Source organism: Streptococcus infantis, from assembly GCF_000960085.1.
In the GTDB taxonomy this organism is placed as follows: Bacteria; Bacillota; Bacilli; order Lactobacillales; family Streptococcaceae; genus Streptococcus; species Streptococcus infantis_C.
Window position 1 is genome coordinate 56270 of record NZ_JYGT01000009.1, and the last position, 57671, is coordinate 113940.

At 41.4% G+C, this 57671-nt stretch carries 47 protein-coding genes (2 of these 47 running past the window's edge); 38 read left to right on the forward strand and 9 right to left on the reverse strand.

Annotated features, from left to right (window positions below):
- The 7 genes from rsmB to TZ94_RS06680 form a co-directional block, all read left to right on the forward strand.
- Window positions 1–304 carry the end of a 16S rRNA (cytosine(967)-C(5))-methyltransferase RsmB gene (rsmB, locus tag TZ94_RS06650; protein ID WP_045615565.1) on the forward strand. 1010 nt of this gene lie to the left of the window's left edge, so 304 of the gene's 1314 nt are visible here — the last part of the coding sequence; its start codon lies beyond the left edge, outside the window; it ends in the stop codon at window positions 302–304.
- Between the two features lie 15 nt (window positions 305–319).
- Complete coding sequence (locus TZ94_RS06655) at window positions 320–1057, forward strand: Stp1/IreP family PP2C-type Ser/Thr phosphatase (protein WP_045615317.1); 738 nt, start codon at window positions 320–322, stop codon at window positions 1055–1057.
- A complete protein-coding gene (pknB, locus tag TZ94_RS06660; protein ID WP_045615319.1) occupies window positions 1054–2904 on the forward strand; it encodes a Stk1 family PASTA domain-containing Ser/Thr kinase in 1851 nt (616 codons plus the stop codon). The genes TZ94_RS06655 and pknB overlap by 4 nt, the downstream gene beginning before the upstream one ends.
- Window positions 2905–3012: 108 nt before the next feature.
- Complete coding sequence (locus TZ94_RS06665; RefSeq protein ID WP_045615320.1) at window positions 3013–3771, forward strand: threonine/serine exporter family protein; 759 nt, start codon at window positions 3013–3015, stop codon at window positions 3769–3771.
- A 1-nt stretch (window position 3772) separates the two neighbouring features.
- A complete protein-coding gene (locus TZ94_RS06670; protein ID WP_045615322.1) occupies window positions 3773–4222 on the forward strand; it encodes a threonine/serine exporter family protein in 450 nt (149 codons plus the stop codon).
- A 162-nt stretch (window positions 4223–4384) separates the two neighbouring features.
- Complete coding sequence (locus TZ94_RS06675; protein WP_045615324.1) at window positions 4385–5557, forward strand: hydroxymethylglutaryl-CoA synthase; 1173 nt, start codon at window positions 4385–4387, stop codon at window positions 5555–5557.
- Window positions 5557–6831 (forward strand): hydroxymethylglutaryl-CoA reductase, degradative, encoded by a 1275-nt coding sequence (locus TZ94_RS06680; protein WP_045615326.1) that lies wholly within the window; start codon window positions 5557–5559, stop codon window positions 6829–6831. Before TZ94_RS06675 ends, TZ94_RS06680 begins: the two co-directional genes overlap by 1 nt.
- A 38-nt stretch (window positions 6832–6869) precedes the next feature.
- On the opposite strand, the gene TZ94_RS06685 is transcribed toward TZ94_RS06680, so the two are convergent.
- Both TZ94_RS06685 and TZ94_RS06690 read right to left on the reverse strand, forming a co-directional pair.
- Window positions 6870–7835 carry a LacI family DNA-binding transcriptional regulator gene (locus tag TZ94_RS06685; protein ID WP_045615329.1) on the reverse strand — a complete coding sequence of 322 codons (966 nt, stop codon included), beginning with the start codon at window positions 7833–7835 and terminating at the stop codon, window positions 6870–6872.
- Entirely contained in the window at window positions 7816–9270 is a 1455-nt protein-coding gene (locus TZ94_RS06690) for a sucrose-6-phosphate hydrolase (RefSeq protein ID WP_045615331.1), read from the reverse strand. Before TZ94_RS06690 ends, TZ94_RS06685 begins: the two co-directional genes overlap by 20 nt.
- A gap of 364 nt (window positions 9271–9634) precedes the next feature.
- On the opposite strand from TZ94_RS06690, the gene TZ94_RS06695 reads away from it, so the two are divergent.
- Window positions 9635–11530 (forward strand): sucrose-specific PTS transporter subunit IIBC, encoded by a 1896-nt coding sequence (locus TZ94_RS06695; protein WP_045615333.1) that lies wholly within the window; start codon window positions 9635–9637, stop codon window positions 11528–11530.
- Window positions 11531–11670: 140 nt separating this feature from the next.
- Window positions 11671–12558, forward strand: a complete 888-nt coding sequence (gene scrK / locus TZ94_RS06700) for a fructokinase ScrK (RefSeq protein ID WP_045615334.1) — start codon at window positions 11671–11673, stop codon at window positions 12556–12558.
- Between the two features lie 43 nt (window positions 12559–12601).
- Here the strand turns inward: scrK and TZ94_RS06705 are convergent, their stop codons facing one another.
- Entirely contained in the window at window positions 12602–13792 is a 1191-nt protein-coding gene (locus TZ94_RS06705) for a cation diffusion facilitator family transporter (RefSeq protein WP_045615335.1), read from the reverse strand.
- 268 nt (window positions 13793–14060) lie between these two features.
- On the opposite strand from TZ94_RS06705, the gene TZ94_RS06710 reads away from it, so the two are divergent.
- From TZ94_RS06710 to TZ94_RS06770, 13 genes are all read left to right on the forward strand, one after another.
- Complete coding sequence (locus TZ94_RS06710; protein ID WP_045615337.1) at window positions 14061–16745, forward strand: cation-translocating P-type ATPase; 2685 nt, start codon at window positions 14061–14063, stop codon at window positions 16743–16745.
- A gap of 110 nt (window positions 16746–16855) precedes the next feature.
- The gene (locus TZ94_RS06715) at window positions 16856–17266 is read left to right on the forward strand and encodes a peptide deformylase (RefSeq protein WP_045615567.1); all 411 of its coding nucleotides are present in this window, start codon (window positions 16856–16858) and stop codon (window positions 17264–17266) included.
- A gap of 45 nt (window positions 17267–17311) precedes the next feature.
- A complete protein-coding gene (gene yaaA, locus TZ94_RS06720; RefSeq protein ID WP_045615338.1) occupies window positions 17312–18034 on the forward strand; it encodes a peroxide stress protein YaaA in 723 nt (240 codons plus the stop codon).
- A 140-nt stretch (window positions 18035–18174) separates the two neighbouring features.
- Window positions 18175–19461: a homoserine dehydrogenase gene (locus TZ94_RS06725; protein WP_045615341.1), complete on the forward strand. Its 1287-nt coding sequence runs from the start codon at window positions 18175–18177 to the stop codon at window positions 19459–19461.
- Between the two features lies 1 nt (window position 19462).
- Window positions 19463–20332 (forward strand): homoserine kinase, encoded by an 870-nt coding sequence (gene thrB / locus TZ94_RS06730; protein WP_045615344.1) that lies wholly within the window; start codon window positions 19463–19465, stop codon window positions 20330–20332.
- A 123-nt stretch (window positions 20333–20455) separates the two neighbouring features.
- Complete coding sequence (gene msrB / locus TZ94_RS06735) at window positions 20456–21394, forward strand: peptide-methionine (R)-S-oxide reductase MsrB (RefSeq protein WP_045615345.1); 939 nt, start codon at window positions 20456–20458, stop codon at window positions 21392–21394.
- Window positions 21395–21443: 49 nt separating this feature from the next.
- Complete coding sequence (locus TZ94_RS06740; protein ID WP_045615348.1) at window positions 21444–23168, forward strand: ABC transporter ATP-binding protein; 1725 nt, start codon at window positions 21444–21446, stop codon at window positions 23166–23168.
- A gap of 1 nt (window position 23169) precedes the next feature.
- Complete coding sequence (locus tag TZ94_RS06745) at window positions 23170–24918, forward strand: ABC transporter ATP-binding protein (protein ID WP_045615350.1); 1749 nt, start codon at window positions 23170–23172, stop codon at window positions 24916–24918.
- Between the two features lie 119 nt (window positions 24919–25037).
- Window positions 25038–26297, forward strand: coding sequence for a TRZ/ATZ family protein (locus TZ94_RS06750; protein ID WP_045615352.1), 1260 nt, complete (start codon window positions 25038–25040; stop codon window positions 26295–26297).
- 179 nt (window positions 26298–26476) lie between these two features.
- Window positions 26477–27572, forward strand: a protein-coding gene (gene prfB, locus TZ94_RS06755) for a peptide chain release factor 2 (protein WP_142321362.1) whose coding sequence is annotated in 2 segments (ribosomal slippage) — window positions 26477–26548 and window positions 26550–27572 — 1095 coding nt in all. Because the reading frame shifts where the segments join, the coding sequence is not laid out codon by codon here.
- Window positions 27573–27587: 15 nt separating this feature from the next.
- Window positions 27588–28280 carry a cell division ATP-binding protein FtsE gene (ftsE, locus tag TZ94_RS06760; protein ID WP_004251332.1) on the forward strand — a complete coding sequence of 231 codons (693 nt, stop codon included), beginning with the start codon at window positions 27588–27590 and terminating at the stop codon, window positions 28278–28280.
- Window positions 28273–29199: a permease-like cell division protein FtsX gene (gene ftsX / locus TZ94_RS06765; protein ID WP_045615357.1), complete on the forward strand. Its 927-nt coding sequence runs from the start codon at window positions 28273–28275 to the stop codon at window positions 29197–29199. Before ftsE ends, ftsX begins: the two co-directional genes overlap by 8 nt.
- A gap of 173 nt (window positions 29200–29372) precedes the next feature.
- The gene (locus TZ94_RS06770; protein WP_045615569.1) at window positions 29373–30527 is read left to right on the forward strand and encodes an MFS transporter; all 1155 of its coding nucleotides are present in this window, start codon (window positions 29373–29375) and stop codon (window positions 30525–30527) included.
- Between the two features lie 42 nt (window positions 30528–30569).
- Here TZ94_RS06770 and TZ94_RS06775 read toward each other — a convergent pair whose 3' ends face one another.
- Complete coding sequence (locus TZ94_RS06775) at window positions 30570–31190, reverse strand: TVP38/TMEM64 family protein (protein ID WP_045615359.1); 621 nt, start codon at window positions 31188–31190, stop codon at window positions 30570–30572.
- A 152-nt stretch (window positions 31191–31342) separates the two neighbouring features.
- Between TZ94_RS06775 and TZ94_RS06780 the strand changes: the two genes are divergently transcribed.
- The 15 genes from TZ94_RS06780 to dtd all read left to right on the forward strand — a co-directional run bounded on the left by TZ94_RS06780 (window position 31343) and on the right by dtd (window position 51965).
- Window positions 31343–32911: a type I restriction-modification system subunit M gene (locus tag TZ94_RS06780; protein ID WP_045615360.1), complete on the forward strand. Its 1569-nt coding sequence runs from the start codon at window positions 31343–31345 to the stop codon at window positions 32909–32911.
- On the forward strand, window positions 32911–34671 hold the full coding sequence (locus TZ94_RS06785; protein WP_080929479.1) for a restriction endonuclease subunit S: 1761 nt from the start codon (window positions 32911–32913) through the stop codon (window positions 34669–34671). Before TZ94_RS06780 ends, TZ94_RS06785 begins: the two co-directional genes overlap by 1 nt.
- A 55-nt stretch (window positions 34672–34726) precedes the next feature.
- Complete coding sequence (locus TZ94_RS06790; protein WP_045615362.1) at window positions 34727–37771, forward strand: type I restriction endonuclease subunit R; 3045 nt, start codon at window positions 34727–34729, stop codon at window positions 37769–37771.
- Between the two features lie 109 nt (window positions 37772–37880).
- Window positions 37881–38285 carry a YbgA family protein gene (locus TZ94_RS06795; protein WP_045615364.1) on the forward strand — a complete coding sequence of 135 codons (405 nt, stop codon included), beginning with the start codon at window positions 37881–37883 and terminating at the stop codon, window positions 38283–38285.
- Window positions 38269–38631, forward strand: a complete 363-nt coding sequence (locus TZ94_RS06800; protein WP_045615366.1) for a TIGR02328 family protein — start codon at window positions 38269–38271, stop codon at window positions 38629–38631. Before TZ94_RS06795 ends, TZ94_RS06800 begins: the two co-directional genes overlap by 17 nt.
- A 243-nt stretch (window positions 38632–38874) precedes the next feature.
- Complete coding sequence (gene metE / locus TZ94_RS06805; RefSeq protein ID WP_045615368.1) at window positions 38875–41124, forward strand: 5-methyltetrahydropteroyltriglutamate--homocysteine S-methyltransferase; 2250 nt, start codon at window positions 38875–38877, stop codon at window positions 41122–41124.
- A 63-nt stretch (window positions 41125–41187) separates the two neighbouring features.
- Complete coding sequence (metF, locus tag TZ94_RS06810; RefSeq protein ID WP_045615369.1) at window positions 41188–42048, forward strand: methylenetetrahydrofolate reductase [NAD(P)H]; 861 nt, start codon at window positions 41188–41190, stop codon at window positions 42046–42048.
- 361 nt (window positions 42049–42409) lie between these two features.
- On the forward strand, window positions 42410–44632 hold the full coding sequence (pnp, locus tag TZ94_RS06815; RefSeq protein WP_045615370.1) for a polyribonucleotide nucleotidyltransferase: 2223 nt from the start codon (window positions 42410–42412) through the stop codon (window positions 44630–44632).
- A gap of 14 nt (window positions 44633–44646) precedes the next feature.
- The gene (cysE, locus tag TZ94_RS06820) at window positions 44647–45264 is read left to right on the forward strand and encodes a serine O-acetyltransferase (protein ID WP_004251281.1); all 618 of its coding nucleotides are present in this window, start codon (window positions 44647–44649) and stop codon (window positions 45262–45264) included.
- Between the two features lie 32 nt (window positions 45265–45296).
- Window positions 45297–46640: a cysteine--tRNA ligase gene (cysS, locus tag TZ94_RS06825; RefSeq protein ID WP_045615371.1), complete on the forward strand. Its 1344-nt coding sequence runs from the start codon at window positions 45297–45299 to the stop codon at window positions 46638–46640.
- Entirely contained in the window at window positions 46633–47019 is a 387-nt protein-coding gene (locus tag TZ94_RS06830; RefSeq protein ID WP_045615372.1) for a Mini-ribonuclease 3, read from the forward strand. The genes cysS and TZ94_RS06830 overlap by 8 nt, the downstream gene beginning before the upstream one ends.
- Window positions 47020–47021: 2 nt before the next feature.
- On the forward strand, window positions 47022–47891 hold the full coding sequence (locus TZ94_RS06835; protein WP_045615373.1) for a helix-turn-helix domain-containing protein: 870 nt from the start codon (window positions 47022–47024) through the stop codon (window positions 47889–47891).
- Between the two features lie 112 nt (window positions 47892–48003).
- A complete protein-coding gene (locus TZ94_RS06840; protein WP_045615374.1) occupies window positions 48004–49134 on the forward strand; it encodes an ABC transporter ATP-binding protein in 1131 nt (376 codons plus the stop codon).
- A gap of 141 nt (window positions 49135–49275) precedes the next feature.
- Window positions 49276–51492 (forward strand): RelA/SpoT family protein, encoded by a 2217-nt coding sequence (locus TZ94_RS06845; RefSeq protein WP_045615375.1) that lies wholly within the window; start codon window positions 49276–49278, stop codon window positions 51490–51492.
- Between the two features lie 29 nt (window positions 51493–51521).
- The gene (gene dtd / locus TZ94_RS06850) at window positions 51522–51965 is read left to right on the forward strand and encodes a D-aminoacyl-tRNA deacylase (protein WP_045615377.1); all 444 of its coding nucleotides are present in this window, start codon (window positions 51522–51524) and stop codon (window positions 51963–51965) included.
- Window positions 51966–52006: 41 nt separating this feature from the next.
- On the opposite strand, the gene TZ94_RS06855 is transcribed toward dtd, so the two are convergent.
- The 5 genes from TZ94_RS06855 to TZ94_RS06875 all read right to left on the reverse strand — a co-directional run bounded on the left by TZ94_RS06855 (window position 52007) and on the right by TZ94_RS06875 (window position 55880).
- Complete coding sequence (locus tag TZ94_RS06855) at window positions 52007–52657, reverse strand: metal-dependent transcriptional regulator (RefSeq protein ID WP_045615379.1); 651 nt, start codon at window positions 52655–52657, stop codon at window positions 52007–52009.
- Window positions 52658–52738: 81 nt separating this feature from the next.
- Entirely contained in the window at window positions 52739–53233 is a 495-nt protein-coding gene (gene tpx / locus TZ94_RS06860) for a thiol peroxidase (protein WP_045615387.1), read from the reverse strand.
- 118 nt (window positions 53234–53351) lie between these two features.
- Entirely contained in the window at window positions 53352–54281 is a 930-nt protein-coding gene (locus TZ94_RS06865; RefSeq protein WP_045615390.1) for a metal ABC transporter substrate-binding protein, read from the reverse strand.
- A 31-nt stretch (window positions 54282–54312) separates the two neighbouring features.
- Window positions 54313–55161, reverse strand: a complete 849-nt coding sequence (locus tag TZ94_RS06870) for a metal ABC transporter permease (RefSeq protein ID WP_006148893.1) — start codon at window positions 55159–55161, stop codon at window positions 54313–54315.
- On the reverse strand, window positions 55158–55880 hold the full coding sequence (locus TZ94_RS06875) for a metal ABC transporter ATP-binding protein (protein ID WP_006148892.1): 723 nt from the start codon (window positions 55878–55880) through the stop codon (window positions 55158–55160). Before TZ94_RS06875 ends, TZ94_RS06870 begins: the two co-directional genes overlap by 4 nt.
- 179 nt (window positions 55881–56059) lie before the next feature.
- Between TZ94_RS06875 and TZ94_RS06880 the strand changes: the two genes are divergently transcribed.
- A protein-coding gene (locus tag TZ94_RS06880; protein WP_045615575.1) for a M13 family metallopeptidase crosses the window boundary here: on the forward strand, window positions 56060–57671 show its 5' portion. It continues 281 nt past the right edge of the window; the window shows 1612 of its 1893 coding nt (coding positions 1–1612); its start codon is at window positions 56060–56062; its stop codon lies beyond the right edge, outside the window.

Here is a 57671-nt window from a genome sequence, read left to right on the forward strand (position 1 = left end):
TATCAAATACAACAAAGACACTGCTGATTTCGCGTCATTACAGGAAATTCAGTTGGAAATATTAGGTAGTGTTTGTCAAACGCTACGTAAAGGTGGTATAATAACTTATAGTACCTGCACTATTGTCTCTGAAGAGAACTTTCAAGTTGTTCAAGCGTTTTTAGAAAGTCATCCAGAGTTCGAGCAGGTTAAACTAGAACACGAATGCAAGGATATCCTGAAAGATGGCTGCATCCTCATTACTCCAGATTTGTATGGAAGTGATGGATTCTTTATCAGCCAATTTCGCAAGATATCCGATTAGGAAGGAACTGACACAATGGAGATTTCATTATTAACAGATGTGGGTCAGAAACGTACAAATAATCAAGACTATGTCAATCTTTTTGTCAACCGTGCCGGTCGCACGATGATTATCTTGGCTGACGGGATGGGAGGACACCGCGCAGGTAATATTGCCAGTGAGATGGCAGTAACAGATTTGGGTGTTGCCTGGGTAGATACTCAGATTGATACCGTTAATGAAGTTCGTGAATGGTTTGCAGAACATCTAGAGATTGAAAATCAAAAGATTTACCAATTAGGTCGAGATGAAGCATACAAGGGAATGGGTACAACTCTAGAAGCCCTTGCAATCATAGATAATCAAGCTATCTATGCTCATATTGGCGATTCTCGTATCGGATTGGTTCGTGGTGAAGAATACCATCAATTAACGAGTGACCATTCTTTGGTGAATGAATTGCTCAAGGCAGGTCAATTAACACCTGAAGAAGCTGAAGCACATCCACAAAAGAATATCATCACCCAGTCTATCGGACAAAAAGATGAAATTCAACCGGATTTAGGAATTGTAAGCTTGGAACCAGGGGATTATATCGTTATGAACAGTGATGGTCTCACGAATATGATTTCAGGAAGTGAAATCTATGACATCGTGACAAGTGATATTTCACTTGAAGACAAGGCGGCAACTTTAGTACGTTTTGCAAACAATGCCGGAGGGCTTGATAACATTACTGTTGCCTTGATTGCGATTGAGGAGGAATCAGAATGATCCAGATCGGCAAGATATTTGCCGGACGATATCGGATTATCAAACAAATTGGCCGCGGAGGGATGGCAGACGTCTACCTGGCCAAAGATTTGATTCTGGATGGGGAAGAAGTTGCTGTAAAGGTTCTGAGAACCAACTATCAGACAGATCCTATCGCTGTTGCACGTTTTCAGCGTGAAGCGCGTGCGATGGCAGACTTAGATCATCCTCATATCGTTCGAATTACGGATATCGGTGAAGAAGACGGTCAGCAGTACCTAGCTATGGAATATGTAGCGGGTCTTGACCTCAAACGCTATATCAAAGAACACTATCCTCTCTCTAACGAGGAAGCTGTTCGTATCATGGGGCAGATTCTCTTAGCTATGCGTTTGGCACATGCAAAGGGAATTGTTCACCGTGATTTGAAACCTCAAAATATTCTCTTGACTCCTGATGGCACTGCAAAAGTTACAGACTTTGGGATTGCGGTGGCCTTTGCAGAAACAAGTTTGACACAGACCAACTCTATGTTAGGTTCTGTTCACTATCTATCACCTGAACAGGCGCGTGGTTCAAAGGCGACAATACAGAGTGATATTTATGCCATGGGGATTATTTTCTTTGAAATGTTGACAGGTCATATTCCTTATGATGGCGATAGTGCTGTTACCATTGCACTTCAGCATTTCCAAAAACCACTTCCTTCTGTCATTGCAGAAAACCCATCAGTGCCACAATCATTGGAAAATGTGGTAATTAAAGCGACAGCTAAAAAATTAACAGACCGTTATCAAACAGTTTCTGAGATGTATGTTGACTTGTTGAGTAGTCTTTCATACAATCGTCGCAATGAACCAAAGCTAGTATTTGACGATACAAGTAAGGTTGACACAAAAACCTTACCAAAGATGTCTCAGTCTACTTTGACAGCGATTCCTAAAGTACAACCGAAGGAAGAAAGTCCTCAGACTCACAAGCAAAATAAAAAGGTGGCAAGTAAAGAAACTGCTCCAAAACCAGTCAAGAAACGCCGTTTCAAAGCAAGATATTTGGTACTTTTGGCCAGCTTTATACTTGTTTTAGCTTCCCTTTTCTGGATTGTATCGAAAACACCAGCTACTGTTGAGATTCCAAAAGTTGCAGGTCAAACTGTTGCTGAAGCTAAGGAAAACTTGAAAAAAGCGAATTTTGAGATTGGTGAGGAGAAGACCGAAGCTAGTGATACCGTAGAAGAAGGTCGGGTCATCCGAACAGATCCAGATGCTGGTTCATCTCGCAAAGAAGGAATTAAAGTTAATCTCATTATCTCTTCAGGTCAACAATCCTTTAAGTTAGGAAATTATGTTGGTCGTAAATCAACAGACGTTATTGCAGAGTTGAAAGGAAAAAAAGTTCCTGAAAACCTCATTAAGGTTGTAGAAGAAGAATCAAGTGAAATAGAGGCAGGTCTTGTTTTGAAACAGAGTCTGTCAGAAGGAACTACTTATGATCTCAGCAAGGCGACGGAGATTGTCTTAACGGTTGCTAAAAAGGTATCAACTGTACCTATGCCTTATTATATTGGTTCAGGTCTTGAGTTTACGAAGAATAACTTAATTCAAATTGTTGGTGTGAAAGAAGCAAATATTGAAGTTGTAGAGGTTTCGACAGCTCCAGATGGTACTGCAGAAGGAACAGTCGTAGATCAAAATCCTAAACCATATGAGAACATTGATATCACTAAAACTCGAATTAAAATCTTTATATATAAACCTAAAATAAATACTACAACTACGCAAGTACCACAAAATAATAGAATTGAGGTAACGCCTTCTCAAACTCATGAGATTGAAACAAGTCAGAATACGACAACTGAGCATAACTAAAGAGTCAACCTTGCTTATTAATCAATCTTTGTCACAGTTTTTGTGACAAAGATTTTTTTTCCTTCAAATTTATGATAAAATAAAATGGAGTTTTAAAAGGAGGAAAACATGGACGAAGTCAAACAACTGAATGCAGTGATCGATGTCATTATGTTAGCAGGAACAATACTGCTTCGCAATGGTTCTGAAATATATCGTGTTGAAGATACCATGATTCGGATTGCTCATTCACAGGGCATTATGGATTGTAATGTTTTAGCTATGCCTGCAGCCATTTTTTTCTCCATTGAAAATACAAATATCTCTCGCATAAAGCGAGTGACCTCCTCTGCTTATAATATTGAGAAGGTGTGTGATGTCAATCAGATTTCACGGCAACTCGTATCAGGACAACTTGATTTGGAAACAGCCTTTATCCAACTAAAGGAATTAAATGCTAAGGCCTCTCCCTACACCAATGTTCAACTAACTGCTGCAGCAACCCTTAGTGCTCCCTTCTTTTCAATCATGTTTGGTGGGAATGTCTACGATGCCATCGGAGCAGGAGTGGCAACCTTATTTGCCTTTACTTTCTCTCTCTATGTAGAGAAGTTTATTCGTATTCCTTTTATGACAGCTTTTGCAGGTGCTCTTGTCTTCGGTTTGATTGCACAATTTTGGGCACGCTATTCTGGTTTGCCATCGACAGCTGATTTGGTCATTGCAGGTGCGGTAATGCCATTTGTTCCCGGAATTGCCCTGACCAATGCTGTTCGAGATATTATGACCAATCACATTAACTCTGGTATGAGCAAGATGTTTGAATCCTTGCTGATTACCCTTGCCTTGGGGGCTGGAACATCAGTCGCCCTCGTACTCATGAACTAATATGACAGTAACAACATTTTTATTGCAAGCTCTGGCAAGTTTGCTTGCCATTATCACCTTTTTAATCGTTTTAAATGTCCAACGTTCCATGCTCATTCCTGGTGGAGTTTTGGGTATGTCAATCTGGCTGCTCTATCTAATACTCAAGGAGCCAACTAATGTTATTTTGGCGACCTTTATTGCCGCTGTAATTGGTTCGTGTATTAGTCAGATTATGAGTATCCTCTACAAAACGCCAGCAGTAGTTTTTGCACTAGCTATTCTGGCACCACTAGTTCCAGGTTACCTATCCTATAGAACAACTTCCTTCTTCGTTACAGGTGACTACGGACATGCCATTTCTAGTGCCATGTTAGTCATGATGTTGGCTCTCGTAATTTCCATTGGAATGGCTAGTGGAACAGTTTTGTTGAAATTGTATCATTATCTCAAAAAGAATCGAGCGAGCTAAGACTCGATTTTTTCGTTGGTAGAGTGGCTGAAAGAACATGGATAGGAAGATGGAGATGAACTTGATTTGGGGAATCAAGTCTTTTTTCGCTCATTTGACCTCAATTATGATAAAATAGAGGTGAACGAATTTTTATAATGAATGATAAAAATAGAGGTAAATATGAAAATCGGTATTGATAAGATTGGTTTTGCGACCAGTCAATACGTTTTGAAATTACAAGATTTAGCAGAAGCTCGAGGAACTGATCCTGAAAAATTGAGTAAAGGACTCCTTTTAAAAGAATTGAGTATTGCTCCTTTAACAGAGGATGTTGTTACCTTGGCTGCTAGTGCAGGAAATTCTATCCTGACTGAAGAAGATAAGCAAGAGATTGATATGGTTATCGTAGCGACAGAATCAGGAGTCGATCAAAGTAAGGCAGCTGCAGTTTTTGTACACGGTTTGCTTGGAATTCAACCTTTTGCTCGTAGTTTTGAAATCAAGGAAGCTTGTTATGGTGCAACTGCGGCCCTTCACTATGCTAAGTTACACGTAGAAAATTCTCCTAAATCAAAAGTGCTGGTGCTGGCTAGTGATATTGCAAAATATGGTGTCGAAACTCCAGGGGAACCAACCCAAGGAGCAGGCTGTGTTGCTATGTTGATTAGTCAAAATCCACGTGTTATGGTCTTCAACAATGATAACGTTGCGCAGACTCGTGATATTATGGACTTTTGGCGTCCAAATTATTCAACGACACCATTTGTAAATGGAGTCTACTCAACACAGCAGTATTTGGATAGCTTAAAAACGACTTGGGAAGAGTACCAAAAGCGTTATGATTGCGACTTGAATGATTTTGAAGCTATTTGTTTCCATTTGCCATATCCAAAGCTAGCTCTCAAGGGATTGAAAAAAATTCTTGATAAATCTCTACCTCAAGAGAAAAAGGATTTACTTCAAAAACACTTTGATGAGTCCATTATTTATAGCCAAAAAGTTGGGAATATCTATACAGGTTCACTCTTTTTAGGCCTCTTATCTCTTCTTGAAAATTCTGATAGTCTCAAAGCAGGGGACAAGCTAGCTCTCTATAGCTATGGTAGTGGTGCTGTATCCGAGTTCTTCAGTGTGGAATTGGTTGAAGGTTATGAACAGCAATTGCAGAAAAATCGCTTAGAATTGCTAGACCAGCGTCAAGCATTGAGCGTAGCTGATTATGAACGAATCTTCTTTGAGGAAGCAAACTTGGATGAGTCCGGTTCAGCAACCATGTCAGACTATGAGGGACAGGACTATGCTCTGGTTGAGATTGTAGAACACCAACGTCGCTACAGCAAGGTTGAAAAATAATGAAAAAAAATTGGAATGGATTTGCTAAAAAATCAATTCAAGAGCGCCTTGAGTTCGTTAAGTCTCAGGCGCTTACTTCTATGGAAGCCCAAAAAAGTCTTGAGCAAAATGAAAATCTTAGTATAACAGTTGCGGACCAACTGAGTGAAAATGTAGTGGGGACCTTCTCACTTCCATACTCAGTAGTGCCAGAAGTGTTGGTAAATGGTCAAGAGTACACAGTTCCTTATGTAACAGAAGAACCATCTGTTGTTGCTGCAGCTAGTTTTGCTAGTAAGATTATCAAACGTGCGGGTGGTTTTACTGCTCAGGTTCATCAACGTCAAATGATTGGTCAGGTAGCTCTTTATCAGGTTCCAGACAGGGATAAAGCATGTCAGGCTATTTTGAGTCAGAAAGCAGAGCTACTCGAACAAGCAAACCAAGCCTATCCATCTATTGTCAAACGTGGTGGTGGAGCCAGAGAGCTAACAGTTGAGAAAATTTCTGGTGAGGCTGACTTTTTAGTGGTTTATCTCCATGTGGATACTCAGGAAGCCATGGGAGCTAATATGCTCAATACCATGCTTGAAGCTTTAAAACCTAGCTTAGAGGCTCTAAGTCAAGGGCAAAGTTTAATGGGAATTCTATCCAACTATGCAACAGATTCTCTAGTAACTGCAACTTGTAGGATTGCCTTTCGTTATTTGAGTCGCCAGAAGGATGAAGCGCGTGAACTAGCTGAAAAAATGGTTTTAGCCAGCCAGTTTGCTCAAGCAGATCCTTATCGAGCAGCTACCCATAACAAAGGAATCTTCAACGGAATCGATGCTCTCTTGATTGCGACAGGAAATGATTGGCGTGCCATCGAAGCAGGAGCGCATGCCTATGCGAGCCATGATGGCGCCTATCGAGGTCTCAGTCGTTGGACTATGGATTTGAAAACAGAAGAGCTAATTGGAGAGATGACCATGCCGATGCCAGTTGCCACTAAGGGTGGATCAATTGGTCTCAATCCTCGAGTCGTGCTCAGCCATGAGTTGCTAGGTCATCCATCTGCCAAAGAATTGGCTCAAATTATCGTTTCGATTGGTCTTGCACAGAATTTTGCAGCCCTTAAGGCTTTGGTCAGTACAGGTATTCAGCATGGACACATGAAACTTCAGGCAAAGTCGTTAGCACTTTTAGCAGGTGCGACTGAGGCAGAAGTGCCTAAGTTGGTAGAAAGCTTGATTGCAGAAAAAACTTTTAATCTAGAAAAAGCCCAAACTCTTTTGAAAAACTTAAGATCATAAGAAAAACTCAGACGAAACTAGTCTGAGTTTTTTTGTGCTTAAATACTTTTACCTGGTAAGAGACTAACTGGTAAGAAATAACCAGTCGTGGCAACTTCTTTGCCCTCGATTTTTTGAAGTAGTAAATCAACTGTTAGGCGAGCAATTTCTTCCAAGGGTTGTTTAATGGTAGTAAGGTGAGGATAGAAATTCTCGATAAAATAAGTCCCATCGTATCCAATAACCTTAAGTTGTTCTGGAACAGAAATACCAAGTTCCTGAGCGATTTTCATCACCAAGATGGCTGTCAAATCATCCGATGCGAAAACAGCATCTGGTTTTTGTTTGGTTAGGATATTTTTGATTTCCATTTCCTTGCGGAGGGGCGAAAAGTCACTGGAAACATTGATAATAGGAGCTTTTGGTAAGATAGAAGCAAAACCAGCATGACGAAGTCCAGTTGGTGAATTGGAGTTGTCATTTCCTGTAATCATGATGATAGATTGGGCTCCAGTTTTAGCCAAGGTCTGAGCAGCTAGGACACCACCAGCATAGTTGTCAGAAGAAACGACAGGGATATCTGGTGATAGGTTACGGTCAAATGAAATAATCGGAGCAGTAACGCGATTGTAATCCTCAATCCCAAGGTTATGACTTCCCGAAATGATGCCGTCTACCTGGTTGGCTTCTAGCATTTCGATGTATTCACGTTCTTTTTCCGAATCGTGTTCACTATTACAAATGATTGTCTTGTAACCTTTTTTGAAGAGTTCGTGTTCCAATTTGTCAATCAATTCAGCATAGAAAACATGGCTGATTTTAGGGAAAATCAAACCGATTAACTTGGCTGATTTTCCTTGAAGACTTCGAGCTAAGTTATTGGGTTTATAGCCCAGCTCACGCATAGCATCATTAACCTTTTGAATGGTTTTTTCAGACAGATATCCTTTTTTATTGATGACACGTGAAACAGTAGTAGGGCTGACGCCAGCCAATTTTGCGACATCAGTTAGTTTTGCGACCATATTCTAATTCGTAGTAAGTTCCAGTTGGGTTTCCAGATTTAATGAGGATTCCATTTTGCTCTTCGTGAGGGAAGACACGACCAGAAAATACCTTTTCTCCTTTATTGATGAAAATTTCAAAGACTGAGTTGTCGATGAAGATATTGACAGTAGTTGCTTGATTAGTAACTGAGCAAGAGCGAGTAGTTCCAAATTCTTGAGCATATTGCTCACCTGCTTGACTGCGGTCAACGGTTACTTGGCCATTGACAAGGTCAAAATTGATAGAGAGCCCCTTGCCGTCTTTATCAGCAAGAAGGATGATTTCACTTTGACTATTAGCCTCTAAGTTCAGTTCAAGTTCGTAGGTGTTCTTAGTTTCAGAACGATTTGAAAATTCCTCTTCTGAAGCACGGAGTTCTTTGATAGCAGCTACAGGATACTGATAGAGTTTGCCATCTTTAATGGTAAGTTCTTTGACCAATGAGAAAGTTCCTTGGTGGTCAAAACGGTCAGATGGATAAGACACATCTGGTAAACCAAGCCAACTTACTGCCAGGGCACGTCCATCAGGAGCGTTAAAAGCTTGAGTAGCATAGGCTTCAAAACCATGATCAAGATTGTGAAGTTCAGAAACATCTATCATACGAGCATTTTCTGGGTCAAAGGAAGCACCGATTTTATACATATTTGGATAGATATTGTCATAGTCAAGAACCTTTTTATCCAAACCTTGTGGACAGTAGAGAAGAACTGGCTGTTCCCCAACAAAGACTAGGTTTGGGCACTCCATCATATAGGCAGTACGGTCATTGTTGAAGTCCAAATCACCAACTTCTTGCCAGTTTGTATAATCGTTATCGACTGCTTTGTAGAGACGGACAAATCCTTTTTTCTCCAAGTCTTGTCCACCAACGATCGCGTAGTATTGTCCTTTAAAGTTAAAAATCTGTGGATCGCGGAAGTGGTCAGTAGCATCAGCAGGTTGATCAATCAAGATTTTATCAATCTTTTCGATTTTTCCATCCTTATCCATCAAAGCACCGATTTGATAAGGGTGACGTACCCAATTTTCGTCACGAACATTTCCTGTATAAAATAAGAACAGTTGATCGCCAAACTGCATAGCAGATCCTGAGTAAGCACCATGACTATCAAGAGGTGTATCAGGCAAAATCTTGACACCAGTTTCTTTATAGTGCACCAAATCGTCACTGTCAAGCTGAACCCAAGATTTTAAACCATGAGCTGCACCAAAGGGGAAGTTTTGGTAAAAGAGAATCCACTTGCCATCAAAGTAAGAAAAACCGTTCGGGTCGTTGAGAAGTCCTTGCTTGGGTTCGATGTGATAGCTTGTATGCCATGGTGACTGCGACATATTTTCTTTGATTTGTTTTATTTCTTCTTGTGTCCAATCTTCATAGCGTCTATAACGACGCTCGGTAGTCCATTCCATTTATATTCCCTCCATAAATTCTACTATCTTTATAGTAAACGTTTCCTTATAAAAAAGCAAGTCTTTTATCATAAAATTAAGAAAAAAATGTCAAACGATTGACAGTAAATAGAAGCTAAATTTTATGAAAATCAATGAAAACATGAAAGTTTTTGAAAACTTTTTAGCAAAAACCTTTTAATAATAGGTATTTATCGAAGAAATACTATTCAAAAATATCAAAAACAGTCAAAAAACAAAAAAACAAATAATTTTTTCTGCAAAACGCTTGACATATTTTTAAAACGTGATAGAATAATACTCGTAGGGCGAATAAATCGCTTTCAAACATTTTACAAAATTTTTTATAAGGAGATTTTTGCAAATGACGAATACAGAAATTGCAAAAAAAGTCATCGAAGCCTTAGGTGGACGTGAGAACGTTAATAGTGTAGCTCACTGTGCGACTCGTCTTCGCGTTATGGTTAAAGATGAAGCGAAAATTAACAAAGATGCTATCGAGAACTTGGAAAAAGTTCAAGGTGCTTTCTTTAACTCAGGTCAATACCAAATCATCTTTGGTACTGGTACAGTAAACAAGATGTACGATGAAGTCGTAGCTCTTGGTTTGCCAACTTCTACAAAATCTGAAATGAAAGCAGAAGCTGCAAAACAAGGAAATTGGTTCCAACGTGCTATCCGTACATTCGGTGACGTCTTCGTTCCAATCATTCCAGTTATCGTAGCAACTGGTCTCTTCATGGGTGTTCGTGGTCTCTTGACTGCTCTCGGAATGACACTTCCACAAGATGTGACAACTTACACTCAAATCTTGACTGACACAGCCTTTATCATCTTACCAGGATTGGTTGTTTGGTCAACCTTCCGTGTATTCGGTGGTAACCCAGCCGTTGGTATCGTCCTTGGTATGATGCTCGTATCTGGCTCACTTCCAAATGCCTGGGCTGTTGCTTCTGGTGGGGAAGTAACTGCAATGCAGTTCTTCGGATTTATCCCAGTTGTAGGTTTGCAAGGTTCAGTTCTTCCAGCCTTCATCATCGGGGTTGTCGGAGCTAAATTTGAAAAAGCTGTTCGTAAAGTTGTTCCAGACGTTCTTGACCTCTTGGTAACACCATTCGTAACACTTTTGGTTATGTCAATTCTTGGTTTGTTTATTATCGGACCAGTCTTCCACGTTGTTGAAAACTACATCCTTCTTGGAACAAAAGCACTCCTTAACTTGCCATTCGGTCTTGGTGGTTTCTTAATCGGTGGAGTTCACCAATTAATCGTCGTATCAGGTGTTCACCACATCTTCAACTTGCTTGAAGTTCAATTGCTTGCTGCTGACCATGCTAACCCATTCAACGCTATCATTACTGCAGCTATGACTGCTCAAGGTGCTGCAACTGTTGCCGTTGGTGTGAAAACTAAAAATCCTAAACTTAAAACTCTTGCTTTCCCAGCTGCTCTTTCTGCCTTCCTAGGTATTACTGAGCCTGCTATCTTCGGGGTTAACTTGCGTTACCGTAAACCATTCTTCCTTTCATTGATTGCTGGTGCAGTCGGTGGTGGACTTGCTTCAATCCTTGGACTTGCTGGTACTGGTAATGGTATCACAATCATCCCAGGTACAATGCTTTACATTGGTAATGGACAACTCCTACAATACCTTCTTATGGTAGCTGTATCATTTGCACTTGGTTTTGCTCTTACTTACATGTTTGGTTATCAAGATGAAGTAGAAGAAGTTTCAGGAGCAATTTCTGAAGCCGAAACTGACCGTTTAACAGAAGAAGCAGTAACTGGTACTCTTGCTTCACCTAGCGAAGGTGTTATCCAAACACCAATCGTTGGTGACGTTGTAGCTCTTGCTGATGTGAATGACCCAGTCTTCTCAAGCGGAGCTATGGGGCAAGGTATCGCTGTGAAACCTAGCCAAGATGTTGTGTATGCACCTGCTGATGCAGAAGTGACAATCGTCTTCCCGACAGGACACGCTTACGGTCTAAGAACTGCTAACGGTGCTGAAATCTTGATCCACGTTGGTATCGATACTGTTTCAATGAACGGTGAAGGCTTCAACCAAAAAGTTGCCCAAGGTGACAAGGTTAAAGCTGGAGATGTTCTTGGAACATTTGACTCAGCTAAGATTGCTGCTGCAGGTCTTGATAACACAACAATGGTTATCGTAACAAACACTGCAGACTTTGCTTCAGTAAATCCAGTTGCTTCTGGATCAGTTGCTAAGGGAGATGCAATCATCGAAGTTAAAGCTTAATAAATCAAAAAAACGAACAAATGTCATGTTTGTTCGTTTTTGCTTGAATGGTAAAATTTACAGAGGAAAATCTAAAATATAGAGCAATTTTCCTTCTGGAAATATGCTATAATAGAGAAAATAAAAACTAGAGGTTTATCATGACAAAATTATATGGAAGCTTGGAAGCGGGCGGTACAAAATTTGTCTGTGCTGTCGGTGATGAAAACTTTAACGTTGTAGAAAAAACACAATTTCCAACAACAACTCCAATCGAAACAATCGATAAAACCATTGAGTTCTTCTCAAAATTCGATAACCTTGCTGGTCTTGCAGTTGGTTCATTTGGTCCTATTGATATCGATAAAAACTCAAAAACTTACGGATTTATCACAACAACTCCAAAACCTAACTGGGCAAATGTCGACTTGCTTGGTGCCCTCCGTCGCGCTCTAAACGTGCCTATGTATTTCACAACAGACGTAAACAGTTCTGCTTACGGTGAAGTGGTAGCTCGTAACAATGCCGGCGGTCGTATTGAAAACTTGGTTTATTACACAATCGGTACAGGTATCGGAGCTGGTGTTATCCAACGTGGTGAGTTTATCGGTGGTGTTGGTCACCCTGAAATGGGTCACTACTATGTCGCTAAACACCCAATGGACGAGGAAAAAGAATTCAACGGTGTTTGTCCATTCCATAAAGGATGTTTGGAAGGCTTTGCGGCTGGTCCAAGCTTGGAAGCTCGTACAGGTGTTCGTGGTGAAAACATCGAACTTAACAACTCTGTCTGGGATGTTCAAGCTTACTATATCGCCCAAGCTGCAGTGAATGCGACTGTAACTTTCCGTCCAGATGTTATCGTCTTTGGTGGTGGGGTTATGGCTCAACAACATATGCTTGACCGTGTACGTGAGAAATTCACAGCCCTACTCAATGGCTACCTACCAGTTCCAGATGTACGTGACTATATCGTGACTCCAGCTGTTGCTGGCAATGGTTCAGCTACACTAGGAAACTTCGTTCTTGCTAAGAGCGTTGCAAAATAAGAATATAGAAAAACTCCCAACTGAGAAAGTTGGGAGTTTTGCTTTAGTCTTTTTCTATTTTTGTTTCCTGATGGAAAATATTTTGCCAAGTTTCGTGGCGGCGCCAGATGCTGGTATGAATGGTATCACCGACTTGGTAGCGGATGAGTTTAGTCTTTTGACTGATAGAAGTCAAATGAAGCTCTTTAATGGCAGAGGTTAATTCTTTTTCAGCCGTATAGGCTCCCTTATCCAGTTCTTGTCCGTCCTGGCGAATATAAATGAAGTCTTCTGCAAGTAATTCCTCCAGTTGATTTCCTTGGTCAATCAGTTGCTCTCTCATGAGCAATTTTTTATAGACATTATCTAGAATTTCATCCTCAGGGATTGGTGCTGGTTCAATATGAATGTCTGTATCAAAGACACCAAAGCGTTCTGATAACATGGATTCGACCTGATCCGCAATTTCGTGACTTTCAAAAACAGAGAGATCTGGGTTCATTTCCAGAGTAATGTCCAGATAAATGTTGCTTCCGTAAGTACGACCTCGTTGTGATTTGACCTTGCTAATCTTAGGAATTTCCATGATAGCCTTTTGGTAATCTTCTAGCAAGTGTTCATCAAAACCATCAGAAAGGCTGAAGGATGACTCGATAAAGATATCATAAGCAGTTTTAAGAATAAAGAAGGTAATGATAATCGCAACCAACTTATCCACTATTGGATAGTTGAAGCTACTAGCCAGGATAGCAATAGAAGTTCCAAGAGATGTCACGGCATCTGATAGATTGTCCTTAGCTGCAGCCTTGAGGGCCTTGGACTTAGACTGCTTGCTCAGATGGGTATTGTAGAGATAAACGGCGAACATGATGATGGCAGAGATGACTCCCAGAGTCGCCCCAAGAGGGTCGATGACGGTTTGCTCTCGGCTGAGTATCTTTTGGATGGTATCACGTAGGACATCAAATCCAACGTAAAACATGATGATGGAAGTGATGAGACTTGCCAAGTCCTCGATTTTCCAGTGACCGAAGCGATGGTCCCTGTCTGCCGGTTGGCGAGCCAAACGAATCCCGATGAGAAGGGCAACATTTCCAACAATATCTGAAACGTTATTAAAACCATCAGCCACCAAACTGGATGAATGGAGGAGGTGTCCGGTCGCTAGCTTAGCTGCAGATAAGAAAAGATAAGTCAAAATGCTGATAATGGCACCACGCTCAGCTAATTTTAAGTTTGAAACCGATTGATTCATCTAACTCCCCTTCTAGCATTTTAGTATTCTTTCATTATACTGGTTTTCCAAGGAAATTTCAAATGGAGGGCGAATAAACTCCAGCCCAGCACTTGAAAACTTTTGAAATTCTGATATAATAGAAGTACTCAAGGGAGTAGCTGGCGGTTAACCGCGATAGTGTCGTCATTACGATTTATTTCCGGCACTATATTAAACAGCGAGACTTGTTTTTTTAAAAAACAGGTCTCTTTTTTTGTAAAAAGAGGCCAAAAAGGAGGAGACTGTTTTGTCAAAAGAACAAAATAAAGATTTGTTTTACACGCAATCTTCTGAGGAAGTCCTAAAGAACTTGGACTCATCTGTCGAGGGTTTGTCAACTGCTCAGGCTCAAGAACGCTTAGCGACTTATGGTCGTAATGAGTTGGAAGAGGGTGAGAAACGTAGCCTACTAGCTAAATTCCTTGATCAATTTAAGGATTTGATGATTATCATCTTGCTTGCAGCTGCAGCGCTTTCTGTGATTACAGAAGGAATGGACGGTCTAACGGATGCCATTATCATCTTGGCCGTTGTTGTCTTGAATGCTGCCTTTGGTGTTTACCAAGAAGGGCAAGCAGAAGCAGCCATTGAAGCACTGAAAAATATGTCTAGCCCAATGGCCCGTGTTCGTCGTGATGGTCATGTCATTGAGATCGACTCAAAAGAATTGGTACCTGGAGACATCGTCTTGCTAGAAGCTGGAGATGTAGTACCTGCGGATATGCGCTTGTTTGAAGCAGCTTCCCTTAAAATTGAAGAAGCAGCTCTTACAGGGGAGTCTGTCCCAGTTGAAAAAGATGTGACAGGACTTGTTGAAGCGGATGCTGGTATCGGGGACCGTGTTAATATGGGTTACCAAAACTCAAATGTAACATACGGTCGTGGTATTGGTGTCGTAACCAATACTGGTATGTATACAGAAGTTGGTAAGATTGCGAATATGTTGGCCAATGCCGATGAGACAGAAACACCATTGAAGCAAAGCTTGGAACAATTATCTAAAGCCTTGACTTACTTAATCGTTGTGATTGCGATTATCACTTTCTTGGTTGGTGTCTTCGTTCGTGGAGAACATCCGTTGGAAGGCTTGATGGTTGCAGTTGCTCTTGCGGTTGCGGCGATTCCAGAAGGTCTCCCTGCCATTGTAACCATCGTTCTCTCTTTGGGAACTACAACTCTTGCTAAACGGAATTCGATTGTTCGTAAATTGCCAGCCGTTGAAACACTTGGTTCAACAGAAATCATCGCATCTGATAAAACAGGTACCTTGACCATGAACCAAATGACTGTTGAAAAAGTGTATACCAACGGTCAATTGCAAAGCTCTGCATCTGAAATTACTGCGAACAACAATACGCTTCGCATCATGAACTTTGCCAATGACACTAAAGTAGACCCATCTGGCAAATTGATTGGAGATCCAACTGAGACAGCCCTTGTACAGTTTGGTTTGGACCACAATTTTGATGTTCGCGAAATTCTGAAGGATGAACCACGTGTGGCAGAATTGCCATTTGACTCAGACCGTAAACTTATGTCTACTATTCATAAGGAAGCAGACGGTTCTTACTTTATCGCTGTTAAGGGTGCCCCTGACCAATTGCTCAAGCGCGTGACGCGCATTGAAGTCAATGGGGAAGTTCGTCCCATCACAGAAGAAGACAAGAAAGCTATTCTTGCAACCAACAAAGACTTGGCCAAACAAGCCCTTCGTGTCTTGATGATGGCTTATAAGACAAGCAACGAAATCCCAACTTTGGAATCTGAAATCGTTGAGTCTGACCTCATCTTCTCTGGTTTGGTCGGAATGATTGACCCTGAGCGTCCAGAAGCAGCAGAAGCTGTTCGTGTCGCTAAGGAAGCAGGTATCCGTCCGATCATGATCACAGGTGACCACCAAGATACAGCCGAAGCCATTGCCAAACGTTTGGGAATCATCGATCCAAATGATACAGAAGACCATGTCTTCACTGGTGCTGAATTGAATGAACTCACTGATGAAGAATTCCAAAAAGTCTTCAAGCAATACTCTGTCTACGCGCGTGTATCTCCTGAACACAAGGTTCGTATCGTTAAAGCTTGGCAAAAAGAAGGCAAGGTTGTTGCCATGACTGGTGACGGGGTTAATGATGCGCCATCACTTAAGACAGCTGATATCGGTATCGGTATGGGGATTACTGGTACAGAGGTTTCTAAAGGAGCTTCTGATATGGTCCTTGCCGATGATAACTTTGCAACCATTATCGTAGCGGTAGAAGAAGGACGTAAGGTCTTCTCAAATATCCAAAAATCCATTCAATACCTCTTGTCTGCTAATATGGCTGAAGTTTTCACCATCTTCTTTGCAACCTTGTTGGGTTGGGATGTGCTTCAACCAGTGCATTTGCTATGGATTAACCTGGTAACAGATACGCTCCCAGCCATCGCCCTTGGTGTGGAACCAGCTGAGCCAGGCGTCATGACTCACAAACCTCGTGGGCGTAAGTCTAACTTCTTTGATGGTGGTGTCTTCGGAGCAATCATTTATCAAGGGATCTTCCAAACCATGCTCGTTTTAGGTGTTTATGGTTGGGCTCTTCTCTTCCCAGAGCACCAAAGTCATACTGAAATCCATGCGGATGCCCTTACCATGGCTTTTGCAACTCTCGGTTTGATCCAATTGCTCCATGCCTTTAACGTTAAGTCGGTTTACCAATCTATCTTTAAAGTGGGACTCTTTACGAACAAGACATTTAACTGGTCTATCCCAGTTGCCTTCGTCCTCTTTGTGGTGACAATTTTGGTTCCTGGATTTAATAATCTTTTCCACGTGTCACACTTGAGCTTGACTCAATGGATGGTGGTCGCTGTAGGAGCGCTTATGATTGTAGTCCTTGTTGAAATTGTCAAAGCAGTTCAACGAGCACTTGGAAAAGATAAAAACGCTATTTAAACAATTATGAAAAGTCATCTTCGGATGGCTTTTTGTTTTTATGTAAATATAAACTGCCAAAGATTTTATGCTATAATCAAGGGGAATGATATGGTATGGAGGAAAGAATCTTGGAAAAGAAAATTGTAAAAGATATGATGTTTTTATCGCAGGTATCCCAACCTGCTAATCAGGAGGATTTACCACTGGCAAAGGACTTGCAAGATACTCTGCAGGCTAATCGAGAGACCTGTGTAGGTCTAGCAGCTAATATGATTGGAGTGCAAAAGCGCGTCATTATTTTTAATATCGGTATGATTCCCATGGTCATGTTTAATCCCGTTCTCAAGTCTTTTGAAGGGCCTTACGAGACCGAGGAAGGTTGTTTGTCTTTGACAGGTGTAAGACCGACAACTCGGTATGAGAAGATTACAGTAAGCTACAGAGATACCCATTGGCAAGAGAAGACCATTACCCTGACGGGTTTTCCGGCTCAGATTTGTCAGCATGAATTGGATCATTTGGAAGGTCGTATTATTTAGGCTCAAATCCTTGGTAGTCCTAAAAAAATATGCTACACTAACACTATGAAAATTCTAATCCCAACTGCAAAAGAAATGAACACCGAAATCCCTAGTTTAGAGGCTAAACCATTGCGTCCTGAAAGTCAGGCAGTACTGGATGAATTGGCCAGATATTCTGCCCAAGAGCTGGAGAGTTTTTACAAAATATCTGCCGAAAAAGCGCAAGAGGAGTACGACCATATTCATGCCTTAGAAAATGGAATTGCGATAAACTATCCAGCCTTGCACCTCTTTGATGGACTCATGTATCGCAACATCAAACGGGACAATCTCACCAAGGAGGAGCAAGCTTATCTCGAGAAATACCTCATGATAACGTCAGCTCTCTATGGTGTGATTCCGGCCTTTGCACCCATTGCTCCCCACAGACTGGATTTTTTGATGAAGCTCAAAGTCGCTGGAAAAAGCCTGAAAAGTCACTGGCAAGCAGCCTATGAGGAGTCGATGAAGGGTGAAGAACTAATCTTTTCACTCTTGTCTTCTGAATTTGAAACTGTCTTCCCTAAAGAGGTCCGTGAAAAGATGGTGACCTTCAAGTTCATGGAAGAGCGAGATGGTAAATTAAAAATCCACTCAACCATTTCAAAAAAAGCTAGAGGAACCTTCTTAACAGCCTTGATGGAAGGTCAGATAACTTCTGTAGAAGAGATTAAAAAGCTCAGCTTTGCAGGTTTCAACTATCGAGAAGATCTGTCTACTAACAAGGAATTAGCCTTTGTAAAATAGATTAAAAATAGAGCTTGTTCCCTATCTTTATAGGGGCAAGCTTTTTGTGATTTGACCTTACTATTTTTTATTTAGAATGGTAGGAATTTTCACACAATTTTGGTATAATAGGACTATTAGAAAATTTCGAGGAGACAAACATGTCAGTTAAGATTGCTTTACTTGGATTTGGTACAGTAGCCAGTGGTGTGCCATTCTTGCTAAAGGAAAATAGAGAAAAAATTGTTCAAGCAGCCCAGTCAGAAATTGAAGTAGCTAAAGTTTTGGTCAAAGACGATGAAGAAAAAGCTCGCTTGCTTGATGCAGGAAATGATTTTAATTTTGTAACAAATATCGATGAAATCTTGTCAGACAAAGACATCACAATCGTTGTTGAGTTGATGGGACGTATCGAGCCTGCTAAAACTTTTATTACTCGTGCCTTAGAAGCAGGGAAGCATGTCGTGACAGCCAACAAGGACCTTTTAGCTGTTCATGGTGCAGAGTTATTGGAAGTTGCCAAAGCTCATAATGTTGCTCTTTACTATGAAGCAGCTGTAGCGGGAGGAATTCCAATCCTTCGTACCTTGGTTAACTCACTAGCATCAGACAAAATCACTCGTGTTCTTGGTGTTGTCAACGGAACATCTAACTTCATGATGACTAAAATGGTAACCGAAGGTTGGTCTTACGAGGATGCTTTGGCAGAAGCACAACGACTTGGCTTCGCTGAAAGCGACCCAACCAATGATGTAGATGGTATTGATGCTGCCTACAAGATGGTCATCCTTAGCCAGTTTGCTTTTGGGATGAATGTCAAGTTTGAAGATGTTGGCCACCAAGGGATTCGCAATATCACTCCAGAAGATGTGGCAGTAGCTCAAGAACTTGGTTATGTTGTGAAACTGGTTGGTTCTGTTGAAGAAACAGCTTCTGGAATCGCTGCTGAGGTTACGCCAACCTTCCTTCCTAAAGAACACCCACTTGCAAGTGTTAACGGTGTTATGAATGCGGTCTTTGTAGAATCAATCGGTATCGGCGAGTCTATGTACTACGGACCAGGTGCAGGTCAAAAACCAACTGCAACAAGTGTTGTGGCTGATATTGCCCGTATCGTTCGTCGTTTGAATGATGGAACAATTGGAAAAGCCTTTAATGAATACAGCCGCCCAGTGGTCTTAGCTAAGCCAGAAGATGTCAAAGCTAACTACTATTTCTCAATCTTGGCTCCTGACTCAAAAGGTCAAGTCTTGAAATTGGCTGAGCTCTTTAATGCGGAAGATATCTCCTTCAAGCAAATCCTTCAAGATGGTAAGCAAGAAGGCAAGGCTCGTGTTGTCATCATCACTCATAAAATCAACAAGGCGCAACTTGAAAATATTACAGCAGCTTTGAAGGGTGTAACTGAATTTGAACTTCTCAACACCTTCAAGGTTTTAGGAGACTAAGATGAAGATTATTGTACCCGCTACAAGTGCCAATGTGGGTCCTGGTTTTGATTCAGTTGGTGTAGCTGTAACGAAGTATCTAGAAATTCAGGTTTGTGAGGAACGTGAAGAATGGATGATTGAGCACCAATTGGGCAAATGGATTCCACGTGATGAACGTAATCTTTTGCTGAAGATTGCTCTACAAATTGTTCCAGATCTACAACCAAGACGTTTGAAGATGGTTAGCGATATTCCACTTGCGCGTGGACTAGGTTCTTCTAGTTCTGTCATCGTTGCAGGAATTGAATTGGCAAATCAACTCGGAAACTTGAAGCTAAGCAAACATGAAAAATTACAGTTGGCGACTAAGATTGAAGGGCATCCTGATAATGTTGCACCTGCTATCTATGGAAATCTCGTCATTGCAAGCTCAGTCGAAGGCCAGGTTTCAGCAGTTGTGGCGCCCTTCCCAGAGTGTGCTTTCTTAGCTTATATTCCAAACTATGAATTGCGTACTCGCGATAGTCGTGGTGTCTTGCCTAAGAAACTTTCTTACAAGGAAGCTGTTGCAGCAAGTTCTATCGCCAATGTGGCTATTGCAGCTCTACTGACTGGTGACATGGTTAAAGCAGGTCAAGCTATCGAGAGTGACCTCTTCCACGAGCGTTACCGTCAAGAACTGGTGCGAGAATTTGCGACCATCAAAAAAGTTGCCAATAAAAATGGTGCTTATGCAACCTACCTCTCTGGAGCTGGTCCGACTGTCATGGTCTTGGCTGACCCTGACAAGATGCCAAAGATTAAGGCAGAGCTTGAAAAGCAACCTTTCAAAGGCAAGCTTCATGATTTACAAGTAGACACAGAAGGCGTTCGCGTCGAAGCAAAATAAATTTAGCAATAGGATGGGGAAACTCTCTATTAGAGGGCTTCCTGTCCTTTTTTTGAAAATGAAAGATGGGATATGAAATGTTTCCCACTTTTGCTGACCGATAGATGGTCAAGGAGGTATGAGATGGCAGAAATATATCTAGCAGGTGGTTGCTTTTGGGGCTTAGAGGAATACTTTTCCCGTATTTCTGGAGTGCTGCAAACCAGTGTTGGTTACGCTAATGGTCAAGTTGAAACTACTAACTATCAACTGATCAAAGAAACAGATCACGCAGAGACTGTGCAAGTCATCTACGATGAAAAGGTGGTATCGCTTCGTGAGATCTTGCTCTATTATTTCCGAGTCATTGATCCTTTATCTGTCAACCAACAAGGAAATGACCGTGGTCGTCAGTACCGCACAGGGATTTATTACCTAGATGAAGAGGATTTGCCGAATATCCATACGGTCGTTCGAGAACAAGAGCTTCTCATCGGGCGTAAAATAGCGGTAGAAGTGGAGAAGCTTCGTCACTATATCCTGGCTGAGGACTATCACCAAGACTACCTCAAGAAAAATCCTGGTGGCTATTGCCATATCGATGTGAGAGATGCGGAGAAACCACTGATAGATGCTGCCAATTATGAAAAGCCTAGTCAGGCAACGTTACGAGATAATTTGTCAGAAGAGTCTTACCGAGTTACGCAAGAAGCTGCGACGGAAGCTCCCTTTAGCAATGCCTACGACCAAACTTTTGAGGAAGGAATTTATGTCGATATCACGACAGGTGAGCCCCTTTTCTTTGCCAAGGATAAGTTTGCCTCAGGCTGTGGTTGGCCAAGTTTTAGCCGTCCTATTTCCAAGGAACTCATTCATTACTATCAGGACTTGAGTCACGGTATGGAGCGTATCGAAGTTCGGTCACGTTCGGGTAATGCCCACTTGGGTCATGTCTTTACAGACGGGCCTCAGGAACTGGGTGGCTTACGCTATTGCATCAATTCTGCTTCTTTACGATTTATCGCTAAGGATGAGTTGGAAAAGGCTGGATATGGCTACTTACTTCCGTATTTGAACAAGTAAAAAGATGGTGGTTTTTCCAACTTCTTCATTTTGAAAATAGAAGGGACTTATGAAACACTTACTTTCTTACTTTAAACCCTACATCAAAGAGTCTTTCCTAGCGCCCTTGTTTAAGTTGCTAGAAGCTGTTTTTGAACTCTTGGTTCCCATGGTGATAGCAGGGATTGTTGACCAATCTATCCCTCACAAAAATCAGGGCCATCTGTGGATGCAAATGGGACTCCTTTTTGTGTTTGCAGTTATTGGTGTTTTGGTGGCTTTGGTTGCCCAATTTTACTCAGCTAAGGCAGCAGTCGGCTTCACCAAGGAGTTGACCAATGACCTCTATCGTCATATTCTCTCTTTGCCCAAGGAGAGTAGAGACCGTTTGACAACTTCGAGTTTGGTGACGCGTTTGACTTCAGATACCTACCAAATTCAGACAGGAATCAATCAATTCTTACGCCTCTTTTTAAGGGCGCCTATTATTGTTTTTGGTGCCATTTTCATGGCTTATCGTCTCTCGCCTGAGTTGACCTTCTGGTTTTTGGTCATGGTTGCCATTTTGACCCTTGTCATTGTCGTTTTATCACGGTTGGTCAATCCTCTCTACAGTAGTTTGAGAAAGAAAACTGACCAGCTGGTTCAGGAGACGCGCCAACAACTACAAGGTATGCGCGTGATTCGTGCCTTTGGTCAAGAAAAACGAGAGATTGAACATTTCCAAGTACTCAACCAAGTCTATACAGCCATCCAAATGAAAACAGGATACTGGTCTAGTCTCTTGACACCCTTGACCTATTTGATCGTCAACGGAACTTTACTAGTGATTATCTGGAATGGTTATATTTCTATCCAGGGAGGCTGGCTCAGTCAGGGCGCCTTGATTGCCCTGATCAACTATCTCTTACAAATTTTGGTAGAGTTGATTAAACTAGCCATGCTCATTAATTCACTCAACCAGTCTTATATATCAGCTAAGCGCATTGAGGAAGTCTTCGCTGAAAAACCTGAAGATATTCATACTGAACTTAAGGCAGGAAGGGTTTCTGGAAATCAAGTTTTACACGTCCAAGGATTGACCTTTACCTATCCAGATGCTGCCCACCCTTCTCTGATGGATATTTCTTTTGATATGCAGCAAGGAGAAATTCTTGGGATTATCGGAGGAACTGGTTCTGGTAAGTCAACATTGGTTCAGGTCTTACTTGGTTTGTACAAACCAGATAAAGGAACAGTGGCCCTCCATCAGGCTGGACATAGCCCTCGGGATCTGGCCCAGTGGCGGTCCTGGATAGCCTATGTCCCTCAAAAGGTTGAACTCTTTAAAGGGACAATCCGCTCCAACTTAACTTTGGGTATGGAAGAGACTGTTTCAGATCAAGAACTCTGGCAGGCTTTGGAAATTGCTCAGGCCAAGGACTTTGTCAGTGAGAAGGAAGGTCAGTTGGATGCAGAAGTCCAAGCAGGCGGTCGTAATTTTTCAGGTGGACAAAAACAACGCTTGTCTATCGCCCGAGCAGTCTTACATCAAGCACCATTTCTCATCTTGGATGATGCGACTTCAGCCCTTGATACCATTACCGAGTCCAATCTTCTAAAGGCCATTCAGGCGAACTTGCCAGATACTAGTTTAATCTTGATTTCCCAACGAACTTCGACTTTGAAGATTGCTAATCAAATTCTCCTTTTAGAGAAAGGTCAGCAATTAGCGCTTGGAAATCATGAGGAATTGATGAAGACTAGTCAAGTCTATCGTGAAATCAATGCATCCCAACATGGAAAGGAGGACTAGAATGAAAGGTAAACATGCAAGTCAAACCCTCAAACGTTTGGCAAAAGATTTAGCAAGTCACCCCATCCTTCTTTTCCTAGCTTTCTTGGGAACCATTGCTCAAGTGGCCCTATCAATCTATCTTCCAATCTTGATAGGACAGGTGATTGACCAAGTCCTAGTCGATGGTTCATCCCAGTTATTCTGGCAGATTTTTCTCCAGATGATATTGGTGGTCATAGGAAATACACTGGTACAATGGGCTAATCCCCTCCTCTATAATCGACTGATTTTCTCATACACCAAAGATTTACGGGAGAAAATCATTGAAAAACTCCATCGTCTTCCGATTGCCCTTGTAGATAGACAAGGTAGTGGGGAAATGGTCAGCCGAGTGACGACAGATATTGAACAGTTGGCAGCAGGATTGAACATGATTTTCAATCAATTTTTCATCGGAGTTCTGATGATTTTGGTCAGCATCCTTGCCATGCTTCAGATTCATCTTTTGATGACTCTCTTGGTTCTGCTCTTAACACCTCTGTCTATGGTCATTTCACGCTTTATTGCAAAGAGATCCTACCATCTCTTTCAAAAACAAACGGAGACTAGGGGGATTCAGACTCAGTTGATTGAGGAGTCGCTTACCCAGCAGACCATCATCCAATCCTTCAATGCTCAGGAAGAATTTATCCAAAAACTCCATGAGGCAAACGATACTTATGCAGGATATTCTCAGTCAGCTATTTTTTATTCATCAACGGTTAATCCTTCGACTCGATTTGTCAATGCCCTCATCTATGCGCTACTAGCTGGTGTAGGGGCCTTCCGTATCATGGCGGGTTCCACTTTGACAGTTGGACGTTTAGTGACTTTTTTGAACTATGTGCAGCAGTACACTAAGCCGTTTAATGATATTTCATCAGTCTTAGCTGAGTTGCAAAGTGCTCTAGCTTGTGCTGAACGTGTTTATGCAGTTTTAGAAAGTCCGGAGGTTACAGAAACGGGTCAGGAAGTCTTGACTAGCGATCAAGTCAAGGGAGCTATTTCCTTCAAGCATGTCTCCTTTGGCTACAATCCTGAAAAAATCTTAATCAAGGACTTGTCTATTGACATTCCAGCTGGTAGTAAGGTTGCCATCGTTGGGCCAACGGGTGCCGGGAAATCTACACTTATCAATCTTCTCATGCGTTTTTACCCGATTAATTCAGGAGATATTTTGCTAGATGGTCGTTCGATTTATGACTATACTCGAGCTTCTCTTCGACAGCAGTTTGGGATGGTGCTCCAAGAAACTTGGCTCAAGCAGGGAACCATTCATGACAATATTGCCTTTGGCAATCCTGATGCTAGTCGAGAGCAGGTTATTGCAGCAGCTAAGGCAGCAAATGCGGACTTCTTTATTCAGCAGTTGCCACAGGGTTATGATACCAAGCTTGAAAATGCAGGTGAATCCTTGTCTGTCGGTCAGGCTCAGCTCTTAACCATTGCTCGTGTCTTTCTAGCCATTCCTAAGATTCTTATCTTAGATGAAGCAACCTCATCTATCGATACCCGTACCGAGGTTCTGGTTCAGGATGCCTTTGCCAAACTCATGAAAGGACGGACAAGCTTTATCATCGCCCACCGTTTGTCAACCATTCAGGATGCTGATTTGATTCTTGTCTTGGTGGATGGAGATATTGTCGAACATGGTAGCCATCAGGAACTCATGGCGAGAAAAGGTAAATACTATCAAATGCAAGAAGCGGCAGCCTTTAGTCCAGAGTAAATCGTAAAACGTTTTTAGTCCAATAAACAACAAGAAAAGTTGCCTTCGGGTGACTTTTTTGTTACAATAGCTAGAAAAATTATCCAGTATGAATTCCTATTTAGAAAAGGAGCCTATCGATGAAAGTCTTTCAGCACGTAAATATCGTGACTTGTGACCAAGATTTCCACGTTTATCTGGATGGGATTTTAGCTGTTAAAGAATCCCAAATCGTTTATGTCGGTCAGGAAAATCCAGAGATTCTCAATCAAGCAGATCAAATCATAGACTATCAGGGTACTTGGATTATGCCTGGTTTGGTTAACTGCCATACTCACTCTGCCATGACAGGCTTGAGGGGGATTCGTGATGATAGCAATCTCCACGAATGGCTAGAAGACTATATCTGGCCAGCTGAGGCAGAATTCACATCAGTGATGACTACAAAAGCCGTCAAAGAGGCTCTAACAGAGATGCTCCAGTCAGGAACGACAACTTTCAATGATATGTACAATCCGAATGGAGTAGAGATAGAGAAGATTTATGAAGCAGTCAAGGCATCCAAGATGCGTTGCTATTTTTCTCCAACCCTCTTTTCTTCAGAAGCTGAGACGACTGATGAGACTATAGCCAGAACTCGTGCTGTCATCGAGACAATTAAAAGTTACCAGGATCCCAATTTCAAGGTGATGGTGGCTCCTCATTCGCCCTACAGTTGTAGTCGAGAATTGCTGGAAGCTAGCTTAGAACTAGCAAAAGAAGAAGATATTCCGCTTCATATCCACGTTGCAGAAACACAGGAAGAGTCAGGCATTATCCTGAAGCGTTATGGCAAACGTCCAATAGCCTTTCTAGATGAACTTGGGTATTTAGATCATCAGGCTGTCTTTGCCCATGGTGTGGAGTTGAATGAAGCAGAAATTACCCACTTGGCAGATTCACAAGTCGCCATCGCCCACAATCCTATCAGCAACCTCAAACTAGCTTCAGGTATTGCACCAGTCGTCCAACTTCAACAAGCTGGAGTGCCAGTCGGTATCGCAACGGACTCAGTTGCTTCTAATAACAACCTTGATATGTTTGAGGAAGGTCGTACGGCAGCACTTTTACAGAAAATGAAGAGTGGTGATGCCAGCCAATTTCCTATTGAAACTGCCCTCAAGGCACTGACGATTGAAGGAGCTAAGGTGTTGGGAATGGAAGATGAGATTGGTAGCCTAGAAGTCGGCAAGCAAGCAGATTTTCTCGTCATCCAACCGCAAGGAAAAATCCATCTTCAACCACAAGAAAATATGCTGTCTCACCTCGTTTATGCCGTCAAATCTAGTGATGTTGACGACGTCTATATCGCGGGTGAGCCAGTCGTAAAAGACGGACAAGTCTTGACAGTTAACTTGTAAAAATAAGTATAAATTTACCAAATCTCATAGGAAATTTCTTGTGAGGTTTTTAAAATTTTGCTAGAAACAAGGCGACTAGACTCCTTGCAGGAATCTATTGATAATAACTTAGAAAAACACCGATTAGATAAATAAAAAAAATTATGGTATAATAAAACAATACAATTAAAGGAGTAAGTATGGACATTTCAGAAATTCGTCAAAAAATTGATGCAAATCGTGAAAAATTAGCTTCTTTCAGGGGGTCTCTTTGACCTCGAAGGTTTAGAGGAAGAGATTGCCATTTTGGAAAACAAAATGACAGAACCTGATTTTTGGAACGATAATATTGCGGCCCAAAAAACGTCGCAAGAATTAAACGAACTCAAAAATACCTATAATACCTTCCACAAGATGGATGAGCTACAGGATGAAGTTGAGATTTTACTGGACTTTTTAGCAGAGGATGAATCCGTTAAGGATGAGCTGGTTGAGAAACTCTCTGAGTTAGACCAGATGATGACCAGCTACGAAATGACCCTTCTCTTGTCTGAGCCCTACGATCACAACAATGCTATCCTTGAAATCCATCCGGGTTCAGGGGGAACAGAGGCTCAAGACTGGGGCGATATGCTCCTTCGTATGTATACTCGCTATGGAAATGCCAAAGGCTTCAAGGTTGAGGTCTTAGACTACCAAGCAGGTGATGAGGCAGGAATCAAGTCAGTAACCTTGTCATTTGAAGGACCAAATGCTTATGGTCTTCTCAAGTCAGAGATGGGAGTTCACCGTTTGGTCCGAATCTCACCATTTGACTCTGCTAAACGTCGCCACACCTCATTTACTTCTGTAGAAGTCATGCCAGAATTGGATGATACCATCGAAGTTGAAATCCGTGAGGATGACATCAAGATGGATACCTTCCGTTCAGGAGGAGCAGGTGGACAAAACGTCAACAAGGTTTCAACAGGTGTCCGCTTGACTCACATTCCGACAGGTATCGTCGTAGCATCAACTGTTGACCGTACTCAGTATGGGAACCGTGACCGTGCTATGAAGATGCTTCAGGCAAAACTCTACCAGATGGAGCAGGAAAAGAAAGCTGCTGAGGTAGACTCGCTCAAGGGTGAGAAAAAGGAAATTACATGGGGAAGCCAAATCCGCTCCTATGTATTTACGCCTTATACAATGGTAAAAGACCATCGTACAAACTTTGAAGTAGCGCAGGTCGATAAGGTTATGGATGGAGACTTAGATGGTTTCATCGATGCTTATCTGAAATGGCGTATTAGTTAAAAGAAAGGAAGTCACATGTCAATCATTGAAATGAGAGATGTTGTCAAAAAATACGACAACGGGACAACAGCCCTACGTGGCATCACTGTAAATATCGATGCAGGAGAATTCGCCTACATCGTAGGACCTTCAGGTGCTGGTAAATCAACTTTTATCCGTGCCTTGTATCGTGAGGTCAAAATCGACAAAGGAAGCTTGCAAGTCGCAGGTTATAACTTGGTTAAGATTAAAAAGAAAGATATTCCGTTCTTGCGTAGAAATGTCGGAGTAGTCTTTCAGGATTACAAACTTTTGCCAAAGAAAACCGTTTATGAGAACATTGCATACGCAATGGAGGTTGTCGGTGAAAGCCGTCGTAACATCAAAAAACGTGTTATGGAAGTCTTGGACCTTGTCGGTTTGAAGCACAAGGTTCGTTCATTCCCAAATGAGCTTTCAGGTGGTGAGCAACAACGTATCGCCATTGCGCGTGCCATCGTAAACAATCCTAAAGTATTGATTGCTGACGAACCAACAGGTAACTTGGACCCAGATAACTCATGGGAAATCATGAACCTCTTGGAACGTATCAATCTTCAAGGGACAACTGTTTTGATGGCGACCCACAACAGCCAAATCGTAAATACCTTACGCCACCGCGTTATTGCCATCGAAAATGGTCGCGTGGTACGTGATGAAGCGAAAGGAGAGTACGGATACGATGATTAGTAGATTTTTCCGCCATCTGTTCGAAGCTTTAAAGAGTTTAAAGCGTAATGGATGGATGACCATTGCTGCTATCAGTTCAGTAATGATTACCTTGACCTTGGTTGCTATCTTTGCTTCAGTTATTTTCAATACTGCAAAATTGGCAACTGATATCGAAAACAACGTCCGTGTCATGGTTTATGTTCGTAAAGACGTTGAAGACAACAGTGAAACCATTGTAAAAGAAGGCCAGACAGTCACGAACAATGACTACCACAAGGTCTATAATGCCCTCAAAGCCTTGCCAGCTGTTAAAAATGTAACCTTCTCAAGTAAAGAAGAACAGTACCAAAAGCTGACTGAAACCATGGGTGACGAGTGGAAGGTGTTTGAAGGAGATGCAAACCCTCTTCATGATGCCTACATCGTAGATACCAATTCACCAAGTGATGTAAAACCAGTAGCTGAAGAAGCTAAGAAAATCGAAGGTGTCTCTGAAGTTCAAGACGGTGGTGCCAACACTGAACGTCTCTTCAAGTTGGCTTCCTTCATCCGTGTTTGGGGATTAGTCATCGCAGGACTCTTGATCTTCATCGCAGTCTTCTTGATTTCAAATACCATCCGTATCACTATCATTTCACGTAGTCGTGAGATCCAAATCATGCGTTTGGTTGGTGCGAAAAACGGCTATATCCGTGGTCCATTCTTGCTAGAAGGTGCCTTTATCGGATTGTTGGGAGCAGCTCTTCCATCAGTTTTGGTTTACTTTATCTATAACCGAGTATTCCAATCTGTCAACCCATCCTTGGTTGGACAAAACCTATCTTTGATTACACCAGATATCTTTATTCCAGTGATGATTGGACTCTTGTTCCTCATCGGAATCTGTATCGGTTCACTTGGTTCAGGAATCTCAATGCGTCGATTCTTGAAAATCTAAGTCAAAGAACTTGATAAAACACATAAAAAAGTGGGACGTCATCAAGACTTCACAGTTCTTGATGCCCCGCTTTTTCTTTCGGTCTTGGGGCTCAGTCGCTTGCCAATTTTGGGTAAAGAGTGTATGATAGGAAAGGACCTTTTTTACTAATATGAATAATGAATGAGGAAAAGATGAAACAATTTTTGGAAAAAGTGAGTATACTCTCCCTATCGTTAGTATTAATCACATCATTTTCAATTTCGAGTGCCCTGCCAGCCATGTTTGACTATTATCAGGGCTACTCAAAAGGCCAGGTCGAACTCTTGGTCAGCCTTCCATCCTTTGGAATTATGGCTATGCTTTTATTGAACGGAGTTCTCGAGCGTATTTTCCCTGAACGCCTCCAGTTGACCTTGGGACTTTTGATCTTGTCAATCAGCGGGATCGCTCCCTTCTGGTATCAGGACTATTACTTTGTCTTTGCTACACGTCTTCTCTTCGGGATTGGAGTGGGGATGCTGAACGCCAAGGCCATCTCTATCATCAGTGAACGTTACCACGGTAAGACTCGTATCCAGATGCTCGGTTTTCGTGGCTCAGCTGAGGTAGTAGGAGCCTCTATCTTGACGCTGGCAGTTGGGCAACTATTAGCCTTTGGTTGGACCGCAACCTTCCTAGCCTATGCAGCAGGCCTAGTGGTTCTCGTACTCTTCCTTCTCTTTGTCCCTTATGGAAAAGGAGAAGCTTATGAGTCCAAGCAAAAGACAGAAGAAGTAGCCAAACTAACTCGCTCTATGCTACAGCTGATTTTCTTCCTTGCCATTGTAGCTGCTGTCATCGTGTGTACAAATACTGCTATTACTTTCCGTATTCCTAGTCTCATGATTGAGGCAGGTTTTGGAGATGCTCAGTTGTCTAGTCTGGTACTTAGTGCCATGCAGTTAATCGGTATTCTAGCGGGTATCAGCTTTTCTTACCTCATCTCTGCCTTCAAGGAAAAACTTCTATTGGTCGCAGGTGTTACCTTTGGGATTGGGCAAATTATCATTGCCTTAGCACCATCACTCTGGGTGGTTGTTGCAGGTTCGATTCTTGGAGGCTTTGCCTACAGCATTGCTCTAACGACAGTCTTTCAGTTGATTTCTGAGAGAATCCCAGCAAAACTCCTCAACAAAGCGACTTCCTATGCGGTTTTGGGATGCTCTTCTGGTGCATCTTTAACACCATTTGTGCTATCAGGGATTGGCTTCATAACTACGGATGGTCGAATGACCTTTATCATACTAGGGACGTGGATGATTGCTACATCTGTGCTTGTTTCCTTTTTATTGAAAAAAGAAGCATAACAAAGAAAAACTCAAGGATGAATCCTTGAGTTTTTTTGTATATCAGCCAACCATTTGCCAAAAGTAATCAATGATATAGGTCAAGCCATAGGTATAAACAACCAGGGTAAAAGGCTTGGTCAGGATGATAATGGTCATATAGCGTTTGAAGCTCATCTTGGTCAAAGCAGCCAACATACAGAGAAAGTCCGCAGGACTGACAGGCCAAATCATCATAAAGATAAAAAATCGATCAAAGCGATTGCCCTCATCCAGCCAACCGATATACTTGTCATAGGTGCGCTTGCTGACCATGGACTGGACAAAGGGTGCTCCGTAGAGACGTACCAGGTAAAAGATAATGGCGCAACCAATGACAATACCGATATAGTTGTAAATCGTCCCGATGATGTGACCGTAGATAAAGACTCCAGCGACTGAGGTCAGAGCACCTGGAATGATGGGAACAACCGTCTGTAAAATCTGCAAAAAGATAAAGAGTGGAGGCCCCCAGATACCGGCCTGTTGGATAAAGGCAGATAGGGTTTCCTTAGAGTGCAAGATACCGGCTTGATAGGCCCAGATACAGAATATTAAAGTACCAACTCCACCGACGATGGAGGAAATATGAATGGCTTGCTGTAGAAGGGGAGAAACAGCTTTCATTTCTTTATCGTGTGACATGGAAACTCCTCTTGTGTAGTATGATTCTACTATATCATATTTTAGGGAGAAAGACTACATGGTTTTTCTGAGGGAAGTAGGATCAGCAAGGCGTTTTCTGACCGGAATATGATATAATGATAGGAAGAATTCAATAATTAAGGAAAGTAAAAATGGCAAGTAAAGAAAATGCAGAGCGCAAGGAACTTCACCGTAAAATTTGGGCGATTGCCGATGACGTTCGTGGGGCTGTAGACGGTTGGGATTTCAAGCAATACATATTGGGAATCCTTTTCTATCGCTTCATTTCCGAACATATGGCTAATTATTTTGATCACGCTGAGCATGAGGCTGGAGATTTAGAATTTCGTTATGCTGATTTGAGCGACCAAGAAGCTGAGCGAGATTTCAAACCAGGGACAGTTGAGGATAAGGGATTCTTTATTCTTCCAAGTCAATTGTTTGAGAATGTCGTCAAGAATGCTTCACAAAATGAAAATTTAAACGAAGATTTAGCCAATATTTTCCAAGATATTGAAAAATCAGCGATTGGATTCAAATCAGAAGATGATATCAAAGGCTTATTTGACAACTTGGATACACGAAGCAACATCCTTGGTGGTACTGTTCCAGAAAAAAATAAACGTCTTTCTGATATCCTCAATGGTATCAATAGCATTAACTTTGGTAACTTTGAGGAAAATGATATCGATGCCTTCGGAGATGCCTATGAGTTCTTGATTTCCAACTATGCGAGCAATGCTGGTAAAAGTGGTGGTGAATTTTTCACACCTCAGACAGTGTCTAAATTATTGGCTCGTTTGGTAATGGTTGGTAAGGACAAAATTAACAAGGTTTACGACCCAACATGTGGTTCGGGTTCGCTCTTGCTTCAGATGAAAAAACAATACGAAGACCATATCTTGGAGGATGGTTTCTTTGGTCAAGAAATCAATATGACCAACTATAACTTGGCTCGTATGAATATGTTCTTGCACAATATCAACTACAATAACTTTGATATCAAACGAGGAGACACCCTTTTAAATCCTCAACATTTGGATGAAAAACCGTTTGATGCTATTGTTTCTAACCCTCCTTACTCTGTCAAATGGGTGGGAGATGGAGACCCAACTCTCATAAACGATGATCGTTTTGCGCCAGCTGGTAAATTAGCTCCTAAGTCAAAAGCTGACTTTGCTTTTATCATGCATAGTCTCAACCACTTGTCTAACAGAGGACGAGCAGCCATTGTTTGTTTCCCAGGTATTTTCTATCGTGGTGGTGCTGAAAAGACTATTCGTCAGTATCTAGTAGATAACAACTTTGTTGAAGCAGTGATTGCTCTGCCTGATAATCTTTTCTTTGGAACCTCTATCGCAACCACGATTTTAGTGTTGGCGAAGAATAAACTAGAAAATAAAACACTTTTTATCGATGCGAGCAAGGAGTTCAAAAAAGAGACCAATAACAATGTCTTGACGGATGACAATATCGACCATATCGTTGAATTATTCACTAATTATCAAAGTGTAGACTATAAAGCAGCTCTCGTTGATAATGAAGTGATTGGTTCAGAGCAGGATTACAATCTTTCTGTCTCAACCTATGTCGAACAAGAAGACACACGTGAGAAGATTGATATTGATGTTCTCAACAAAGAAATTGCTGAGACCGTTGCTACGATTGACCACTTACGTTCAGAGATAGACAAGATTGTAGAGGAGCTAGGAGGTAGATGATGAATATCCTAGAAGAAATTCAAAACTGTCCCGTTGAGTGGAAAGAGTTGGGGGAAGTGACTGATACTGTTACAAGTCCAGTAAAATTAACTAAAAAGGAGTATCAAGTATCAGGGAAAATACCAATTGTTGATCAAGGGGAACAATTCATTGCAGGTTTTTCAGATTATGGAAAATATCTGAAAAAGGATGAATATATTATTTTTGGGGATCACTCAGAGCATGTAAAATATATAGATTTCGCTTTTGTTCAAGGAGCTGATGGTTTAAAAATTTTGAAACCTAAGAGTGGCATAAAAGCAAAATATATATACTATTGCTTTTGTAATTTTTATAAGAAAGAAGGAAGTTATAAAAGACATTGGAGTAAAGCAAGAACTACTCTTATACCAATTCCTCAAAGTGAAGAAATTCAAGAAAAAATCGTGCAAACACTTGACAAAATGACTGAGTATGTTACAGAATTGACCTCAGAATTGACCTCAGAATTGACCTCACGTAAAAAGCAATATTCTTTTTATCGAGATAAACTTTTATCATTTGAGGATGAGGTTTATCAGGTTGAGTGGAAGACAATCCTAGATGTTTCTAAAAAGGTAACGTCTGGAGGGACACCAGATAGATCAAATAGTTTATATTATGGAGGTTCAATTCCTTGGCTTAGAACTCAAGAGGTAGATTTTCGAGAGATTTATGGTACAGAATTAAGTATAACAGAAGAAGGTCTAGCGAATTCATCAGCTAAATGGATTGAAAAAAATGCGGTTATAGTGGCTATGTATGGAGCAACTGCTGCGAAAGTAGGTATTGCCAAGATTCCATTAACAACAAATCAAGCATGTTGTAACATTGAGGTAGATGAAGATATAGCAAATTATCGTTATGTTTACCACTGGTTGACTTATAATTACGAAGCATTAAAATCAATGGGACAAGGATCGCAATCTAATATTAATGCGGGGGTGATAAAATCATTCAAAATCCCAGTCCCTTCCCTCGAAATCCAATCTCGCATTATTCAAGTTTTAGACAACTTTGATACGGTTTGTAACGACTTAAATATTGGACTACCAAAAGAGATTGAACTACGTCAAAAGCAGTACGAATATTTTCGAGAAAAACTCTTGACATTCCTCGCTGAAGGCGAGTACACTGAGAGTAGAGTAGAGGAGTGGGACAACTCCGCTCTTATCAAACTTTTACAGTGGGTATTTGGTCCAATTCGGGTGGAACTAGGTAGTGTGTTTGAAGTTATTGCAGGAGGTGATATTCCAAAGAATGGAATCTCTGCTATCGAAACAGAAGAATATCGTTATCCTATCTTATCTAATGGAATTAACGAAAAATCATTATATGGTTGGACAAATCAAGCTAGAATCAAGAACCCTAGCCTAACGGTTTCAGCGAGAGGCACAATCGGATGGACAAGTTATCGTGAAAAACCTTTCTTCCCTATAGTGAGATTGCTTGTGTTGACTCCAAAAATTAACCTCAATTTAAAATATGCTTATTATTTTATGAAATCTATCGAGAATAACTATGAAATTCCGCAAAGTGGGATTCCACAGTTAACGAAACCTATGATCCAGAGTAAAATAATTACACTACCACCTCTAGAAGAACAATCTAGTATAGTCTCCATTCTTGATAATTTCAATACCTTAACAGACTCTCTTTCTAAGGGTCTTCCAAAGGAAATTGAACTAAGACAGAAACAGTACGAATACTGGAGAGAACAATTATTAAATTTTACTAGATAAAGTCTTTAATCATATTGAAATAGAATCTCAATTAAAACAAAAAAGGAAGCATGCTATGGTTGATTATTCAAAAATACATGAAGTAATTGCGGAAACAAATGAAGGGATTCTCTTGGCTGAGTATCAACCAGAGTATCGTACAGATAGGGAATATCAGTCAGAAGCTGATTTGGAAAATCAATTGATTTCTGATTTGGTGAATCATCTCAACTATGAACGCTTAAATATTCATACACCTGAAGAGCTCTTAGCAAATGCCAAGGTGCAAATAGAAAAACTCAATAAGGTGACTTTTACGAATGCTGAGTGGGATCGCTTTGTAGTAGAGTATCTGGATTGTCCCAATGAAGGGTTAGTTGAAAAAACTCGAAAAATCCAAGAGAATTATATCTATGATTTTGTCTTTGATGATGGACGAATTAAAAATATTTCCATCCTTGATAAGAAAAATATTCATAACAACAGCATGCAGGTCATCAACCAAGTGACCCAAGTAGGTAGCCATACTAATCGTTATGATGTTACCATATTGGTAAATGGCCTTCCTTTAGTTCAGATTGAATTGAAAAGACGTGGTGTTAGTCTTAAAGAAGCTTTTGAACAAATCCATAGATATAGCAAGGAAAGCTTCAATAGCGAAAATTCTTTATACAAATATATTCAAATTTTTGTGATTTCTAATGGAACCTATACACGCTACTTCGCAAATACGACAGCTCAAAATAAAAATCATTATGAATTCACCTGTGAATGGGCAGACCGTAAAAATAAAACCATTCATGATTTAGAAGACTTTACCGTTACATTCCTAAGTAAACGAGTCCTCTTGGAAGTATTGACCAAGTATTGTGTCTTTGATGCTGATAATACCTTACTCATCATGCGCCCTTATCAGATAGCAGCAACGGAGAGTATTTTACGAAAGATTCATTCTACAAATGAAATGAAGAATTTCGGTACAATCAATGCTTGTGGCTATATCTGGCATACGACAGGTTCAGGGAAAACTTTGACCAGCTTTAAGACCGCTCGTTTAGCAACAGAGTTGGACTATATTGACAAAGTGATTTTTGTGGTGGATAGAAAAGACCTTGACTATCAAACCATGAAGGAATATCAAAAATTCCAACCAAATTCAGTCAATGGTAGTAATAATACAAAAGAACTCCAACGTAGTATTGAAGAAAATGATGGTAAAATCGTTGTCACAACCATTCAAAAATTAAATAAGTTTATAGCAGCAAATCCAAATCATGAAATCTATAGTAAGAAATGTATCTTGATTTTTGACGAGTGCCATCGCTCCCAGTTTGGGAAGGCGCAAAAGCGTATCAAAAAAGCTTTTAAACAGTATGCTTTATTTGGATTTACAGGGACTCCGATTTTCCCAGAAAATAGCTTAACGGGAGAAACAACCCAAGAAGTTTTTGGAGAACAACTTCATAACTACGTTATCACAGATGCTATTCGAGATAAAAAAGTGTTGAAGTTCAAAGTCGACTATAACTATATCAAGCCTGAAATCAATAAGTATAGAGAAGCAGAAAAGGCAGTCGGTCGAGAGCTTGGTGAGAAGAAACTCAAAAAGATGGAGAAGGAGCTCCTTTTACATCCTGAACGGATTGCAACCATCACAGAATACCTGTTGAGAGTCTATAACGACAAGACGCACCGAAATCAACACTATACTCATAAACAAAAACAACTGTCTGGTTTTAATGCCATGCTGGCTGTACAAAGTATTGAAGCTGCGAAATTATACTATGAAGAACTTCAGCGACAACAAGCAGCATTACCAGAAGCTAAGCGTTTGAAGGTCGCGACTATCTTTAGCTTTGCGCCTAACGAAGAACAGTCAGCTTATGGAGAGATTCAAGATGAAGAGCTAGACCCTCAAGATACAGCCATGCCTCTTTCATCTAAAGAGTTTCTGGCTAAGGCAATCTACGACTATAATCAAATGTTCAAGACCAACTTTTCGACTGATGGGAAAGAGTTTCAAAATTACTATCGTGACCTTTCTAAACGAGTTAAGTCCAAGGAAGTGGATTTGCTGATTGTAGTGGGTATGTTTTTGACAGGATTTGATGCTCCAACCATGAATACTCTTTTTGTCGATAAAAATCTACGTTATCATGGTTTGATTCAGGCGTTTTCTAGAACCAATCGTATTTTTAACAAAGTTAAACCATTTGGGAATATCGTATGTTTCCGTGATTTAGAAAAAGCTACTCAAGAAGCTATAAAAACCTTTGGGGATACCAATAAGCTTGAAATTATCTTAGAAAAAAGTTTTAGCGAATACATGGACGGTTTCGTGGATCAGGTAACGGGTATCAAGGTTAAAGGTTATACAGAAGTTTGTCAGGAAATTCTGGAAAGATTCCCGAACCCACAAGAAATAGAAACAGAACGTGATAAAAAAGAGTTTGTTAAGTTATTTGGTGAGTTTCTGAAGCTTGATAACGTTCTTCGAAATTATGATGAATTTCAGGAAATCGACAAGCCTATCTCGGAAGGTTATCTCCAAGATTTAAGAAGTTCTTACGTGGAAATTCGAGATGAATTCTTAAACCTTAAAAACTATGAAAGAACAAAAGATTTAGGTGTTGACCTTTCAGATATTGAATTTGAGATTGAACTCTTAAAAACAGATGAGATAAATCTTGACTATATTCTCGCATTAATTGTCGAAAAATCGAAGAATTCTGAGTCTAAGGAAGCAATGAAAGCAGAAGTTAGTCGAGTCATTCGCTCAAGTATTGATATTCGTGCTAAGGAAGAGTTGGTGATTGGCTTTATCAATGATACTGATTTAGCGAGTCTGAAAGACCATGATGAGATTATCAATGCATTCTATGCTTATGGTAAAGAACGTAAAGCAGTCGCTATTCGGGAATTAGCAGAGTCTGAAAAGCTTGTAAAAGATTATCAATTATTCATTGATCGATCTATTCAACGTGGTTATGCTGAGAATAGTGGAGCTGATTTGGATTCGATTATTCCACCGACTTCTCGTAGACACGGAGCTCGTGAACGTAAGAAACAAGAAGTTTTACATCAGATTCAAACATTAGTAGAGATTTATTCAGGAATTTAGCGAAGTGGACATTAGATTCATCAAAAAATCGATTCGCTTATTTTGCTTATTTTATAGAAATAACTTTGTTTCCGTATTTCCTGGGAACTAGTAGAAAGTTAGGAGAAATATGGAAAACAACAACCAACGTGCCCTTTGTCAGCAACTCTGGGCGGAAAATAAATACCTTGTTTTGAGCCATTCCAGCAATATTTACAAGGACATTCGTCAGTATCTCAAGCAAGAAGTGGTGGAGCTGAGTCAGGTTCAAGAGATGATTGACCGTGCCTGCCAGATTCCAGAGCACAGGGGTCAGGTTTGCAACGCTTTTCAGCATATTTGGGGCTATTTTAAAAAGCAAGCCAGCCTTGATGAGCGTAAAGACTATATGCTCTTGCTGGATCACTATCGCTTTGGTCAGGCTACCAAAGAAGATCTGATTGCTAGGACTCGAGACTTGCTTAAGCGTTACCCAAATGCTTATCTGCAACATTCGACCTTGCTGAAAGGAGACTCCCATGAGACTTTGGCATGAGGCTTTGATTTCACAACTTCCCCGTCCTCAGCTCTTGGGGCAACATCGAGAGTGCTGCGCCCTTCGTGGCAATGGCTGGGGCAGAAAGCATGCGACGGTTGACTATGTCTTTACCCACTCGCCTTATCGTCTCTATGCCTATCATCGCTTGATCATGGAGGAGATGACTGACCGTGGCTACAATGTCAGTCCAGAGTGGCTGGACAAGAACTACCGTGGCAAGACCCGCCCTCCTTATGAAAACTTAGCTGAGGAGAAGTTGAAAAGTCCCATCTATAGCGAGCATGACGCTGCCTACTATGAGGAGTGTCTGGCAAATCTTCGAGACAAGGGGATTGAGCTATAGTCTTTTCTAATAGCAAGCCATAGTCAACTATCTGTTTACTCAAGTTTGACTATGAACAGGACTATCTTGGAATACTGTTAACCATTGTCTACAAAAGGATTTGGAGAATCTTCTCCAAATCCTTTTTTGTGCTTCAAAAAGTGGTATAGTTTCAAACTATATCAAAGCCTAATTTTTTACAATTATACAGATGATTTCTTTTCTGTTAAGATAGTTTCAACAACAATTTTTGGAGGACAAAACATGTCAACTACAATTATCGGTTTCCCTCGTTTGGGTGAATTCCGCGAATTAAAATTTACAACTGAAAAATACTTTAGAAAAGAAATCTCAGAAGAAGAACTCTTGGCTGCGGCTAAAGAATTGCGTGCAAAACACTGGAACATCGTCAAAGAAAAAGGCATCACTGAAATCCCATCAAATGACTTTTCTCACTACGACAACTTCCTTGATGCTGCCTTCCTTTTCAACGTAGTTCCTGCATCAGTACAAAACTTAGAATTATCTGATCTTGAACGTTACTTTGCTTTGGGACGTGGTTACCAAGGAGAAAAAGGGGATGTTCGTGCCCTTCCGATGAAGAAATGGTTCAACACTAACTACCACTACATCGTTCCTAAATTTGAAAAAGACACTCAAGTAAAATTGGCTGGTCACAAGATTTTCGATGAGTTCCAAGAAGCAAAAGAATTGGGTCTCAACACTCGTCCTGTCCTTGTCGGTCCATTCACTTTCCTTCAATTGTCAGACTTTGAAGAAGGTGTGAAAGCAGAAGACTTCGTAGATAGCTTAGTAGCTGCTTACCAAGATGTTTTTGCTAAATTGGCTGAACTTGGTGCAACTCGTATCCAACTCGACGAAGCTGCTCTTGTCAAAGATTTGACAGAAGAAGAAAAAGCCCTATTCTTGAACATCTACAACAAACTCTTGGCTGACAAGAAAGGTCTTGAAGTCTTGCTTCAAACATACTTCGGTGACGTTCGTGACGTTTACGCTGACCTTGTGAAATTGCCAGTAGATGCGATCGGTCTTGACTTTGTCGAAGGTAAGAAAACTCTTGAACTCGTTAAAGGTGGCTTCCCAGCTGACAAGACTCTTTATGCAGGTATTGTCAATGGTAAGAACATCTGGCGCAACAACTACGAAAAGAGCTTGGCTATTCTTGAGCAAATCCCAGCTGAAAACATCGTTTTGACTAGCTCATGCTCACTTCTTCATGTGCCATTTACAACTGCTAACGAAGAATTTGAACCAGCTATCTTGAACCACTTTGCATTTGCAGTTGAAAAATTGGATGAAATCCGTGACTTGGATGCTATCCGCAACGGTCAAGGTGCAGAAGCTCTTGCAGCAAACAAAGAACTCTTTGCAACTGAACGTGTTGGTGAAAATGCGGAACTTCGTGCACGTATCGCTGGATTGACTGACGCAGACTACACTCGTTTGCCAGCCTTTGCAGAACGTGAAGCGATCCAAGAAGAAGCATTCAAACTTCCAGCTCTTCCAACAACAACAATCGGTTCATTCCCTCAAACTAAGGAAGTTCGTGCTAAACGTTTGGCCTTCCGTAAGGGTGAATTGTCACAAGAAGAATACGATGCCTTCCTTGCTGAAACTATCGACGAATGGATCAAATGGCAAGAAGAAGTGGGATTTGACGTGCTTGTACACGGTGAATTCGAGCGTAATGACATGGTTGAGTACTTCGGTCAAAACTTGTCTGGTTACCTCTTCTCTAAGAACGGTTGGGTACAATCATACGGTATGCGTGGGGTTAAACCACCAATCATCTGGGGTGATGTCACTCGTCTCAACCCAATCACTGTTAAATGGTCTAGCTACGCACAAAGCCGTACGGACAAACCTGTTAAAGGTATGTTGACTGGACCTGTTACTATACTTAACTGGTCATTCCCACGTGAAGACATCTCTATCAAGGATTCTACTCTTCAAATCGCTCTTGCAATCAAGGATGAAGTTCTTGACCTTGAAGCTGCAGGCGTGAAAATCATCCAAATCGACGAGGCTGCTCTTCGTGAAAAATTGCCACTCCGTCGTAGCGACTGGTACGAAGACTACCTTGACTGGGCTATTCCAGCCTTCCGTTTGGTCCACTCAACTGTAGCACCAGACACACAAATCCACACTCACATGTGTTACTCAGAATTTACAGATATCATCCCAGCTATCGACAACATGGATGCAGACGTTATCTCATTTGAAGCTAGCCGTTCAAACCTTGAAATCTTGGACGAACTCAAAGCGAAAAACTTCCAAACAGAAGTTGGACCTGGGGTTTACGATATCCACTCACCTCGTGTGCCTAACGAAGGCGAAATCGACCACACCATCGAAGCTATCCTTGCTAAAGTACCAAGCAAGAAAGTTTGGATCAACCCTGACTGTGGTTTGAAAACACGTGGTATTCCAGAAACGAAAGAAAGCTTGATCCGCCTTGTAGAAGCTGCCAAAGCTGCGCGTGAGAAATTGTAAGAAAAGACAGTTCTCTCTACACGGTTGATCAGTAAGAAATCAACTAGAAAAAGGTTATTACATATGTCGCGTCAAACACCGTCACTCTCATTTGAAGTTTTCCCTCCCAACCCATCAGTAGGCAATGACAAAATTATTGCAGCTCTGAAAGACATGCAGGGCTTGGCACCACACTTCATCAGTGTAACTGCCAGCAATAATAAATTTAATATCAAAGAGACGACGGTTCGTTTGGCTGACTATATCCAAAATGACTTGGAGATTCCGACCATTGCTCACTTGCCAGCTATTTATCTAACTAAGGATAAGGTAGCTGAGACTATTGCAGATTTGGATAAGGTTGGAGTTCAGAAAATCTTGGCTTTGCGTGGTGATATCATTCCTGGTGTTGAGCCGCAAAAGGATTTTCGTTACGCCACAGACTTGATTGAGTTTATCAATGAACAGGCACCGCATTTTGATGTAATTGGAGCTTGTTATCCAGAGGGACATCCTGATTCGCCAAACCAAATCTCAGATATTCAAAATCTCAAGAAAAAAGTGGATGCAGGCTGTTCAAGCCTTGTCACTCAGCTTTTCTTTGACAATGAGCGTTTCTACGACTTCCAAGACAAATGTACCTTGGCTGGGATTGATGTTCCTATTCATGCCGGTATCATGCCAATCCTCAATCGTAACCAAGCGCTTCGTCTCTTGAAGACTTGTGAGAATATCCATCTCCCACGTAAGTTTAAGGCTATCTTGGACAAGTATGAGAATGACCCTGAGTCACTCAGAGCAGCAGGACTTGCCTATGCCGTAGACCAAATCGTGGACTTGGTAACGCAAGACGTAGCAGGCGTGCATCTCTACACCATGAACAACGCAGACACTGCTCAGTACATCCACCAAGCAACTCATGCCTTGTTCAATCACCAACCTTAAAATAATTAAAAGCAAACCATTCTTCTTTTCATAGCAGAATGGTTCCTTTTTTATAGAAAAGACCGTACTTTTTAAGAAAAATATGATAAAATAGACTCTGTACGTACTTGATACAAAGATGAGGGTATAAACGATATTTAAGCAGTCTTAATCTTATTTCAAAGAGATGTAAGTTAAAGAATCAGATCTAAAATAATTTCGGAGTTGAACACGGGCTAAATCCCTAGTGAAAAAGATAGATTTCCTGGTGTGCATCGCACACTGCATCAATCTCCTATTTTCATACGGGATTCTTAACGCCCTTTGTATCCTGATTTTTGTAGGCAAGGCGTATAATTTTATCAATCCAAAGGGGATTACAATGACAAAACAAGTGTTTCAAACGACTTTTGCGGGTCGTGAGTTGATCGTAGAGACTGGTCAGGTTGCTAAGCAAGCAAATGGCTCTGTTGTGGTGCGTTACGGTGAGTCAACTGTCTTGACTGCTGCCGTCATGTCTAAGAAGATGGCAACTGGGGATTTCTTCCCGCTTCAAGTCAACTACGAAGAAAAAATGTATGCGGCTGGGAAATTTCCTGGTGGCTTTATGAAACGTGAAGGACGTCCTTCAACAGATGCGACTTTGACAGCGCGTTTGATTGACCGTCCCATCCGTCCAATGTTTGCAGAAGGTTTCCGTAATGAAGTGCAAGTCATCAACACAGTCCTTTCTTACGATGAAAATGCATCTGCTCCAATGGCAGCTATGTTTGGGTCATCATTGGCACTTTCTATCTCAGATATTCCATTTGACGGACCTATCGCTGGGGTACAAGTAGGTTATGTTGATGGGGAAATCATCATTAACCCAACGCAAGAACAAGCAGAGCGCTCTCTTCTTGAATTGACAGTAGCTGGTACCAAGCATGCTATCAACATGGTAGAGTCTGGTGCCAAAGAATTGTCAGAAGAAATCATGTTGGAAGCTCTTCTTAAAGGACACGAAGCTGTCAAAGAATTGATTGCCTTCCAAGAAGAAATCGTTGCGGCAGTCGGTAAAGAAAAAGCAGAAGTAGAATTGCTTCATGTGGATGCTGAATTGCAAGCTGAAATCATTGCAGCCTACAACAGCGATCTTCAAAAAGCGGTTCAAGTAGAAGAAAAATTGGCGCGTGAAGCTGCAACTCAAGCAGTCAAAGACCAAGTTACAGCAGTTTACGAAGAAAAATATGTAGACCACGAAGAATTTGACCGTATCATGCGTGATGTGGCTGAAATCTTGGAACAAATGGAACACGCAGAAGTGCGCCGTTTGATCACAGAAGACAAGGTTCGTCCTGACGGCCGTAAGGTCGATGAAATCCGTCCTTTGGATGCACAAGTGGACTACCTTCCTCGTGTACACGGTTCAGGTCTCTTCACTCGTGGACAAACTCAGGCTCTTTCTATCTTGACTTTGGCACCAATGGGTGAAACGCAAATCATCGATGGTTTGGATCCAGAGTACAAGAAACGCTTTATGCACCACTATAACTTCCCACAATACTCTGTAGGAGAAACAGGTCGTTATGGTGCGCCAGGTCGTCGTGAAATCGGTCACGGTGCTCTTGGTGAGCGTGCCCTTGCTCAAGTCTTACCAAGCTTAGAAGAATTTCCATATGCCATCCGTTTGGTAGCTGAGGTCTTGGAATCAAACGGTTCTTCATCTCAAGCATCTATCTGTGCGGGAACACTTGCCCTTATGGCTGGTGGTGTGCCAATCAAGGCCCCAGTAGCAGGGATTGCTATGGGTCTGATCTCAGATGGAAACAACTACACAGTATTGACAGATATCCAAGGTCTGGAAGACCACTTTGGAGACATGGACTTCAAGGTTGCGGGTACTCGTGACGGGATTACAGCCCTTCAAATGGATATCAAGATCCAAGGGATCACTGCAGAAATCTTGACTGAAGCTCTTGCCCAAGCCAAGAAAGCTCGTTTTGAAATCCTTGACGTGATTGAAGCAACGATTCCAGAAGTACGTCCAGAATTGGCTCCAACTGCACCGAAAATTGATACTATTAAGATTGATGTGGACAAGATTAAGATTGTCATCGGTAAGGGTGGAGAAACCATCGATAAGATCATCGCTGAAACAGGCGTTAAGATTGACATCGACGAAGAAGGTAACGTATCTATCTACTCTAGCGACCAAGATGCCATCAACCGTGCTAAAGAAATCATTGCTGGTTTGGTTCGTGAAGCAAAAGTGGACGAAGTATACCATGCCAAAGTTGTGCGTATCGAGAAATTTGGTGCCTTTGTCAACCTCTTTGACAAGACTGATGCCCTCGTTCACATCTCTGAAATGGCTTGGACTCGTACTAATAATGTAGAAGATTTAGTTCAAATTGGTGATTTTGTAGATGTAAAGGTTATTAAGATCGATGAAAAAGGTCGTGTAGATGCTTCTATGAAGGCACTCTTGCCACGTCCGCCAAAACCTGAACGTTCAGAAGAAAAAGGGGATAAAGGTCATCGTCATGGCGATCGTCCTCGTCACCACCACAAGGACCACAAACCTAAGAAAGAAACTACAGAAACACCAAAAGACTCAGAATAAGAAAGGAGAAATGTATGGGATGGTGGCGTGAAACCATTGATATCGTAAAAGAAAATGATCCAGCGGCTCGCACCACTTTGGAGGTTCTTTTGACCTATCCTGGTGTGAAAGCCTTGGCTGCTCACCGTCTCTCTCATTTTCTCTGGAAACATGGCTTTAAGCTTTTAGCTCGTATGCACAGCCAGTTTTGGCGTTTTTGGACTCAGATTGAGATTCACCCTGGAGCTCAAATCGAATCAGGTGTCTTCATTGACCATGGAGCAGGACTTGTGATTGGGGAGACAGCTATCGTTGAAAAAGGTGTTCTCCTTTATCATGGGGTAACCCTTGGTGGGACAGGTAAGGATAGTGGCAAACGCCATCCGACTGTTCGTAAAGGAGCGCTCATTTCTGCTCATGCCCAAGTCATCGGACCTGTAGAGATTGGTGAAAATGCCAAGGTCGGTGCTGCAGCGGTCGTTGTGGCAGATGTTCCTAGCGATGTGACGGTTGTCGGTATTCCTGCCAAGATTGTTCGTGTTCACGGGCAAAAGGATGAACCAACCATTCACGAAGTCGAAGAAAAACGTGAATACTACGTCAATAAACTTGAGCATGCTAGAGAAGCCAGTCACAGGTCGTCTGGTTTGTAAGCTTATTGTAAGACACAGAAAGGAGTCAGTGAGTGATTAAAATCTATGACACCATGTCTCGTGATTTGCGAGAATTTGTCCCAATCGAGGACGGCAAGGTCAAGATGTATGTCTGTGGGCCAACAGTTTATAACTATATCCACGTGGGGAATGCCCGCTCAACGGTAGCTTTTGATACGATTCGTCGCTATTTTGAATATCGTGGCTATGAGGTTGCCTATATTTCTAACTTCACAGATGTGGATGATAAGATTATCAACCGTGCCAAGGAAGAAGGCATCACACCTCAAGAAGTAGCGGACAAGTACATCGCGGCTTTTCGTGAAGATGTGACGGCTCTTGGAGTGAAGCCTGCAACTCGCCATCCACGTGTTGTAGAGTTTATGGCTGATATCATCCGCTTTGTAGAAGACTTGATTGAAAAGGGTTATGCCTATGAGAGTCAAGGGGATGTCTATTTCCGTGTGGAAAAATCTCACAACTATGCTAAGTTAGCCAATAAAACCCTAGAAGACTTGGAGTTAGGTGCTTCAGGTCGGACAGACGAAGAAACAGTTCGCAAGGAAAATCCGGTAGATTTTGCTCTTTGGAAAGCTGCCAAACCAGGTGAGATTTCTTGGGACAGCCCTTGGGGGCCTGGTCGTCCAGGCTGGCATATCGAATGTTCGGTTATGTCAACGGAGATTTTGGGTGATACTATCGATATTCACGGTGGTGGAGCTGACCTTGAGTTCCCACACCACACCAACGAAATTGCCCAGTCGGAAGCCAAGACAGGTAAGACCTTTGCTAACTACTGGATGCACAATGGCTTTGTCAACATTGACAATGTCAAGATGTCTAAGTCCTTGGGTAACTTTATTACGGTACACGATGCCCTCAAAACTATCGACGGTCAAGTATTGCGTTTCTTCTTTGCGACTCAGCATTACCGCAAACCTATCAACTTTACGGAAAAAGCAGTGGGCGATGCTGAGACTAATCTCAAGTATCTGAAGAACACTTATGAGCAACCATTTACTGGAACTGTAGATGCTCAAGAGTTACAGGCATTTAAAGATAAGTTTGTTGCTGCTATGGATGAGGATTTCAATACAGCTAATGGAATCACAGTTGTTTTTGAGATGGCCAAATGGATCAACTCAGGTAACTATGATGCAACTGTGAAGGAAGCTTTTGCAGCTATGTTAGAAGTCTTTGGAGTGGTCTTTATTGAGGAAGTTTTGGATGAAGAGATTGAAGCCTTAATTCAAAAACGCCAAGAAGCGCGTGCCAATCGTGACTTTGCGACAGCAGACCAAATCCGTGACCAACTAGCTGCTCAAGGGATTAAACTACTTGATACCAAGGATGGAGTGAGGTGGACACGTGACTGATGTCAATCTCATTAACGGGATTGCTCTAGCCTTTGAAGGAGATGCGGTTTATTCAATGTATATTCGCCGTCATCTCATTCTTAAAGGCATGACCAAGCCCAATAAACTCCATCAAGAGGCCACTAAGTATGTATCAGCCAAGGTTCAAGCACGCTTGATTTCTCTCATGTTGGAGGAGCAAGTCCTAACGGAAAAAGAAGAAGAAATCTATAAACGTGGTCGCAATACCAATAGTCACACCAAGGCAAAGAATGCAGATGTAGTGACCTACCGTATGTCTACAGGTTTTGAAGCGGTCATGGGCTATCTTCATATGACTGAAAATGTAGAGCGCCTTGAAACCTTGATTTCTTGGTGTATTCAAAAAGTGGAGGGCTAGGAATGATTGCAAAAGAATTACTAGATTGGTTTCCACAAGCTCAAATCGTAGACCAACCAGTCGATAAGGAAGGCTATCTGACGCTTCCGGTATCCTCAAATCAGTGGGTTTTACTGGAAGAAGCTGGACTTAGTGAACGTGAGAAACAGTTGGTGGCTCTCTTAAGCCAGCAGGAACAAACCATCTCTCTCAATCCCTGGTATAGCTATTTGATAGAGGGGAAGGGGCAAGCACCGCAGAGCTTTAAAAAGCTACAAGTTGTTTATTGTCACCTTTCCTATTACCAACAGGAAAACCTGACTTCTTGGTTGGATATGATGAAAACCCTCTTTCCTAATTGTGAAACAGTTCTTCAGGTTGGCGCTCAGGATTACCTTTTTGTTCTCCAACAGGACAAATACACTTCTGTTCGCTCAATCCTGACAGATACCTTGGAAGCTGTAGAGTACGACTTTGGAGTTCGTCTGTCTATTATGCTTGGTCAGGTCTGGTCTCAAACAGGAAATCAGAGTTTGACAGATCTCATCAAAGCAGAACGTGACTTGTTTAAAAACTGGTGGCGTCAAGGTCATCAAGGATTCCATACCTTTTCTCAACTTTACCTTTGGAGCATGGGTGAAAAAATGGTGGATCTTGCTTTGATCAAAGATTATCTTCATCAGATGATTTTGGATCAGGATCAGATTCAGGAAATCATTCTCTCGCTATGGGAAAACAGTGCAGTCCTTACGAAGACAGCTCAGCAACTCTATCTACACCGCAATTCTCTCCAATACAAGATTGATAAATGGGAAGAATTAACAGGGCTACAGTTGAAAGAATTGACAGATTTGACCTTGTGTTATCAGTTGATTTTACCAGATATTATTTAAAGTTTTGTGCAAGTTGCACAGAACTTTTTTATTTTTTTGGTCACCTTGCCATAGAAATGTAAAGCGTTTTCATCTATAATAAAACTATCAAAAATAAAAGGAGTTCACCGAAATGGTAGAATTAAATCTTAAAAATATTTACAAAAAATATCCAAATAGCGAACACTACTCAGTTGAAGACTTCAACTTGGACATCAAAGACAAAGAATTTATCGTTTTCGTAGGACCTTCAGGATGTGGTAAATCAACTACACTCCGTATGATTGCAGGTCTTGAAGACATCACAGAAGGTACTGCATCTATCGATGGTGTGGTTGTCAACGACGTAGCTCCAAAAGACCGTGATATCGCCATGGTATTCCAAAACTACGCTCTTTACCCACACATGACTGTATACGACAACATGGCTTTCGGTTTGAAATTGCGTAAATACAGTAAAGAAGATATCGACAAACGTGTACAAGAAGCAGCTGAAATCCTCGGATTGAAAGAGTTTTTGGAACGTAAACCTGCTGACCTTTCTGGTGGTCAACGTCAACGTGTTGCCATGGGTCGTGCGATCGTCCGTGATGCAAAAGTGTTCTTGATGGACGAACCTTTGTCAAACTTGGATGCAAAACTTCGTGTATCAATGCGTGCTGAAATCGCTAAAATCCACCGTCGTATCGGAGCTACAACTATCTACGTAACTCACGACCAAACAGAAGCGATGACTCTTGCAGACCGTATCGTTATCATGTCAGCTACTAAAAACCCTGCTGGTACTGGTACTATCGGACGTGTTGAACAAATCGGTACTCCTCAAGAAGTTTACAAAAACCCAGTTAACAAATTCGTAGCAGGATTTATCGGAAGCCCAGCTATGAACTTCATCAACGTTAAATTGAACGGTGATCACATCGTTGGTGACGGCTTCAACTTGAAAGTTCCAGAAGGTGCTTTGAAAGTTCTTCGTGAAAAAGGTTACGAAGGTAAAGAATTGATTTTCGGTATCCGTCCAGAAGACGTGAATGCAGAACCTGCTTTCCTTGAAACATTCCCAGAATCAGTTGTGAAAGCAACTATCTCTGTATCAGAATTGCTCGGTTCAGAATCTCACCTATACTGCCAAGTTGGTAAAGATGAATTCGTTGCTAAAGTTGATGCACGTGACTACTTGCAAGCTGGTGCAACGGTTGAACTTGGATTTGACTTGAACAAAGCTCACTTCTTCGACGTAGAAACTGAAAGAACAGTTTACTAAGATAGATTTGAATCAACCAACACTACTAGAGTTTCTCTAGTAGTGTTTTTTAGAGTTCAGCAAAGTCTTAGGGAATAGGCTTTTCTAGTTTTCATATTGACCAAAAAGTGTTAAAATGGTAGGAAGAACTGGAGAGTATGCATGCCAAAAGAAGTAATTTATTCAGGCGATGAAGTCGTCGCTTTAACGCAAAAATATTTATCGAAAGAAGATGTGGCTTTTGTACACAAGGCCTTGGTTTACGCTGTAGAATGTCATAGTGGGCAGTATCGTAAATCAGGCGAGCCCTACATTATCCACCCTATTCAGGTAGCAGGTATTTTAGCCAAGCTCAAGCTGGACGCTGTCACTGTTGCCTGTGGTTTTTTGCATGACGTGGTAGAAGACACAGATGCTACTTTGGATGACTTAGAGCGTGAGTTTGGACATGATGTTCGAGTGATTGTAGACGGTGTTACCAAACTTGGTAAGGTTGAGTACAAATCTTTCGAGGAGCAATTGGCCGAGAATCACCGCAAGATGCTCATGGCCATGTCTGAGGATATCCGTGTTATCTTGGTAAAACTCTCTGACCGCCTGCACAATATGCGCACTCTCAAGCATCTTCGTAAGGACAAGCAGGAACGTATTTCCCGAGAAACAATGGAAATCTATGCACCACTTGCTCATCGTTTGGGGATTTCAAGTGTGAAGTGGGAACTGGAAGATCTCTCTTTCCGCTATCTCAATCCAACTGAATTTTACAAGATTAGTCACATGATGAAGGAAAAACGTCAAGAACGTGAAGCCTTGGTCGATGAAGTTGTGACGAAGCTTGAGGAATATTCATCTGAGCGCCACCTTACAGGAAAAATCTATGGCCGTCCAAAGCATATCTACTCTATCTATCGCAAGATGCAGGACAAGAAAAAACGTTTTGAGGAAATCTATGACTTGATTGCCATTCGCTGTATTTTAGACACTCAGAGCGATGTCTATGCTATGTTAGGATATGTCCATGAGCTTTGGAAACCAATGCCAGGCCGTTTCAAGGATTACATTGCCAATCGTAAGGCTAATGGTTACCAGTCTATCCATACGACTGTTTATGGACCAAAAGGACCGATCGAGTTCCAGATTCGTACCAAGGAAATGCACGAGGTTGCCGAGTACGGGGTTGCGGCTCACTGGGCCTACAAAAAAGGAATCAAAGGTCAGGTTAATAGTAAAGAATCTGCTATCGGAATGAACTGGATCAAGGAGATGATGGAACTCCAAGATCAGGCAGATGATGCCAAGGAATTTGTAGATACTGTCAAAGAAAACTATCTGGCAGAAGAAATTTATGTCTTTACTCCAGATGGAGCGGTTCGTTCTCTTCCAAAGGATTCTGGACCGATTGACTTTGCCTATGAAATTCATACAAAGATTGGGGAAAAAGCAACAGGTGCCAAGGTTAATGGTCGCATGGTTCCGTTGACGACTAAGTTAAAAACGGGTGACCAGGTTGAAATCATCACCAATCCAAATTCATTTGGACCAAGTCGTGACTGGCTCAATATGGTTAAGACCAGCAAGGCCCGTAACAAAATTCGTCAGTTCTTTAAAAACCAAGATAAAGAATTGTCCATCAATAAAGGCCGTGAAATGCTGATTAGTCAGCTTCAAGAAAACGGCTATGTGGCCAATAAATTTATGGACAAGCGTCACATGGATGAAGTCCTTCAAAAAACCAGCTACAAGACTGAAGAAGCTCTCTTTGCTGCGATTGGTTTTGGAGAAATTGGTGCTATCACTGTCTTTAACCGTTTGACGGAGAAAGAACGTCGTGAAGAAGAACGTGCCAAAGCCAAGGCAGAAGCAGAAGAACTGGTCAAGGGTGGCGAAGTCAAGGTTGAAAACAAGGAAACTCTAAAGGTTAAGCATGAGGGTGGAGTTGTCATCCAAGGGGCTTCTGGACTCTTGGTCCGGATTGCTAAATGTTGTAATCCTGTTCCCGGTGATGATATTGTCGGTTATATTACCAAAGGTCGCGGAGTTGCTATCCATCGTGTGGACTGTATGAACCTTCGTTCGCAGGAAAATTACGAGCAGCGTCTACTCGATGTTGAATGGGAAGACCAATTCTCAAACAAGGAATATATGGCTCACATCGATATCTACGGACTCAACCGTTCTGGTCTATTGAATGATATCTTGCAAGTCCTATCAAATACAACTAAGAATATCTCAACAGTTAATGCCCAACCAACCAAGGATATGAAATTTGCTAATATCCATGTATCCTTTGGAATTTCAAATCTTTCAACGTTAACTACTGTAGTTGATAAGATTAAGAGTGTACCAGAAGTCTATTCAGTCAAACGAACGAATGGATAAATTGGTTGAGATTGTCAGAAAGGATTTCTATGAGAATTATCGTTCAGCGTGTCAAGGAAGCTCAGGTGTCTATTGATGGGCAGGTTCATGGTCAAATCAAGCAGGGGCTCTTGCTCTTAGTGGGTGTTGGACCTGAGGATCAGCAGGAAGATTTGGATTATGCAGTGAGAAAACTTGTCAATATGCGAATCTTTTCAGATGCTGAAGGCAAGATGAACCTATCTGTTAAGGATATCCAAGGAGAAATCCTATCCATCTCTCAGTTTACTTTGTTTGCCGATACCAAAAAAGGCAATCGCCCAGCCTTTACAGGTGCTGCTAAACCGGATATGGCGGAAGCTTTCTATCAAGAATTTAACCAAGAACTAGCTAAGGAAGTTCCTGTTGAGACAGGAGTCTTTGGAGCAGATATGCAGGTGGGATTAGTCAATGATGGCCCAGTAACCATTATCCTAGATACTAAAAATAGATAAGAAAAAACCAAGCTTGTATGCTTGGTTTTTTTGTAACGTATTTAGTTCAGTTTTTCAACATAGAGCTGTTTGGCGATTTCTAGACTTACCAAGAGTTCTTCGTTCTTATGAATCAAAGTAAAAGTGTTAGAAAAGTCATCAAACTGTTGAACTTGGAGTTTGTCTCCAATATTGATAGCATGTTTTTCAAGATATTTGAGGAGGTCAAAGCTATCGTGAACGCGAGTCAGGAGATAGGTTCCAGCTTCTTTGGTCTCTGCTAGAGGCAAGTTATTGATTTCAACCAAAAGTTCTCCCTTGGCAGGAATGGTACCACCATGAGGGCAGGTCTTTGGAAAGCCGAGCATACTTTCTAATCTTTCCACAAAAAAGTCTGAAACGGTATGTTCTAATACCTCGGCTTCCTCATGAATTTGGTCGCTGGTATAGTCTAGATGGTGCACCAGAAAAACCTCAATCAAACGGTGTTTGCGATAGAGCTCAGATACAAGTTTTAAACCAATATCAGTCAATAGGTATCCTTTTTTCTTATCTTTTAAGATGAGATTTTCAGACTGCATGCGCTTGATCATTTCGGTTACAGCTGGAGGAGATACCTGCATTCGAGCAGCAATTTCCTTATTGGTAATTTTAGGAACATCCATGCCAATCTCATAAATACATTTTAAATAGTCTTCTTTATTTGGGGTCATTCGCATTTCCTTGTTTATTATCTCCATCTAGTATACCAAAAAAAGCTAGATTTCTCTAGCTTCTTGCTACAAGAGCTTGACTTAGTTGAGTTCTTTTGCAGCTGAAATAGCGGCTTCAAAGTCTGGTTCGCTGTTGATATTGTCTACGTATTCGACATAGCGGATGATATTATCAGTATCGAGAACAAAAACTGCGCGTGCAAGCAGATGCCATTCATTGATTAAGAGGGCATAATCGCGTCCAAAGGAGTGGTCGAAGTAGTCTGAGAGCATGATGGCATTTTCAATTCCTTCAGCACCACACCAGCGTTTTTGAGCAAATGGAAGGTCCATTGATACTGTTAGGACTACAGTGTTGTCCAAGCTAGCCAGTTCTTCATTAAAGCGGCGAGTCTGAAGTGAGCAGATACCTGTATCGATAGAAGGGATAACACTCAAGATCTTTTTCTTGCCTTCAAAGTCAGCCAGTGTTTTTTGAGAGAGGTCAGTCGTTGTGAGAGAGAAATCAACTGCTTTGTCTCCTACTTGTAGTTGTTTTCCTGTGAAAGTTACAGGATTTCCAAGGAATGTAGTCATAAGCTACTCCAATCTTTTTTCTTTCATTCTACATTAAATGTTCAGACTTTTCCAATAGTTTGACTGAAAATTGATTAGACAAAAACGCCAATTCAAGGAGAATGACGTTTTTAGAAATTTATTTAGCCAATCCTTCAGCAATCTTTTCAAGATTGTATTTCATCATGTTGTAGTAGCTGTCGCCTTCTTTACCTTCTTCAGCGATAGAATCTGTAAAGATTTGAGCGTAGATTGGGATGTTTGTGTCTTTAGAAACTGTCTTCATTGGACGGTCGTCGACACTGGATTCAACAAATAGTGATGGAACTTTCATTTGGCGAAGTTTTTCAACCAAGGTCTTGATTTGGTCAGGAGTTCCTTCTTCTTCAGTATTGATTTCCCAAATATAGGCACTTGGGACACCGTAGGCTTTAGAGAAGTATTTGAAGCATCCTTCACTGGTTACGATGAGTTTTTTCTCAGCAGGAATATTGTCGAATTTAGCTTTAGCTTCCTTGTCAAGTTTGTCTAGCTTATCAGTATATTCTTTGAGATTTTTTTCGTAAAATTCTTTGTTGCTAGGGTCTTTAGCGCTCAATTGTTTTGCGATGTTTTTAGCAAAGATGATCCCATTTTCAAGGTTGAGCCAAGCGTGTGGGTCTTCTTTGCCTTTTTCGTTTTGACCTTCAAGGTAGATAACATCAACGCCTTCGCTGACTGCAAAGTAGTCTTTGTTTTCAGTTTTCTTGGCATTTTCTACCAATTTTGTAAACCAAGCATTTCCACCTGTTTCAAGGTTGATACCGTTATAGAAAATCAAATCAGCTTGAGAAGTTTTCTTGACGTCTTCAGGTAGTGGTTCGTATTCGTGTGGGTCTTGACCAACAGGAACGATACTGTGAAGATCAATCTTGTCACCAGCAATATTTTTAGTAATATCAGCGATGATTGAGTTTGTGGCAACAACTTTTAGTTTTTGACCAGAAGCTGCATCTTTTTTTCCACTAGCACATGCTACAAGAGCAATGACGGAAAGAAAGAGAACGAGTAATGTACCTAATTTTTTCATTAGATCCTCCAATTTATTGGGGCTTTGCCCCTTATTTTAACAAATGTTTATTTTTCAGTTTCAAATATCGTTGTTTTGGAGCGATAAAGAAGCTAATGAGAAAGAAACTAGCAGCTGTAAGCACGATACTAGAACCTGCCGCAACGTTAAAGCTATAGCCGATAAAGAGTCCCAAAACTGAAGCTGTAGCTCCAAAGGTTGAGGAAAGGAAAATCATACTTTTCAGGCTATTAGCATACAGATAAGCAGTTGCGGCTGGGGTAATCAGCATGGCTACAATCAGGATAGTTCCGACACTTTGCATGGCTGTCACAGACACGAGAGTTAGGAGTACCATGAGTAAGTAGTGATAGAAATTGACAGGCATTCCCATGGCTTTAGCCAAGAGTTCATCAAAGGACGTTATCAAGAGTTGCTTGAAGAAAATCCAGATTAACAAGAGAATGGCTGCCCCTACACCCATAGTAATAAACATATCTGTATCTTGAACAGCAAGAATATTACCAAAAAGGATATGGAAAAGGTCAGTTGAACTTTTAGCGACACTAATCAAGATGATACCGAGGGCTAAGAAAGAAGAAAAGGTAATGCCGATGGCGGTATCGCTTTTGACAATCGAGTTTCCCTTGATGTAGGTAATGATGATAGCAGCTAGCAGTCCAAAGACAATGGCTCCGATAAAGAAGTCAATGCCCAAGATGAAGGAGAGGGCTACACCTGGTAAGACAGCATGTGAAATGGCATCTCCCATGAGTGACATCCCACGTAGAATGATGAAACATCCTACAGCTCCAGCTACGACCCCGATAACAATAGCTGTTATCAAGGCATTTTGTAAGAAATGGAATTTTTGCAATCCATCGATAAATTCTGCAATCATAGGTCACCTCCATTGAAAAAGAGTCGATTACCGTAAGCTTCTTTGAGATTGGCTTGGGTAAAGGTTTCTTTGGTCGGACCAAAAGCAATCACTTCTCGATTGACAAGCAAGACTTGATCGAAGTAGTTGGGAACCTTGCTGAGGTCGTGGTGGACGATGAGAACCGTCTTCCCAGCTTTTTTCAGATCTCTCAGCGTATTCATGATGATTTCCTCACTGACTGAGTCAATCCCAACAAAGGGTTCATCTAAGAGGATATAGTCGGCTTCCTGCACCAAACATCTGGCAATCAAGACCCGCTGGAACTGACCTCCAGACAGTTGACTGATTTGACGTTCAGCGTAGTCAGCTAGGTCGACGATTTCAAGGGCCTCTTGCACTTTCTTCCAATGTTTAGCATTTAAACTTCGAAAGAGAGGAATAGAGGGAAATAGTCCTAACGAGACGCATTCCTTGACCTTGATGGGAAAGTTGTAGTCAATATGAATTTTTTGCTCGACATAGGCAACTCGATGTAAGGATTTTTTAACTTCCTTGTCATCGAGAAATGCCTGACCTTGATGTGGGATAATTCCCAGCATACCTTTTAATAATGTTGATTTCCCAGCGCCGTTTGGACCGATGATTCCGGTAATCGTTGGTCCTTGGAGCACTAGTGAAATATCCTTTAGTGCCAACGTTTCTTTGTAAGAGACACTGAGGTTTTCGATACGTATCATACAGTTGTATTCCTCCTGGATTTTAATATACCTTAATTTTATTTTTAAGTCAAGTTAATTTTGGTAAAAATTTAAAATATTAATAATGAAATCAAATAGGAGGAGACGGCATTTTTAATTGCATTCCCAAGGGAATTTTGCTAAGCTAGGAATAAGTGAAAAATGAAAGCGAGAACAAGATGACACGTTATCAAGATGATTTTTATGACGCTATAAATGGTGAGTGGGAAAAGACTGCAGTCATTCCAGCTGATAAATCAAGAACGGGTGGTTTTATCGACCTTGACGAAGAAATCGAAGAGTTGATGCTAACGACAACTGATAAGTGGTTGGCTGGAGAAGATGTTCCTGAAGATCCTATCCTAGCAAACTTTGTCAAATACCATCGTATGGTGAGAGATTTCGACAAGCGAGAAGCTGATGGGATCGAGCCAGTCCTTCCTTTGCTCAAGGAATACCAAGATTTGGAAAGTTTTGAGGACTTCGCAAGCAAATTAGCAGAGTTTGAATTAGCTGGCAAACCAAACTTCCTTCCATTTGGTGTATCACCAGACTTTATGGATGCTAGAACCAATGTTCTCTGGGCTAGTGCTCCAGGAACAATCTTGCCTGACACAACCTACTATGCGGAAGACCATCCACAGCGCGAGGAATTATTGAACCTTTGGAAAGAAAGTACTGCTAATCTCCTCAAAGCCTATAACTTCTCAGATGAAGAAATCGAAGATCTTTTAGAGAAACGATTGAAGTTGGACCGTCGTATCGCATCTGTCGTACTTTCAAACGAAGAGAGTTCAGAATATGCTAAACTTTACCATCCATATTCTTATGAAGATTTCAAGAAGTTTGCGCCTGCATTACCTCTCGACGACTTCTTCCAAGCTGTAATTGGACAAACTCCAGATAAGGTTATCGTAGATGAAGAACGTTTCTGGCAAGCAGCAGAGCAATTCTATAGTGAAGAAGCTTGGCCTTTACTCAAGGCAAGCTTGATCTTGAGTGTGGTCAATCTTTCAACAAGCTATTTGACAGATGAGATTCGCATTTTGTCAGGTGCTTATGGCCGTGCCCTTTCAGGAGTTCCAGAAGCCCAAGACAAGCGCAAGGCTGCTTACCACTTAGCCCAAGGACCATTCAAACAAGCGCTCGGTCTTTGGTATGCACATGAAAAATTCTCTCCAGAAGCCAAGGCGGATGTAGAGAAAAAAGTGGCAACTATGATTGATGTTTATAAGGAACGCTTGGCTAAGAATGACTGGTTGACTCCTGAAACGCGAGAAAAAGCCATCGTCAAACTCAATGTCATCAAGCCTTATATCGGTTATCCAGAAGAATTACCAGCTCGCTACAAGGATAAAGTAGTAGACGAAAACGCTAGTCTCTTTGAGAATGCCCTAGCCTTTGCGCGTGTGGAAATCAAACACAGTTGGAGCAAGTGGAACCAGCCAGTTGACTACAAAGAGTGGGGCATGCCTGCTCATATGGTTAATGCCTACTACAATCCACAAAAGAACTTGATTGTCTTCCCAGCGGCTATCTTACAGGCTCCATTCTATGACTTGCATCAGTCATCTTCTGCCAACTATGGTGGTATCGGAGCAGTTATCGCCCATGAAATATCTCATGCCTTTGATACAAATGGTGCGTCCTTTGATGAAAATGGTAGTCTCAAGGATTGGTGGACAGAGAGCGATTATGCTGCCTTTAAAGAGAAAACGCAGAAAGTTATCGACCAGTTTGACGGTCAAGAATCTTACGGCGCAACCATTAACGGTAAATTAACCGTATCCG

Bases quoted from the DNA above. Each gene is read 5' to 3' on its own strand.
- cysE (WP_004251281.1), top strand. From the start codon at position 44,647: ATGGGATGGTGGCGTGAAACCATTGATATCGTAAAAGAAAATGATCCA.
- msrB (WP_045615345.1), top strand. From the start codon at position 20,456: ATGGCAGAAATATATCTAGCAGGTGGTTGCTTTTGGGGCTTAGAGGAA.
- scrK (WP_045615334.1), top strand. From the start codon at position 11,671: ATGACAAAATTATATGGAAGCTTGGAAGCGGGCGGTACAAAATTTGTC.
- TZ94_RS06840 (WP_045615374.1), top strand. From the start codon at position 48,004: ATGGTAGAATTAAATCTTAAAAATATTTACAAAAAATATCCAAATAGC.
- TZ94_RS06790 (WP_045615362.1), top strand. From the start codon at position 34,727: ATGGTTGATTATTCAAAAATACATGAAGTAATTGCGGAAACAAATGAA.
- TZ94_RS06875 (WP_006148892.1), bottom strand. From the start codon at position 55,880: ATGATACGTATCGAAAACCTCAGTGTCTCTTACAAAGAAACGTTGGCA.
- thrB (WP_045615344.1), top strand. From the start codon at position 19,463: ATGAAGATTATTGTACCCGCTACAAGTGCCAATGTGGGTCCTGGTTTT.
- TZ94_RS06670 (WP_045615322.1), top strand. From the start codon at position 3,773: ATGACAGTAACAACATTTTTATTGCAAGCTCTGGCAAGTTTGCTTGCC.
- TZ94_RS06855 (WP_045615379.1), bottom strand. From the start codon at position 52,657: ATGACCCCAAATAAAGAAGACTATTTAAAATGTATTTATGAGATTGGC.
- TZ94_RS06705 (WP_045615335.1), bottom strand. From the start codon at position 13,792: ATGAATCAATCGGTTTCAAACTTAAAATTAGCTGAGCGTGGTGCCATT.
- TZ94_RS06740 (WP_045615348.1), top strand. From the start codon at position 21,444: ATGAAACACTTACTTTCTTACTTTAAACCCTACATCAAAGAGTCTTTC.
- TZ94_RS06775 (WP_045615359.1), bottom strand. From the start codon at position 31,190: ATGTCACACGATAAAGAAATGAAAGCTGTTTCTCCCCTTCTACAGCAA.
- dtd (WP_045615377.1), top strand. From the start codon at position 51,522: ATGAGAATTATCGTTCAGCGTGTCAAGGAAGCTCAGGTGTCTATTGAT.
- TZ94_RS06750 (WP_045615352.1), top strand. From the start codon at position 25,038: ATGAAAGTCTTTCAGCACGTAAATATCGTGACTTGTGACCAAGATTTC.
- TZ94_RS06685 (WP_045615329.1), bottom strand. From the start codon at position 7,835: ATGGTCGCAAAACTAACTGATGTCGCAAAATTGGCTGGCGTCAGCCCT.
- TZ94_RS06800 (WP_045615366.1), top strand. From the start codon at position 38,269: ATGAGACTTTGGCATGAGGCTTTGATTTCACAACTTCCCCGTCCTCAG.
- TZ94_RS06725 (WP_045615341.1), top strand. From the start codon at position 18,175: ATGTCAGTTAAGATTGCTTTACTTGGATTTGGTACAGTAGCCAGTGGT.
- TZ94_RS06785 (WP_080929479.1), top strand. From the start codon at position 32,911: ATGAATATCCTAGAAGAAATTCAAAACTGTCCCGTTGAGTGGAAAGAG.
- TZ94_RS06675 (WP_045615324.1), top strand. From the start codon at position 4,385: ATGAAAATCGGTATTGATAAGATTGGTTTTGCGACCAGTCAATACGTT.
- TZ94_RS06865 (WP_045615390.1), bottom strand. From the start codon at position 54,281: ATGAAAAAATTAGGTACATTACTCGTTCTCTTTCTTTCCGTCATTGCT.
- TZ94_RS06845 (WP_045615375.1), top strand. From the start codon at position 49,276: ATGCCAAAAGAAGTAATTTATTCAGGCGATGAAGTCGTCGCTTTAACG.
- TZ94_RS06770 (WP_045615569.1), top strand. From the start codon at position 29,373: ATGAAACAATTTTTGGAAAAAGTGAGTATACTCTCCCTATCGTTAGTA.
- TZ94_RS06665 (WP_045615320.1), top strand. From the start codon at position 3,013: ATGGACGAAGTCAAACAACTGAATGCAGTGATCGATGTCATTATGTTA.
- TZ94_RS06780 (WP_045615360.1), top strand. From the start codon at position 31,343: ATGGCAAGTAAAGAAAATGCAGAGCGCAAGGAACTTCACCGTAAAATT.
- TZ94_RS06745 (WP_045615350.1), top strand. From the start codon at position 23,170: ATGAAAGGTAAACATGCAAGTCAAACCCTCAAACGTTTGGCAAAAGAT.
- TZ94_RS06795 (WP_045615364.1), top strand. From the start codon at position 37,881: ATGGAAAACAACAACCAACGTGCCCTTTGTCAGCAACTCTGGGCGGAA.
- TZ94_RS06835 (WP_045615373.1), top strand. From the start codon at position 47,022: ATGATTGCAAAAGAATTACTAGATTGGTTTCCACAAGCTCAAATCGTA.
- TZ94_RS06870 (WP_006148893.1), bottom strand. From the start codon at position 55,161: ATGATTGCAGAATTTATCGATGGATTGCAAAAATTCCATTTCTTACAA.
- yaaA (WP_045615338.1), top strand. From the start codon at position 17,312: ATGAAAATTCTAATCCCAACTGCAAAAGAAATGAACACCGAAATCCCT.
- pknB (WP_045615319.1), top strand. From the start codon at position 1,054: ATGATCCAGATCGGCAAGATATTTGCCGGACGATATCGGATTATCAAA.
- TZ94_RS06655 (WP_045615317.1), top strand. From the start codon at position 320: ATGGAGATTTCATTATTAACAGATGTGGGTCAGAAACGTACAAATAAT.
- tpx (WP_045615387.1), bottom strand. From the start codon at position 53,233: ATGACTACATTCCTTGGAAATCCTGTAACTTTCACAGGAAAACAACTA.
- pnp (WP_045615370.1), top strand. From the start codon at position 42,410: ATGACAAAACAAGTGTTTCAAACGACTTTTGCGGGTCGTGAGTTGATC.
- TZ94_RS06690 (WP_045615331.1), bottom strand. From the start codon at position 9,270: ATGGAATGGACTACCGAGCGTCGTTATAGACGCTATGAAGATTGGACA.
- ftsE (WP_004251332.1), top strand. From the start codon at position 27,588: ATGTCAATCATTGAAATGAGAGATGTTGTCAAAAAATACGACAACGGG.
- ftsX (WP_045615357.1), top strand. From the start codon at position 28,273: ATGATTAGTAGATTTTTCCGCCATCTGTTCGAAGCTTTAAAGAGTTTA.
- metE (WP_045615368.1), top strand. From the start codon at position 38,875: ATGTCAACTACAATTATCGGTTTCCCTCGTTTGGGTGAATTCCGCGAA.
- TZ94_RS06695 (WP_045615333.1), top strand. From the start codon at position 9,635: ATGACGAATACAGAAATTGCAAAAAAAGTCATCGAAGCCTTAGGTGGA.
- TZ94_RS06680 (WP_045615326.1), top strand. From the start codon at position 5,557: ATGAAAAAAAATTGGAATGGATTTGCTAAAAAATCAATTCAAGAGCGC.
- metF (WP_045615369.1), top strand. From the start codon at position 41,188: ATGTCGCGTCAAACACCGTCACTCTCATTTGAAGTTTTCCCTCCCAAC.